Annotated in this window: 47 protein-coding genes and 2 pseudogenes (1 of these 49 running past the window's edge); 24 read left to right on the forward strand and 25 right to left on the reverse strand. The window is 64.8% G+C overall.

What is annotated here, in order from left to right; all coding sequences use genetic code 11:
* The 4 genes in view from ACAM42_RS14670 to ACAM42_RS14685 are tightly spaced (at most 60 nt apart) and all read right to left on the reverse strand, a layout consistent with a single transcriptional unit that may run on beyond the window.
* A protein-coding gene (locus ACAM42_RS14670) for an MDR family oxidoreductase (protein ID WP_369632457.1) crosses the window boundary here: on the reverse strand, positions 1 to 806 show its 5' portion. 181 nt of this gene lie to the left of the window's left edge; the window shows 806 of its 987 coding nt (coding positions 1-806); its start codon is at positions 804 to 806; its stop codon lies beyond the left edge, outside the window.
* 34 nt (positions 807 to 840) lie between these two features.
* Positions 841 to 1,629, reverse strand: a complete 789-nt coding sequence (locus tag ACAM42_RS14675; protein WP_070059257.1) for an SDR family oxidoreductase — start codon at positions 1,627 to 1,629, stop codon at positions 841 to 843.
* 60 nt (positions 1,630 to 1,689) lie between these two features.
* Entirely contained in the window at positions 1,690 to 2,784 is a 1,095-nt protein-coding gene (locus tag ACAM42_RS14680) for an alkene reductase (RefSeq protein WP_139701796.1), read from the reverse strand.
* Positions 2,785 to 2,836: 52 nt separating this feature from the next.
* A complete protein-coding gene (locus ACAM42_RS14685; protein WP_369632766.1) occupies positions 2,837 to 3,682 on the reverse strand; it encodes an alpha/beta fold hydrolase in 846 nt (281 codons plus the stop codon).
* 132 nt (positions 3,683 to 3,814) lie between these two features.
* Between ACAM42_RS14685 and ACAM42_RS14690 the strand changes: the two genes are divergently transcribed.
* From ACAM42_RS14690 to ACAM42_RS14760, 15 genes and pseudogenes are all read left to right on the forward strand, one after another.
* Positions 3,815 to 4,420: a TetR/AcrR family transcriptional regulator gene (locus ACAM42_RS14690; protein WP_095747520.1), complete on the forward strand. Its 606-nt coding sequence runs from the start codon at positions 3,815 to 3,817 to the stop codon at positions 4,418 to 4,420.
* A gap of 148 nt (positions 4,421 to 4,568) precedes the next feature.
* Positions 4,569 to 5,588, forward strand: a complete 1,020-nt coding sequence (locus tag ACAM42_RS14695; protein ID WP_369632458.1) for an AraC family transcriptional regulator — start codon at positions 4,569 to 4,571, stop codon at positions 5,586 to 5,588.
* Positions 5,589 to 5,737: 149 nt separating this feature from the next.
* A complete protein-coding gene (locus ACAM42_RS14700) occupies positions 5,738 to 7,132 on the forward strand; it encodes an MFS transporter (RefSeq protein ID WP_369632459.1) in 1,395 nt (464 codons plus the stop codon).
* Between the two features lie 13 nt (positions 7,133 to 7,145).
* Positions 7,146 to 7,886, forward strand: coding sequence for a nitroreductase (locus ACAM42_RS14705; protein WP_159270788.1), 741 nt, complete (start codon positions 7,146 to 7,148; stop codon positions 7,884 to 7,886).
* The gene (locus tag ACAM42_RS14710; protein ID WP_369632460.1) at positions 7,883 to 9,535 is read left to right on the forward strand and encodes an AMP-binding protein; all 1,653 of its coding nucleotides are present in this window, start codon (positions 7,883 to 7,885) and stop codon (positions 9,533 to 9,535) included. Before ACAM42_RS14705 ends, ACAM42_RS14710 begins: the two co-directional genes overlap by 4 nt.
* A complete protein-coding gene (locus tag ACAM42_RS14715) occupies positions 9,528 to 9,974 on the forward strand; it encodes a MaoC family dehydratase (RefSeq protein WP_070059255.1) in 447 nt (148 codons plus the stop codon). The genes ACAM42_RS14710 and ACAM42_RS14715 overlap by 8 nt, the downstream gene beginning before the upstream one ends.
* A 59-nt stretch (positions 9,975 to 10,033) precedes the next feature.
* Positions 10,034 to 11,620, forward strand: a complete 1,587-nt coding sequence (locus ACAM42_RS14720) for a tannase/feruloyl esterase family alpha/beta hydrolase (RefSeq protein WP_369632461.1) — start codon at positions 10,034 to 10,036, stop codon at positions 11,618 to 11,620.
* Between the two features lie 432 nt (positions 11,621 to 12,052).
* Positions 12,053 to 12,490, forward strand: a pseudogene (locus ACAM42_RS14725) (NAD(P)/FAD-dependent oxidoreductase); the annotation flags it as partial.
* 383 nt (positions 12,491 to 12,873) lie between these two features.
* Positions 12,874 to 13,806 carry an MBL fold metallo-hydrolase gene (locus ACAM42_RS14730; RefSeq protein ID WP_070064098.1) on the forward strand — a complete coding sequence of 311 codons (933 nt, stop codon included), beginning with the start codon at positions 12,874 to 12,876 and terminating at the stop codon, positions 13,804 to 13,806.
* Positions 13,807 to 13,936: 130 nt separating this feature from the next.
* Entirely contained in the window at positions 13,937 to 14,626 is a 690-nt protein-coding gene (locus tag ACAM42_RS14735; RefSeq protein WP_125948588.1) for a TetR/AcrR family transcriptional regulator, read from the forward strand.
* 333 nt (positions 14,627 to 14,959) lie between these two features.
* Positions 14,960 to 15,802 carry a phytanoyl-CoA dioxygenase family protein gene (locus tag ACAM42_RS14740; protein ID WP_369632462.1) on the forward strand — a complete coding sequence of 281 codons (843 nt, stop codon included), beginning with the start codon at positions 14,960 to 14,962 and terminating at the stop codon, positions 15,800 to 15,802.
* Between the two features lie 22 nt (positions 15,803 to 15,824).
* Entirely contained in the window at positions 15,825 to 16,235 is a 411-nt protein-coding gene (locus ACAM42_RS14745; RefSeq protein WP_062469655.1) for a RidA family protein, read from the forward strand.
* Between the two features lie 152 nt (positions 16,236 to 16,387).
* Positions 16,388 to 17,836, forward strand: coding sequence for an MFS transporter (locus tag ACAM42_RS14750; protein ID WP_164546794.1), 1,449 nt, complete (start codon positions 16,388 to 16,390; stop codon positions 17,834 to 17,836).
* Between the two features lie 17 nt (positions 17,837 to 17,853).
* On the forward strand, positions 17,854 to 20,166 hold the full coding sequence (locus tag ACAM42_RS14755; protein ID WP_125948590.1) for a molybdopterin-dependent oxidoreductase: 2,313 nt from the start codon (positions 17,854 to 17,856) through the stop codon (positions 20,164 to 20,166).
* Positions 20,167 to 20,179: 13 nt separating this feature from the next.
* Positions 20,180 to 21,799: an AMP-binding protein gene (locus ACAM42_RS14760; protein ID WP_125948591.1), complete on the forward strand. Its 1,620-nt coding sequence runs from the start codon at positions 20,180 to 20,182 to the stop codon at positions 21,797 to 21,799.
* 331 nt (positions 21,800 to 22,130) lie between these two features.
* Here ACAM42_RS14760 and ACAM42_RS14765 read toward each other — a convergent pair whose 3' ends face one another.
* The 12 genes from ACAM42_RS14765 to ACAM42_RS14820 all read right to left on the reverse strand — a co-directional run bounded on the left by ACAM42_RS14765 (position 22,131) and on the right by ACAM42_RS14820 (position 33,896).
* On the reverse strand, positions 22,131 to 22,937 hold the full coding sequence (locus ACAM42_RS14765) for an SDR family oxidoreductase (RefSeq protein ID WP_125948592.1): 807 nt from the start codon (positions 22,935 to 22,937) through the stop codon (positions 22,131 to 22,133).
* 39 nt (positions 22,938 to 22,976) lie between these two features.
* Positions 22,977 to 23,756 carry an enoyl-CoA hydratase/isomerase family protein gene (locus ACAM42_RS14770; RefSeq protein WP_369632463.1) on the reverse strand — a complete coding sequence of 260 codons (780 nt, stop codon included), beginning with the start codon at positions 23,754 to 23,756 and terminating at the stop codon, positions 22,977 to 22,979.
* A 39-nt stretch (positions 23,757 to 23,795) separates the two neighbouring features.
* The gene (locus ACAM42_RS14775; protein ID WP_070064105.1) at positions 23,796 to 24,992 is read right to left on the reverse strand and encodes a lipid-transfer protein; all 1,197 of its coding nucleotides are present in this window, start codon (positions 24,990 to 24,992) and stop codon (positions 23,796 to 23,798) included.
* A 27-nt stretch (positions 24,993 to 25,019) separates the two neighbouring features.
* Entirely contained in the window at positions 25,020 to 26,576 is a 1,557-nt protein-coding gene (locus ACAM42_RS14780) for a class I adenylate-forming enzyme family protein (RefSeq protein ID WP_369632464.1), read from the reverse strand.
* Positions 26,577 to 26,736: 160 nt separating this feature from the next.
* Positions 26,737 to 28,410 (reverse strand): AMP-binding protein, encoded by a 1,674-nt coding sequence (locus ACAM42_RS14785; protein ID WP_369632465.1) that lies wholly within the window; start codon positions 28,408 to 28,410, stop codon positions 26,737 to 26,739.
* A 51-nt stretch (positions 28,411 to 28,461) separates the two neighbouring features.
* Positions 28,462 to 28,929 (reverse strand): Zn-ribbon domain-containing OB-fold protein, encoded by a 468-nt coding sequence (locus tag ACAM42_RS14790; protein WP_125948597.1) that lies wholly within the window; start codon positions 28,927 to 28,929, stop codon positions 28,462 to 28,464.
* A 2-nt stretch (positions 28,930 to 28,931) separates the two neighbouring features.
* Positions 28,932 to 29,429: a Zn-ribbon domain-containing OB-fold protein gene (locus ACAM42_RS14795; RefSeq protein ID WP_062469628.1), complete on the reverse strand. Its 498-nt coding sequence runs from the start codon at positions 29,427 to 29,429 to the stop codon at positions 28,932 to 28,934.
* Positions 29,426 to 30,628: a hypothetical protein gene (locus ACAM42_RS14800; RefSeq protein ID WP_062469625.1), complete on the reverse strand. Its 1,203-nt coding sequence runs from the start codon at positions 30,626 to 30,628 to the stop codon at positions 29,426 to 29,428. The genes ACAM42_RS14795 and ACAM42_RS14800 overlap by 4 nt, the downstream gene beginning before the upstream one ends.
* Positions 30,625 to 31,794 (reverse strand): thiolase family protein, encoded by a 1,170-nt coding sequence (locus ACAM42_RS14805; RefSeq protein WP_223301496.1) that lies wholly within the window; start codon positions 31,792 to 31,794, stop codon positions 30,625 to 30,627. The genes ACAM42_RS14800 and ACAM42_RS14805 overlap by 4 nt, the downstream gene beginning before the upstream one ends.
* Before the next feature lie 46 nt (positions 31,795 to 31,840).
* On the reverse strand, positions 31,841 to 32,179 hold the full coding sequence (locus ACAM42_RS14810; protein WP_369632466.1) for a lipase family protein: 339 nt from the start codon (positions 32,177 to 32,179) through the stop codon (positions 31,841 to 31,843).
* A 147-nt stretch (positions 32,180 to 32,326) separates the two neighbouring features.
* Positions 32,327 to 33,055, reverse strand: coding sequence for a lipase family protein (locus tag ACAM42_RS14815; protein WP_369632467.1), 729 nt, complete (start codon positions 33,053 to 33,055; stop codon positions 32,327 to 32,329).
* A 55-nt stretch (positions 33,056 to 33,110) separates the two neighbouring features.
* The gene (locus tag ACAM42_RS14820; protein WP_062469617.1) at positions 33,111 to 33,896 is read right to left on the reverse strand and encodes an enoyl-CoA hydratase/isomerase family protein; all 786 of its coding nucleotides are present in this window, start codon (positions 33,894 to 33,896) and stop codon (positions 33,111 to 33,113) included.
* A gap of 144 nt (positions 33,897 to 34,040) precedes the next feature.
* On the opposite strand from ACAM42_RS14820, the gene ACAM42_RS14825 reads away from it, so the two are divergent.
* Both ACAM42_RS14825 and ACAM42_RS14830 read left to right on the forward strand, forming a co-directional pair.
* A complete protein-coding gene (locus tag ACAM42_RS14825; RefSeq protein ID WP_369632468.1) occupies positions 34,041 to 36,725 on the forward strand; it encodes a LuxR C-terminal-related transcriptional regulator in 2,685 nt (894 codons plus the stop codon).
* Between the two features lie 109 nt (positions 36,726 to 36,834).
* Positions 36,835 to 39,114 (forward strand): acyl-CoA dehydrogenase, encoded by a 2,280-nt coding sequence (locus tag ACAM42_RS14830; protein ID WP_369632469.1) that lies wholly within the window; start codon positions 36,835 to 36,837, stop codon positions 39,112 to 39,114.
* 723 nt (positions 39,115 to 39,837) lie between these two features.
* On the opposite strand, the gene ACAM42_RS14835 is transcribed toward ACAM42_RS14830, so the two are convergent.
* On the reverse strand, positions 39,838 to 40,929 hold the full coding sequence (locus ACAM42_RS14835) for a helix-turn-helix domain-containing protein (protein ID WP_369632470.1): 1,092 nt from the start codon (positions 40,927 to 40,929) through the stop codon (positions 39,838 to 39,840).
* 62 nt (positions 40,930 to 40,991) lie between these two features.
* Here ACAM42_RS14835 and ACAM42_RS14840 point away from each other — a divergent pair, with 62 nt between their 5' ends.
* From ACAM42_RS14840 to ACAM42_RS14860, 5 genes are all read left to right on the forward strand, one after another.
* Positions 40,992 to 41,303 (forward strand): hypothetical protein, encoded by a 312-nt coding sequence (locus ACAM42_RS14840; RefSeq protein WP_369632471.1) that lies wholly within the window; start codon positions 40,992 to 40,994, stop codon positions 41,301 to 41,303.
* A gap of 55 nt (positions 41,304 to 41,358) precedes the next feature.
* Positions 41,359 to 42,354 carry a Bug family tripartite tricarboxylate transporter substrate binding protein gene (locus ACAM42_RS14845; protein ID WP_369632472.1) on the forward strand — a complete coding sequence of 332 codons (996 nt, stop codon included), beginning with the start codon at positions 41,359 to 41,361 and terminating at the stop codon, positions 42,352 to 42,354.
* Between the two features lies 1 nt (position 42,355).
* Positions 42,356 to 43,795, forward strand: a complete 1,440-nt coding sequence (locus ACAM42_RS14850) for an amidohydrolase family protein (RefSeq protein ID WP_369632473.1) — start codon at positions 42,356 to 42,358, stop codon at positions 43,793 to 43,795.
* 37 nt (positions 43,796 to 43,832) lie between these two features.
* On the forward strand, positions 43,833 to 45,002 hold the full coding sequence (locus tag ACAM42_RS14855) for a DSD1 family PLP-dependent enzyme (RefSeq protein WP_369632474.1): 1,170 nt from the start codon (positions 43,833 to 43,835) through the stop codon (positions 45,000 to 45,002).
* A 368-nt stretch (positions 45,003 to 45,370) separates the two neighbouring features.
* The gene (locus tag ACAM42_RS14860; RefSeq protein WP_369632475.1) at positions 45,371 to 47,293 is read left to right on the forward strand and encodes a putative Ig domain-containing protein; all 1,923 of its coding nucleotides are present in this window, start codon (positions 45,371 to 45,373) and stop codon (positions 47,291 to 47,293) included.
* 298 nt (positions 47,294 to 47,591) lie between these two features.
* Here ACAM42_RS14860 and ACAM42_RS14865 read toward each other — a convergent pair whose 3' ends face one another.
* The 7 genes from ACAM42_RS14865 to ACAM42_RS14895 are packed head-to-tail and all read right to left on the reverse strand — an operon-like array spanning position 47,592 to position 55,302.
* Entirely contained in the window at positions 47,592 to 48,452 is an 861-nt protein-coding gene (locus tag ACAM42_RS14865; RefSeq protein WP_062472330.1) for a fumarylacetoacetate hydrolase family protein, read from the reverse strand.
* 21 nt (positions 48,453 to 48,473) lie between these two features.
* A complete protein-coding gene (locus tag ACAM42_RS14870; protein WP_062472329.1) occupies positions 48,474 to 49,406 on the reverse strand; it encodes a VOC family protein in 933 nt (310 codons plus the stop codon).
* On the reverse strand, positions 49,403 to 50,395 hold the full coding sequence (locus tag ACAM42_RS14875; protein ID WP_062472326.1) for an alpha/beta hydrolase: 993 nt from the start codon (positions 50,393 to 50,395) through the stop codon (positions 49,403 to 49,405). The genes ACAM42_RS14870 and ACAM42_RS14875 overlap by 4 nt, the downstream gene beginning before the upstream one ends.
* Positions 50,395 to 51,732 carry an amidohydrolase family protein gene (locus ACAM42_RS14880; protein WP_369632476.1) on the reverse strand — a complete coding sequence of 446 codons (1,338 nt, stop codon included), beginning with the start codon at positions 51,730 to 51,732 and terminating at the stop codon, positions 50,395 to 50,397. Before ACAM42_RS14880 ends, ACAM42_RS14875 begins: the two co-directional genes overlap by 1 nt.
* Entirely contained in the window at positions 51,729 to 53,240 is a 1,512-nt protein-coding gene (locus tag ACAM42_RS14885) for an FAD-dependent monooxygenase (RefSeq protein WP_369632477.1), read from the reverse strand. The genes ACAM42_RS14880 and ACAM42_RS14885 overlap by 4 nt, the downstream gene beginning before the upstream one ends.
* A 13-nt stretch (positions 53,241 to 53,253) precedes the next feature.
* Positions 53,254 to 54,228 (reverse strand): Bug family tripartite tricarboxylate transporter substrate binding protein, encoded by a 975-nt coding sequence (locus ACAM42_RS14890; protein ID WP_369632478.1) that lies wholly within the window; start codon positions 54,226 to 54,228, stop codon positions 53,254 to 53,256.
* A gap of 30 nt (positions 54,229 to 54,258) precedes the next feature.
* Positions 54,259 to 55,302 carry a porin gene (locus ACAM42_RS14895; RefSeq protein ID WP_369632479.1) on the reverse strand — a complete coding sequence of 348 codons (1,044 nt, stop codon included), beginning with the start codon at positions 55,300 to 55,302 and terminating at the stop codon, positions 54,259 to 54,261.
* Positions 55,303 to 55,437: 135 nt separating this feature from the next.
* Here ACAM42_RS14895 and ACAM42_RS14900 point away from each other — a divergent pair, with 135 nt between their 5' ends.
* Together ACAM42_RS14900 and ACAM42_RS14905 are read left to right on the forward strand one after the other, a co-directional pair.
* Complete coding sequence (locus ACAM42_RS14900) at positions 55,438 to 56,391, forward strand: LysR family transcriptional regulator (RefSeq protein WP_369632480.1); 954 nt, start codon at positions 55,438 to 55,440, stop codon at positions 56,389 to 56,391.
* 60 nt (positions 56,392 to 56,451) lie between these two features.
* Positions 56,452 to 56,643, forward strand: a pseudogene (locus tag ACAM42_RS14905) (GntR family transcriptional regulator); the annotation flags it as partial.
* Between the two features lie 27 nt (positions 56,644 to 56,670).
* Here ACAM42_RS14905 and ACAM42_RS14910 read toward each other — a convergent pair.
* Positions 56,671 to 57,366 (reverse strand): TetR/AcrR family transcriptional regulator, encoded by a 696-nt coding sequence (locus tag ACAM42_RS14910; RefSeq protein ID WP_369632481.1) that lies wholly within the window; start codon positions 57,364 to 57,366, stop codon positions 56,671 to 56,673.
* Between the last annotated feature and the right edge of the window lie 29 nt (positions 57,367 to 57,395).

Here is a 57,395-nt window from a genome sequence, read left to right on the forward strand (position 1 = left end):
TCGATACCGGCGAGGGTGACGTTGCGCAGGATGAAGGGCAGGACGGATGCCGGCAGGTCCGCGCCCTGTGCGAGCCCGAAGGCCGCGACCACGCCGCGATACCGGGTCTGCGCCAGGACGTTTGCCAAGGTATGGCTGCCGACCGAATCGATGGCCCCGGCCCATCGCTCCTTGGCGATCGGTGCGCCCGCTTCGGACAGGGTGTGACGGTCGATGATGTCCGCCGCGCCCAGCGCACGCAGGTAATCGGATTCCTCGAGACGCCCGGTCGACGCGATCACGCGATAGCCCAGGCTCGACAGCAGCGCGATCGCCACGGAGCCGGCGCCGCCATTGGCGCCCGTCACCAGGATGTCGCCGTGCTCGGGCGTCAGGCCACCATGCTCGAGCGCGAGCACCGACAGCATGGCGGTGTACCCGGCGGTGCCGACGGCCATGGCATCCCGGGTCGAAAACACCTCGGGAACCTTGACCAGCCAATCACCGCTCACCCGCGCCTTTTGCGCAAAGCCGCCGTGGTGCGTCTGGCTCAGTCCCCAGCCGTTGGCCAGCACACGGTCGCCGGCTGCGATGCCGGGATAAGTCGACGACTCGACGACACCGGCAAAGTCGATGCCCGGAATCAGCGGAAACTGGCGAATGACCGGTGACTGGCCACTGAGCGCCATCGCGTCCTTGTAGTTCACCGTCGAGTACTCGACCGCGACGGTGACGTCGCCCGGCATCAGGTCCTCTTCCTTGAAGTCGACCAGGCTGCTTGAAATGGTGTCGCCGGTCTTGCTGGCGAGCAGTGCCTTGAATGTCATGTGCTGTTCCTTCCGTTCTGGCGTTCTTGCCGTTTCAGGCGGCGGTTCGATAGCGCTCCGCCACGTGCGCCTGCCGAATGTCCGCGACCAGGGCCTGACGTGCCGTGTTCAGCACTTCCCAGCGCGCGGCATCGTGCAACGGCGGGATGGTCACGAGTTCACGGCGGTCGAATCCGGTCAGCGCGGCATCCACCAGCTCTTCTACTCCCATCAGGTCGGGCATCGCACGGGTATCGATGCCCGCGCGCTCCCAGATCTCGGTGCGGGTGCCGGCCGGCAACACCGCCTGCACGTAGACGCCCTTGGGCGCGAGCTCCAGGCTCAACCCCTGGGACAGGAACAGCACGAAGGCCTTGGTCGCGCCGTAGACCGACATGCCGAACTCGGGCGCCAGGCCGACCACCGAGCCGATGTTGACGATCGCGCCTTTGCCGGCCTGCACCAGGCGCGGGGCGATGGCGCTCGCCAGCCTCACGAGTGCGGTGGTGTTGAGGCTGACCAAGCGGGCGACATCGTCTGTCGACTGGTCGATGAACGGGCCGGACAGTGCGGCCCCGGCGTTGTTGATCAGGGTCTCGATCCTGGCGTCCTCGCGCAGTCGCGTCTCGACGGCGGCCAGGTCGCCGGGTTGGGTCAGATCGGCCGCAAGGATATCGACGGCAGCGCCGGTTTCCTCACGCAGGCGCGCCGCGAGCGTTTCCAGCCGCGCCTTGTCGCGCGCCACCAGCACGAGGTCGTGGCCGCGGCGTGCGAAGCGGTCGGCATAGATGGCGCCAATGCCGGTCGAGGCGCCCGTGATGAGAACAGTGGAATGAGAGGTCATGTGTTTTGCTCGCGATCGAAAGGGTGAGTCCATGCCGCGATATGCAGCGTGGAAAAACGACTACCGGACGCTGGAATCAGCGAGGGTCGGATAGTCGATGTAGCCTTTGGCGCCACCGCCATACAGCGTGGTGGGGTCCAGCGCGGCGAGGGGTGCGCCAATCTCCAGCCTTTCGACCAGATCGGGGTTGCTGATGAAGGGGCGGCCGAAGACGAACAGGTCGGCCTTGTCCTCGATCAGGCGGGCGTTGGCCAGTTCGAGGTCATACCCGTTGTTGGCCAGGTAGGTGTTCTTGAAGCGAGTGCGCAAGGCGTCGAAATCGAACGGTGCGGCATCGCGCGGACCCCCGGTGGCGCCTTCGACCACATGCAGGTAGACGATGCCCATCGCATTGAGTTGCTCGGCGATGTAGTCGTACTGCGACTGCGGATCGCTGGACGAAATGGCGCCGGCCGACGACACCGGCGAGAGGCGCACACCGGTGCGTTCGGCACCGATTTCCTTCGCCACGGCGGCCGTGACTTCGAGCAACAGGCGCGCGCGGTTCTCGATGGAGCCGCCGTACGCGTCCGTCCGGGTGTTGGCACCGTCCTTGATGAACTGCTCCAGCAGGTAGCCGTTGGCACCGTGGACCTCGACGCCGTCGAACCCCGCAGTGATCGCATGGGCCGCAGCCTGGCGGAAATCCTCGACGATGCCTGGAATCTCATCCAGGGTCAGGGCACGTGGCTCGGAGACGTCATGAAAACCGTTGTTGACGAAGGTCTTGGTCGCGGCGCGGATGGGGGAGGGGGCCACCGGCGCGGTGCCACCAGGGCGCAGGTCGACGTGGGAGATACGGCCCACGTGCCACAACTGCACGAAGATCCGCCCGCCCTTGGCGTGAACGGCGTCGGTCACCTTGCGCCAGCCGTCGATCTGCTGCGGCGTGTACAGGCCCGGGGTGTCCTGGTAGCCCTGGGCATCGGCCGAGATCTGGGTGGCCTCGGTGATGATCAGGCCCGCCGAGGCGCGCTGACCGTAGTAGGTGGCGGCGTACTCGCTGGGCACTAGACCAGCGCCTGCCCGATTGCGCGTCAGCGGCGCCATCACGATGCGGTTGGACAGTTGGAGTGAGCCAAGTGTGTAGGGCTCGAAGAGCGTCTTGTCAGTCATGCTTGTTTGCTGTGTCGTCGTTGATCGGGCGGGGACGGGATGCGCTACGGCATCACTCCTCGAGGAACTGGATCGCGTGTTGCAGGAAGCGCTCGGGACACTGGAACTGCGCACCGTGTCCGGCGTCGGGATAGATCAACAGCTGCGCGTTGGGAATGTTCTGCGACAGATGCCAGGAGTTGATCGTGGGAATCATGATGTCGTCGACGCCGTTGAGCACCAGGGTGGGCTGCGTGACGGCGTTCAGGAAGGCATAGGGGTTCGCACCCGGCAACGGCTGCAGGTAGGCGGCGTGCGCCTCGGCTTGGGCTTGAGCGACGGCCATCGAGCTGGGCGGGTCCTGGTCGGCGCGCTGGTGGCGGCGCTCCCAGAAGGCCAGACCCGCCTGCTTGGCAGCTTCCGAGCGGCCGAAGAACAGGTAGAGAAAGTCATCCGCGGTCGGCACGGGGTTCGGCGCGACCTCCAGCACCCTGGGCTCCATCTTCGGATCGCCGCCGCGCAGTCCGGTGCCGAGCAGGACGAGCTTTCGAACCAGTTGCGGGTGACGCAGCACGACCTCCTGCACCTGGAAGCCCCCGATCGAGAAACCAAGCAGATCGACCTGGGACAGACCCAGCGCCCGGATCACCAGGGCGATGTCGTCCGCCATGTCTTCGATCCGGTTGCGGGGCGTGCCGGTCGAGGAGGCAATGCCGCGACCGTTGTAAAGGATGACCTCGCGGCCTGCGGCCAGACCATCGGTCAACAGGGGATCCCAGTGGTCCAGGCCGCCGCGGAAATGTTGGACGAAGAACAGAGGGGGCTGTCCGCTGGAGGTGTTGCCCCAGCGGCGATAGGCGAATTTTTCGCCATCCACTTCGACGAAGCGGGTGGGTGCGGTCAGGTGGGTATCGCTCATTTTCGGAAGCCTTCCAAGGTAAGTTGGCTTAATGATGTCGATCATCATCTTTGATGTCAAGGATTTTGATGATGATCGACATCAATGTATATTCATGGCTTCACCGATGGCACATCTAGAGAGGTCCTGGACATGAAGGTCACCAAGGCGCAGGCACAGGCGAACCGGGCGCACATCGTCGAGACGGCCTCCACGCTGTTTCGCGAGCGTGGTTACGACGGGGTGGGGATTGCGGACTTGATGGCGTTCGCAGGCTTTACCCACGGCGGGTTCTATAAGCACTTCGAATCCAAGGCCGACCTGATGGCGCAAGCCGCGACTTGCGGTTTTGCGCAGACGGCCGCCAAGGCCGAAGGCGTCGATGCGATGGCATTTGTCCATCACTATCTGTCCCGTGAACACCGAGATGCACCGGGTGACGGTTGCACGATGGCCGCCCTGTGTGCAGATGCTGCGCGCCAACCGGAGTCGATCAAGACGGCGTTTGCGACCGGCATTGAAAACCTGCTGGTGACCCTGGGAAACCAGTTCGACGCGCCAGAGGAGGACGATCAGGGCGGCGACGCACGCGCCAGGCGGATCGACCTCATTGCGCAGGCAGTCGGTGCCATCGTGCTGTCGCGGGCGTGTCCTGACGACTCGCCACTGGCCGATGAAATTCTGGATGTCTGCCGCAGCGCCGTCCTGTCGAGGCTTTCCTCGATGACGCCTGGCGCTTCCGGTTCCCAGAGCACCTAGTCGCACAACTTCCGCGACAGCCCACGACAGAGGTCGGCGGCATCTCATTGCTGCAGACGCTGCGGGTCCCCTGAGGCGCCGCATCCTGCACAGCGCGAAACGCGCTTATAAAGAGCTCGCCCCACCACTGATTCTTGAGCGAGTGCGTATGAAGTCTGCAGGCTTGAAGGGAACCGTGTCCATTGAACTGGTGCACGAGGCGATCCACGCCGCGGCGCTGAGAAACATGGACATCAGCAGCGTCCTCGAAAGCGCCAAGATTGATCGTGAGCTGTTGAACGCGCCGCGTGCGCGCATCTCGGCGGCGGCGTATTCGCAGATGTGGGTGGCGCTGGCCGACCTGATGGACGACGAGTTCTTCGGCCTCGACAGCCACGGGCTTCGCCGCGGCAGCTATGCGCTGATGACGCGCGCCGCCGTCAACGCCGACAACCTGGCGCACGCGCTGCGCCGCATCCTGAGGTTCCTCCACGCCACATTGGACGATTTCCGCGGCGAGCTGGTCTGCGACGGCGACGAGGCGCGCGTCGTGCTGCATGACGGCGGCGTGCTGCGCCGGTTGTTCGGCTACGGCACCTGGTTCATCCTCGTCCATGGGCTGGCGTGCTGGCTCGTGCACCGGCGCATTCCCCTGCGCGAGATGCAGTTCCGATGCCCGCTGCCCGGCGACGACAGCCACTACCGAACGCGCTTTTGCGAGAGCGTGAAATTCAATGGCGAGACCACGCACATCAGTTTCGCAAGCGATCTGCTGGACCTGAAGATTGCGGAGTCGCCCGCCACGGTCGACAACTTCCTGAGGGAAGCGCCGGCCAACCTGCTGGTCAAGTACCGTAACGACGCCAGCACCAGCGCCCAGGTGCGCAACAGGTTGCGAAGCCAGATGCCCGAGGCGTGGCCCGAACTCGAAAAGCTCGCACAGGAACTCTGCGTTTCCGGCACCACGCTGCAACGCCGCTTGCAGCAGGAGGGCGTGAGCTACCAGCGCGTGAAGGACGACCTGCGGCGGGACATCGCCATCGACCTCTTGTCGAGCGCGTCGCTGACGGTGGCCGAAGTCGCTGCCCGCACTGGCTTCCAGGAAACCAGCGCCTTCCATCGCGCCTTCAAGAAATGGACAGGCGTCAGCCCGGGCGCCTATCGCTCGTCCGCACCCGCGCCGCAATAAGCCGAAGCTCCGGCGTCCGGCAGGGATGCCGACATGTCCGAACGCCCCATCCAGATCGAGACGCGCGGGCATGGAAGCGTGCCGCCTGCAGAACTAACCTCCCGTCGACATCGCATCTCGCGACAGATCAAACGACAGGAGACGAAAACATGCAGCAGGCCGGCAAGCAGGTCGATATTCACGCGTTGGCGGGGCACTCCCGGTTCAACGGCTTTCACGGGCTCGTGCTCTGGTGGTGCGTGTTGATCCTGGTCATCGACGGCTATGACCTGGCGGTCGTGGGCGCCGCGCTGCCATCGATCATGAAAGACATGGGCGTCGACGCCACGAGCGCCGGCGTCATGGCCGGGTCGGCGTTGTTCGGAACCATGCTGGGCGCGATCTTCCTGGGCACCTTGGCAGACCGCATCGGCCGCCCTCGCATGATCGCGGTGTGCGTGGCGCTCTTCAGTGTCTTCACGGCGCTGACCGGGCTGGCCACCGAACCCATCGGCTTCAGCGTCGCCCGCTTCATCGCGGGCCTCGGCATCGGCGGGGTGTTGCCCATCGTGACCGCGCAGATGGGCGAGTTCGCACCGGCGAAGCTGCGCACGCGCCTGGTGACGATGGTTTTCGCGGGCTACTCCGTAGGCGGCATTCTGGTTGCGCTCACTGCCAAGCAGCTCATCGAGAGCCACGGATGGCAATGGGTGTTCTATGTGGCCGGCCTGCCCGTGCTGCTGATTCCGCTCATCCTGAAAACGATGCCCGAATCGCTGTCGTTTCTTCTCAAGAAGGGTGACCGGCGGCAGCTCGGGGAGATCGCGGCCAAGCTCGCGCCGGAGCAGCCGAACGCAGCCGGCACCGTGTATGTCGGCGCGTCCACCGAACGCCTGCACGACGCGCCGGTGCGCACCCTGTTCGACGCCGGACGCGCGTTCAGCACCGTGATGATCTGGGTGGCTTTCATGACGGGGCTGTTCATGGTCTACGCGCTGAACTCCTGGCTGACCAAGCTCATGGCCATGGCGGGATACAGCCTGGGCTCGGCCCTGAACTTCGTGATCGTCTTCAACGTCGGTGCGATCGTGGGCGCGATCGGCGGCGGCTTGCTGAGCGACAAGTTCAACATCAAGCATGTGCTGGTGGCGTTCTACGTGGTCGGGGCTGCGTCGCTGGCCGCGCTCGCGTACACGAAATCGACCGAGCTGCTGTTCGTTGCCGTGTTCGTGGTGGGTGCGTCCACGCTCGGAACGCAACTGCTGGCCTATGCCTACGCCGGCGATTTCTATCCACCGGCCGTGCGTTCGACGGGTGTCGGCTTTGCCTCGGGTGTCGGCCGCATCGGCGCCATTGCCGCGCCGATCCTGATCGGCTGGCTCGTGTCGCTGAGCCTGCCCATCGAGCAGAACTTCATGGCGATCGCGCTGGCCGGCGTCATCGGCGCGGCAGCGGTGTCGTTCGTGAACCAGTCGCGCGCCGCGTCGACCCAGGCCAAGGCCGCGCGCGCGGCCTCCGGCGAAGTGGGCCGTGTGGACGGGGCGATTCGCCCGGCTTCGAAATAGCAAGGAAACCTCAATGAACCGAATGATGGCGCCACCGCTGGAGGCACACGCGCTGCAAGGAGCGGTCGACTGGGCCATTGCCACCCGGCGCAGCGTCAGGGCGTTCTTGCCCCGGCCGGTGCCCCGGGAAGAGGTCGAGGCGATCCTCTCGACGGCGCGCTACAGCGCCTCCGGCATGAACATGCAGCCCTGGCATGTGCATGTGCTGACGGGGCCTGCCAAGGCCCGTCTGTCGGCGGCGATTGCCGTGCTCGACGACGATCCCGGCCGGTCGGGCGAGCTGCTCGAGCCCTACGACTACTACCCGCGCGAATGGTGTTCTCCCTACCTGGAGCGGCGCCGCAAGGTCGGCTGGGACCTCTACGGATTGCTCGGCATCGCCAAGGGCGACAAGCAGCGCATGCACCTGCAGCACGGTCGCAACTACCGCTTCTTCGATGCGCCCGTGGGCCTGTTCTTCACGGTGGACCGCGAACTCGAGGAGGGCAGCCTGCTGGACTACGGCATGTTCCTGCAGAGCGTGATGGTGGCCGCGCGCGGCCGCAACCTCCACACCTGCCCGCAGGCCGCGTTCCTGAAATTCCATCGCCAGATCGCGGACCTGCTGGACATTCCCGCCGGCCAGATGCTGGTCTGCGGCATGAGCCTGGGCTACGCCGACACCTCGTCGGTCGAGAACTCGCTCGTCACCGAGCGCGAGCCAGTCTCCGCGTTTACGACCTTCCACGACACCTCCAAGGAGACCACCGCATGAGCGCGCCATCCTATGCACGGGGCCTCGAACGCTGCGCGGCAAATCATGTGCCGCTCACGCCGCTGGGCTTTCTCGACCGCGCGGCGCTCGCGCATCCGAACCGCGTGGCGGTGGTGCACGGCGAGCTGACGCGAACCTGGGCGCAGACGCGCGAGCGCTGCCATCGCCTGGCGTCCGCGCTGGCGATGCGAGGCATCGAACCGGGCGACACCGTCTCGGTGCTCGCGCCCAACACGCCGGCCATGCTGGAGGCCCACTTCGGCATTCCGCTGGCCGGCGCGGTGCTCAACGCAATCAACCATCGCCTGGATGCCGAAGGCATCGCGTTCATCCTGCGCCACGGCGAGTGCAAATTGCTGATGGTCGATCGCGAGTTCGCCGCCACGGTGGCCGCAGCGCTGAAGCTGCTCGACCGTGCGCCTGCGGTCATCGACATCAACGACCACCTCGCACCACCCGGCGAACCCATCGGCGAGACCGACTACGAATCGCTGCTGGCGAACGGAGACCCGGACTTTGCCGGTCGCTGGCCCAGCGACGAGTGGCAACCCATCGCCCTGAACTACACCTCCGGCACGACCGGAGACCCCAAGGGCGTGGTCGCCAGCCATCGCGGCACCTACCTCATGAGCCTGCTGCAGATCACGAACTGGGCGATGCCACGGGCCCCGAAGTACCTGTGGACCTTGCCCATGTTCCACGCGAACGGATGGTGCTTCACCTGGGCCGTGACTGCGGCGGTGGGCACCCATGTCTGCCTGCGCCGGGTGTCTGCCGACGCCGTGCTGGAGGCCATCGAGCGCCATCAGATCGATCACCTCTGCGCAGCGCCGGTCGTGATGGCGATGCTCGCGGACGCGGCGAAAGACACCCGGCTGCCGCGCCCCGTGCGCGTGCTCACGGCCGGCTCGCCACCGCCGCTCGCCGTGCTGAATGCGGTGCTGGCGATGGGCTTCGACGTAGAGCACGTCTTCGGCATCACGGAGGTTTCGGGCACGCCGGTGAGTTGCGTGTGGCAGGACGGCTGGGACGATCTGGCGCCCGTCGAGCAGGGCGCGCTGCGCGTGCGCCAGGGCGTGCGCGCCGCCATGTTCGAAGGCCTCATGGTCGGCGACGCCGACACCCTCGAGCCCGTCGTGCCCGACGGCAAGTCGGCTGGGGAACTCATGTTGCGCGGCAACACCGTGATGATGGGCTACTTCAAGAACGAGGCGGCAACGCGCAAGGCGCTCGCCGATGGCTGGTTCCGCACCGGCGACGTCGCGGTCCTGCATGCCAACGGGTATGCGCAGATCACCGATCGGTCGAAGGACGTGATCATCTCGGGCGGCGAGAACATCTCGTCGGTCGAAATCGAAGACGTCATCCATGGACACCCGGCGGTGCTGCATGCCGCCGTGGTGGCGCAGCCCGACCCCAAGTGGGGCGAGGTGCCGTGCGTGTTCATCGAGCTGAAGGCCGGTGTCGCCGCGCCCACCGAGCAGGAGATCATTGCGTTCTGCCGCGAGCGGCTGGCGCACTTCAAGTGTCCGCGCCGCGTGATCTTCACCCCCTTGCCGAAGACGGCCACGGGAAAGATCCAGAAGTTCCGCTTGCGCCAGCAGGCCGGAAGTCAGGACGCCATCACCCGGCTCGCGAGCCATGGCTGAGTGCGAAGCGGCCGCGGCCCTGGGGCCTGTCGGGCCCGGCTATCGCTTCTCGCGACCCCACACCTTCGACGAAGCGCAAGTGCGTGCCTTCGCGCTGGCCGCGGGAGACGAGAACCCGCTGCACCATGATGCCGCGTTTGCACAGGGCACGCGCTTCGGCGGCTTGATCGCCAGTGCGACCCACACCACCTCGCTGCTGATGGGGCTGACCGCCAGCCACTTCGCTACGAGGGGGAAGGTGCTGGGCATGAACTTCTCGGTCGACCTGCTGCGTCCCGTACGGGCGAGCGAGACGGTACTCATCGAGTGGCGCGTGACGTCGATGGCCGCGCATTCGAAGGGCGGCTGCGTTCTCGAATTGCAAGGTGCGATCAAGAGCGCAGACGACAGGACCAGCGTGCTCGCGCAGGGCACGGTGCTTTTCACGCCCGCCGCATGAGTGCTTTCCGCGCCAGCGTGCGCGTTCACGGGGGCATTGCCCCAACAAGGAGACAAAGAATGAAGATGGCCCCTCTCACATGCCGACGCGACACCCACCGGCGCATCACCTCGTGGTCCGTGGTGGCTGCTGCGGCGCTGCTTGCTTCCTGCGGCGGCAGCGGTGGTGGCAACTCGCCACCCGCGCTGTTCCCGTCCGCTGCCGGAAGCGCGCAGGCCGCGTGCAACAGCTTCCTGAGCCGGGCCTTCGAAGGCGCCACGATCACGCAGGCGACGCTGACGCCCCAGACAGACACCACGCCGGAGACCTGCACCGTGCGCGGCGAGATGCCGCCGGAACTCGCCTTCGAAGTCAAGCTGCCCAGCAGCTGGAACCAGCGTGTCCTGTTCATCGGCGGCGGCGGCTTTGACGGCGCCATCTACCCCAGCGCCTACAGTCCTGGCGTCGCGGAAAGCGGCTACGCGACCATCGCGACGAACCATGGACACGATGCGGCCAAGCATCCCAATGGCTCCTTCGCTATGGACCCCCAGTTGCTTCAGGACTACGCAGACGGTGCCGTGCCCAAGGTGCTTGCATCGGCGAAGGCCGTGCTCCGCTCGCGCTATGGCGAATCGGTCGGCCGCTCGAAGTTTGTCTACGAGGGCTGTTCGGGCGGTGGGCGTCAGGCGTTGATCCAGGCGCAACGGCATCCCGATCTGTTCGACGGCGTGATTGCGCGCGCCCCGGCCAATGCCTACACGGGCCAGTTCCTCTGGTATCAAAAAATACTCAAGCAGCTGGCCCAGCCCGAGGCGGGCCTGAGCATCCCGAAGGTCAAGACCCTCGCGAACTTCATGCAGTCCCAATGCGATGCACTCGACGGCCTGAAGGACGGCATCATCAGCCACCCCGAGGCCTGCAAGCCCGATCTGGCCAAGCTCCGATGCACGGGCGCCGACGCAGACTCTTGCCTGACCGACGCGCAGCTGGCGTCCGCCAAGGTCCTGTACGAGCCCACCGATGTGGCGGGTGGTCGCTACACATGGCCGGCCTTTCCCTATGTCGGCGGCGAGACCGCCGACGACGCATCGTGGCAGGCCATCGGAGGCACCACGTTTCAGATTCTCGGCGGCGACTACATGAAGTACTTCGTGGCGCAAGACCCGTCCGCAGACCCGCTGAACGTCGACCCGCTGCAGTACACGAACCGACTCGACCACCTCGCCCGATTGATCGATGCAGTCAACCCCGACCTGAGCGGGTTCCGGGCCCGCAACGGCAAGATGCTGCTCATGCACGGCACCACCGACTGGCTGATCACGCAGAACAACACCACGGACTACTACCGCAAGGTCGTCGCCGCAGCGGGCGGGCAGGCCGCGGCCGACCGGTTCGTCGAGTACTACGTGCTGGCAGGCAACGACCACTGCGCCGCCACGCCGGCAGGCGGCAAGGGCCCGGACAGCGTCGACCTCATCACCCCGATGTTCGACTGGATCGAAACCGGCACCCATCCCAGCGCCCGCGAGATCGTGGCCACGCGCAGCGTCGAGCCGGGCAAGGGCATGCAGCGGCCGATGTGCAGGCACCCGCAGTTTCCAAAGTACAACGGCACCGGCGATCCCGACGCGGCGTCCAGCTTCACCTGCACGTCACCTAGCTAGGCGTCGTGGCGCTGTGTACGCAGCAGTGTTGGCACAGGCTGGTCTGTGAAGGCATTCGCGAAGAGAACGCGCGTCGCCCGTTCTGGGTGGCGCGGGAAGGATTCGACACGCGCTGATGCATTCAATGGATACGGTGTCCTCCTGCTGGTTTCTCGCACCCTCTGGCCGCCGAAGCGCGCAACTTCGGTGGGCGCCGAGGGCATGCGTCGGCGTACTGACCCTACCTACGAAGCCCGATCTGGACTGAGCCCCGCAGCGATTCACACTGCCTTGGTTGTCGGGTATTGGCCTCGTTGCAGACATCGATTGTTCCGATCCCGACTACGGCAATCGCTGCATAGCTGTCCTTCGTGTACGCCCCCTCCAGACAGGTTGCTGTCAGTGTGGCCCGCTGAACGTCTGCTGTGCGTCGCAACCGAACCCTCCGATAACCGAAGCAACCAGTTGCTGGTGCGTCCCTCGCTGCAGACAACGCTCGATCCTTCCATTTATGCTGTCGGCGACTGCGCGAGCCTAGTGCCTATCGGCGGTGATCTGCCGTTGCCGCCCACAGCACAGGTGGCGCATCAGCAGGCGCAGCACCTGATTCGTCACCTGCCTGCTGCGCTTGAGTACTGCACGCAGGTGCCGGATTTCAGCCACACCGACTTCGGTGCCCTGGTTTCCTTGGCCGATTACGACGCCTATGGTTCGCTGGGAAAAACGGGCATGTTCAAAGGTGTGACCTTCAAAGGACGTTTGGCCCAGCTCAGCCACGTGCTGCTGTATCGGAGCCATCAGGCCAGGCTGCATGGCTTCGCTCGAGGCAGCCTGCTGTGGCTGGTGGACCTGCTGAATGCACGACTGCGCCCTTCAGTGCGATTGGACTAGATAGGAAATTCATAGGAAGCCGGAACCCGTGGGGCTGTGGTCTTGCTCGTTCCGCGGAGAAGACCGGCCCTTGGTCTGATCCCGCTGTGGCGCATCGGTGGCCTTGTTCGTCGCTCATGCATTCGCAAAACGATCGTTGTAAAAAATCATGTGATTTGCTAGTCTTTGACTTTTTGCTTTGAGTTGGGAGGTCGCGCCATGCAAGCATCAGACGGGAGATTCCACTGGGAGCGAAGCTGCCCTCGTCGAGGTCGCTTCACTTCGATAGTTGCCATGCAGGGGAGAAGGGGCATGCGGTGGGACCAAGAGAATGGGACATTGCCTCTTTGCAGAGGGATGAGATGCATCGATCGGCTGTTCGGCATGACCAGGAATGAGGCAGCATGAGCGCTGTCTTCCACCAAACCGATCCTTTAACTGCCGTCAGCCGCATTGATTTTGGCCGCGTCTCGGTTTTCTTCGGCGAGAAGAATGGCAAGTATCCCGATGGCAACCAAGTGCTCATACGTGGCACCGATACGCGCGCCGCTTTCGATACGCCGATCGTTGCCAACCACATCGGTCCCGAGTTCGACGCCACCGAGTTGGTGGTCATGGGGCATGTGCACGAAGACCACATGGCTGGGCTGCACCGTCTGCCCGCCGCGGCGGTGCATGTGCACGAAGCAGACTTGCCTGCGGCGCAAGGTTGGGACGGCATGCTCAAAGCCTTCGGCATGACCGATCCGGCCGTCATCCAAGACATGCTCGCCAAGTTCCAACGCGACTTCTTCTATGCTCCGCGACCTGATGCAAGAGGCTACGTGGACGGTGCGAGGTGGGACCTGGGCCGGACGGGCATCCGGGCCTTTCACATGCCCGGCCACACGGCCGGCCACACCGTGCTGCTGGTCGAGCCGGAGGGCGTTGCATTCATCGGCGACATCGACTTGACCGGCTTCGGTCCCTACTACGGCGACGCCGGCTCCAGCTTGCGGGATTTCCGCCGCAGTCTGGCGCGGCTGCCGGACATTCCGGCCAAGGTGTGGGTCACCTCGCACCACCGTGGCGTGTACACCGAGAGAGAGCGATTTCTGCGCGATCTCGCGGCCTTCGCCGCCAAGTTCGACGAGCGCGCGCAGCGGCTGCTGGACCTGCTGCGCGAATCGCCAAAGACGCTGGCGCAGCTGGCCCAGCATCGGATGCTGTATCCGCCGGGCTATGAAAGCCCCTGGGTGGTCGATGCGGAGACCCGCACCATCTCGCAACACCTGGTCGAGTTGCTGGCCGACGGGCAGGTGCAGGTCGACGGGCGGGGTGTCTATCGCACCGCTTGATGGCAGTCTTCGTGGTGCCCATGGGCGCCTACTAAACTGAGTACCGTGGGATCTTGGCCGACGAAACCGATCGCTTCGGTCCACGAGGAATGGATATGGATGTGCAAGTTGTTCGTGGATGACCTCAACGATGTCAGATAAGAAGACCAAGCCAGCGCACGGCGCCGGGGAGCGTGGGCAGACGCCGACAAGGGGGCGCCCCGCCGGCGACCCCGAAATCAAGCGCAAGGAGTTGCTCAGGGCTGCGGCATCGGTGATCGCACGGGAAGGCTATGCGAAGGCATCGCTGCGCACGGTCGCGCAGTACGCCGGGCACTCGACCGGTGCCGTGACGTACTACTTCGCAAACAAGGAGGAGCTCATCGTCGCGTTGCTGGAAAGCGCGTTCGATCGCTTCGATGCCATGCTGGAGTCGGTCCGGGAAAAGGGTGACATCCGGTTGCTCTTCGAACACTGGCTGCAGCTGAACGAGCGCAACACACGGTTCTGGCCTGCGACTTCTGAGTTGCTGGCGCAGGGGCGGTATGAGCCCGCATTCGCCGAGGTGATCGCCCGGCGCTATGCGCAATTTCGCAAAATCCAGACGTCGATCCTCAAGGAAGCGCAGGAGCAAGGGAGCGTTCGCTGCGACATTCCGGCCGACCTGCTTGCCGATCAACTCAGCGCGATGGGGGACGGCTGGATGCTGATGTATCCCGTCGAGCCCAAGCGCTTCACTTCCAAGCGGATCCGGGCGCTCATCGACGCTATAGGCGTCCTGATCGCTCCGGCATCTGGCGTGCAACCCGCACCCGGATCGCGCAGCGCGAACGCCGGCTAGGCCGCACTGTCATCTCTGCGCGCGCAGCGATGCTGCGCGTCGCTTCGGCGCCGGCCGCGATGGTGCCGTGGGGGCCGATTGCCCCTGATACCCGACACGAGAATTCGCAGCGACCCCTCGCTGCGGTGCAGTCGTGGCCGTCATGTTCTGGCAACAGCTTTCCTCGCGTCAGCTTCGTTTCCCCTTAGGGGGGTCTAAATATTACACAACGAGTGTCATGTAAATATGGGATTTCATTAACAGAACGACTGTTGTGTAAAATTGGATGGATGGCTACAGTGAGGCATCCAGGGCAAGGAAATTTCTGCTGCCCGATCACAAAGGAGCCTCACCATGCTGACCACCCCCGAGATGCGCGACCAGTTCCGCAACGACGGTGCCACCGTCTTCAAGAACTGTCTCGACGAAACCCAACTGGCCCGGTGCTACGGCGCCTTCAAGTGGGACATGGCCAACCCCGGTCCCCACGTCTACCGGGGCCTGAACGGGACTGCGCTGGAGACCCATATCGACAATGCCAACCCCGAGGCCAAGGCCAAGCTGGACGAACTGGCAGCGTCGCTGCCCTTCGGGCAGATCTTCCAGGAGCTGTGGGGCTCGGAGAACGTCTGGTACTTCGCCGAGGAGATCTTCGCCAAGGAAGGAGGCAAGAGCGGTCGTGGTCCCTGGCATCAGGACACGGCCAATCTGCCCTGGGCCGGCCGCCACTGGGGCAACGCCTGGATCACCTTCCAGAAGATTCCCAAGAGGAACTCGCTGGAGATCGTGCGCGGTTCGCACCTGGGCATCCAGTACGACGGCGCCAGCTTCATGAGCGCCGACGATCCGACGGATCCGCTCTACGGCGACGGCACCTACCCCCGCCTGCCGCACATCGACAAGGACTTGGCGCGTGACCCTACGTCGTGGGACATCGTCTCCTTCGACATCGACCCCGGTGACATCGTGTTCCTGCACCCGCGTTCGCTGCACGGCGGCGCCCCGGTCGACGCCGGCTGCCCCACCCGTCACACCCTGGTGATGCGCTTCTTCGGCGATGACGCCACCTTTCGGGAACTGCCCACTTGCAAGCCGAGCTATGCCCGCGTCGGTCCGCTCTTTCGCAAGGAAATGGCTCATTTCAGCCAGGGCGATTCGTTCCGCTCGCCCATCTTCCGCCAGGTTGCCGGCATCTGACATCACCAGGAGTACCACCACCATGAAGCGACAAATGATCAACCCCGCGTCCGTCAAGGCGAAGCACTACGACCAGCTGCATTTCTCGTCGGCCACCCGTGTGGGCGACATGGTCTGGGTGTCCGGCCAGGTCGGTTTCGACGTGGCGACGGGCAAGCCCGGCCAGGGCATGGCCGCGCAGGCCCGGCTGGCATTCCAGAACCTCAAAGCCGTCCTCGAGGAGGCCGGCGCCACACTGGCCGATGTCGTCGAGATCATGACCTTCCACATGGACATGCAAGGCCCGGACATCCAGGCGTTCGCCAAGGTCAAGGACGAGTTCCTGCCCGACCGCTACCCGTCGTGGACCGGGGTGGGCGTGACCCAGTTGGCCCACCCGGCGTACCTGGTCGAGGTCCGCGCGGTCGCTGTGGTCGGCTGCGGCGCAGACTAGGCCCCGGCCTGCAGGCCGCGGGCATCAGCCGCGGCCTTTCCACGAAGAGCGCATCGCCCCGCATGCGGGGGATGGCTGCGTCCGCGTGTTCCGTGGGCGTGGCGGCACAGCACAAAACCAGACAACAGATGAAACGCTGATGGAGACAAATGATGAACCGTATTGACGAGACGAGGCCAACCTCTGCCGGAATCGCCCCTTCGTTCTTGCTGGCGCGATTCGACCGCCTGCCCACGATGCGGCTGCATTACGTCTGGGCCGCTCTGCTGGCGCTCAACATGATGCTGGAGTACTACGACAACGCCATCTTTGCCTATGCCAGTCCGACCATCAAGGCGCACACCGGCATGAGCACCGAGCAGATCGGCTTCATCAGCAGCGCCTTCTACGTAGGCATGGTGATCGGCGCGCTCGTCGGCGGCTGGCTCTCGGACAGATGGGGGCGTCGCCCGGTATTGGTGTGGGGCACGGTCATGTATTCGCTCGGCGTGGTGGCGACCGCCTTCGTGCCCGGGTACGAACTGATCCTGGGCTCCCGCTTCATCACCGGCCTCGGAGTGCAGGCGGCCACGTCGGTGCTGCTGGTCTACGTCTCCGAGATGTTTCCAAGCGGCGCGCGCGGGCGCTTCCTGTCGGTCGTGACGATGGGGCTCACTGCTGCGGCAGTGCTTGCGGCGGCGCTGGCCATGTTCTACCTGCCGACCGGCGGGCCGGACACCTGGCGTCACCTGTTCCTCGCAGGCGGCATCGGTCTGCTGATCGCCCCGCTGGTGCACTTCTGCCTGCCGGAGTCGGTGCGCTGGTGCGTGGCACGCGGACAAGTCGACCGCGCCGAGAAGATCGTCAGCCGGCTGGAAGCGCGTGCGCTGCGCCAGGGCCCGCTCGCCACGCCCCAGGTGTCGGCTGTACCGTACGCCGCAGCGCAGCCGACGTTGCGCGACCTGTTCCAGAACAGGTCCGTGTTACGCAACCTGGCCGTGCTCTTCGTTTCCTATTTCGGGGTCTACCTCGCGTACTACACCTGGGCGAACTGGAGCATCTACGCACTGGTGTACGACCTCAAGTACGCGCAGAAGGACGCGTATTTCATCCTGTTCATCTGGACCGTGGTCTACGGCGCCATGCCTTTCCTCGCCATGCGATTTCTGGATCGGTGGGAGCGCAAGAACACCATCCTCTTCATGTCCGTGTTCGCGGCGCTCACTCTGGCAGCTTTGGGCATGTCCACCGGCTACTGGGCTGTATCCATCATCGGCGGCATCCTCACCGTCTTCGCCGGATTCGTCCTCAATGCCTACTACACCTACATCCCCGAGACGATGCCCACGCAGTTGCGCGCCCTGGGCAACGGCATCGTGATGTCGGGGGCCCGGGTCGGCGGCGCGGTCTCCGGCGTGATGGGCGCGGCACTGGTGTCCGCAGGTGGCTTGAAGTATGTGACGTGGACGGCTGCCGCGATCTACATCGTCTTCGCCATCCCCGTGCTGCTGTTCGGCCCGCGCACCACTAACCGTTCGCTGGAAGCCGTGGCCGATGAAGAACTCGGCCGAGGGCAGGGCGAGGCGCCGCCGCCGCTGGCCTCCAGCCGGGCGGCAGCCTGAGTCCGCAGGAGCCGTTCATGCTGCCTGTCCAAGAGAACCGCGTGGTCTCCACGCACTGGGGCACCTATAGCGTGTCCGTGAACCAGGGGAGGGTGTCCGGCATCCGGTCCTGGTCGGGCGATCCCGCGCCGGCGCCGGTCTGGGAGGGCCTGGACGGCTCGCACACGGGGCCGAGGGTGGCCGCGCCCGCTGTCCGGCAATCGTTCCTCGAGAAGCAGCATCGTGCGAGCGGTGCGGGCCGCGGGCGCGAGCCCTTCGTCGAGGTCGACTGGAAGACCGCGCTCGACATGGCCGCCGCGCAGCTGGACAGGGTGCGCGCGACGCACGGCAATACGGCGATCTTCGGCGGCTCCTACGGGTGGGCCAGTGCCGGCCGGTTCAACCATGCGCAGAGCCAGATCCATCGCTTCCTGAACCTGCTAGGCGGCTATACGCGATCGATCAACTCCTATAGTTACGGCGCCGGGGAGGTGATCATCCCGCGCGTGGTCGGCTCGATGCACAGCCTCGCGGGTCGGCACACCTCGTTCAAGTCCATGATCGGCCACACCCGGCTGCTGGTCACCTTCGGGGGGCTGCCGGAAAAGAACGCGCAGGTGAATGCCGGTGGCGTCACACGGCATCGCTATCGCGACACGCTCGGGCAGCTCGCTCAGGCGGGTGTGCGCCTGGTCTCGATAAGCCCGATCCGGGACGACACAAGCGTGCCCTGCGAATGGGTGCCCATCCGTCCGCAAACCGATGTGGCGCTGATGCTGGGGCTGGCCTACGTGCTGGAAACCGAGAACCTCGCGAACCGGTCATTCCTGGCCCGGTACACGGTCGGCTACGACCAGTTCCGTGCCTACCTGCTGGGACTGTCCGACGGCATTGCGAAGACACCGCAGTGGGCATCATCCATCTGCCGCGTGCCGGCGCAGGAAATCGCGCAGCTGGCGCGCGATATGGCGCGGCACCGGACCATGATCACTATGTCGTGGTCTGTACAGCGGGCCGAGAACGGGGAGCAGCCGTACTGGATGACGGTCGTGCTGGCGTCGATGATCGGCCAGATCGGTCTGGAGGGCGGTGGATTCGGCTTCGGCTATGCCGCCGTCAACGGCATCGGTCTTGAGTCGATCACGGTGAAGATTCCCGCACTGCCGCAGGGCAGGAACCCCGTGTCTTCGTTTATCCCCGTGGCCCGGATCGCGGACATGCTGCTCAACAAGGGGCAGTCGTTTCGCTACAACGGCCAAACGCTCACTTACCCCGACACACGGCTGATCTATTGGGCGGGGGGTAACCCCTTTCATCACCATCAGGACTTGAACCGTCTTCGCAAGGCATGGGCGGTGCCGGAAACCATCATCGTCAACGAGCCCTGGTGGACGGCGACGGCCAAGCATGCAGACATCGTGTTTCCCACCACCGTGGCGTACGAGCGAAACGACATCGTGGGCACCAGCAGCGATCCTTTTGTCATCGCCTCCGCAGCGCATGCGAAACCCCATGCGGATGCGCGGAACGACTACGAGGTCTTCTCCGAGCTCGCCACCCGGCTGGGATGCCTCGAAGAATTCACGGGGGGGAAGACGGAGGAGGATTGGCTGCGCTCGTTCTATGCGCAGATCAAGGAGCAAGGCGACGAGCAGGGCCTGAAGCTTCCGACGTTCGATGAGTTCTGGGCGAAGGGAATGGTCGAGGTGCCGACGCAGGAGTCCGCGGCGGTCTTCTCGGAGTTCATCCATGACCCGGTTGGCAAGCCTTTGCGCACGCCGTCGGGCCGCATCGAACTCTTCTCGCAGACCATCCGCGACTTCGGCATCGAGGGGCAGCCGGGGCATCCGGTCTGGATCGAGCCGCAAGAATGGCTGGGCGCGACCCAGGCGCAGGCGTTTCCCTTGCACCTGCTGTCGAACCAGCCGAGCTCCAAGCTGCACAGCCAGTACGACCACGCGCCGCACAGCCGGAAGTTGAAGATCTCCGAGCGGGAGCCGATACGGATTCACCCGGTCGATGCGGCAAGCCGGAACATCGAGACCGGGATGATCGTCCGGGTGTTCAACACGCGAGGCAGCTGCCTTGCGGGGGCGGTGGTTTCCGATGCTGTGATCCCGGGTGTGCTGCAGATGGCCACCGGCGCCTGGCTGGACCTGTCGCCGGAAGACGGCGACGGCATCTCCCTCGACAAGCATGGCAACGCCAATGTACTCACGCGCGACTTCGGAACTTCGGAGATCGCGCAGGGCAGCACGGCCAATTCATGCCTCGTCGAGATCGAGCGCTTCGCCGGCGTACCGCCGGCGACGACCTGCTTCGATCCGCCGGCCATCATCCCCAAGACATAAAGAGAGTATCGACATGGTGAAAACAGCCCTGCCCGCCTGCCCGATCCAGCCCCTGCACGAGTACCTGCGCATGCATGCGCGAGAACGGCCCGATGCCGCTGCCCTGGTTTGGTACGGCACCGTGCTGAGTTGGTCCGACCTGGATCGTGCCAGCGATGCCTTCGCCGCCCGCCTGCAGGCCCTTGGCGTGAAGAAGGGCGATCCGGTGGTGCTGTTCCTCGGCAATTGCCCGCAGTACGTCGTAGCGCACTACGGCATTCAGAAGATCGGTGCCGTCGTGTGCCCCAACGGACCGCTGAACAAGGAGCATGAACTGGCCTATCAGGTGAACGACCTGAACGCGCGGGTGATCGTGGCGGCAGCGGCCCTCTTGCCGGTGGTGCAGAAGGTGAAGCCAGTGAGCACGCTGGCGCACGTGTTCATAGTGCACTATGCCGACCTGCTGCCCGCGCAGCCGACACTGGACCTGCCCGCCGAACTGAGTACGGCGCGTGAAGACGCGCGCGTTGTGCCGACGGACTGCGAAGACTTTCTGGCCGTGATGTCCGGCAGCGCCAGACCCGCCTCCGTCGAACTGGACATGGATGATCTGGCGCTGATGCTCTACACGTCAGGCACCACGGGGCTGCCCAAGGGCGCGATGCTCACCTATGGCAATGCGCTGTACAAGACGCGTACTTCGGCCTTCGCCATGGGGGTGGAGCGGGATGACACACAGCTATGCGTCGCACCGATGTACCACGTCGCCGGTATGTTGACCGGCGTGAACGTACCGGTGCTCTGCGGAGACACCGCCGTGCTGCTGCATCGTTTCGAGCCGCGTGCCACGCTGCAGGCCATCGACCGCTACCGAATCACGGCGTGGTACAGCATCGCACCCATGAACGCGGCCTGCATGCAGCAGCCCGATATCACCCGATTCGATCTGTCCAGCCTGAGCAAGAACACAGTCACCAGCTTCGGCATCGCCTTCACCGAAGCGCTGGCCCTGCAGTGGAAGAGCTTCGCTCCGAACGCCCATGCGCGCGAGGCTGCCTACGGTTTGTCGGAAACCCATAGCTGCGACACCTACATGCCGACCAACGCCATCCGTTGGGGCACGGTGGGCCTGGCGGTGCCGGGGGTGGTGATACGCATCCTCGACCCGGACACCGGCGATGCGCTGGCAGCGGGCGAGCAGGGAGAGATCGTGCTGACCAGTCCCGGCGTTTTTAAGGGCTACTTCAACAACCCCGAAGCTACCGCCGCCACGTTGCGCGACGGCTGGGTGCACACCGGCGACATGGGGCGCATGGACGCCGATGGCTATCTCACCTTCATGGGGCGCTTCAAGGAAATGATCAAGGTGTCGGGGTATCCGGTGTTCCCCGAGGAAGTCGAGACCATTCTGATCAAGCACCCGGCCATTTCCCAAGTGGCGGTGGTCGCACAGCCGGACGTGGACAAAGGCGAGGTAGTGAAAGCCTTTGTCGTGAAGAAGGCGGGAACCGAACTGGCCGCCGATGAGTTGATCGTCTGGTGCAGAGACAACATGGCACCGTACAAGGCGCCCAGGCATGTGCGTTTCCTGGATGCACTGCCGACCGCGGGAGCGGGGAAGGTGCTGCGACGTTTGCTGAAAGACGTCGAATGATGTCGTGAGTGTGTCTGCTCCAGAGCGTAGTCCGGCGCTCTGACATTCGGCCCTCATTGCCGCACCGCGCGCGAGATTGGTGCGGAAGGTGCCGACTTCTATCGGTGTCCGACGGACACTGAAGGGCTCAGTCTGCTGGTGCAGCGCATTGTCGAAACCCTACGGTTCGAACTTGGATGTCTTGTACAGACACGCGCCGCGGCGTCGATAGTGGCCGCGGCTAGAAACAGCCTACGATGCCTTTGGCGCGTGAAGTATCGGCGTTCGCTTCATCGACCTGAAGACATCGGGAGTCCCGCGTCGGCGGATGTGCTATCTCGATGCTTGCCGCCTACAGGCCGGCTTGGCTCGCGGCCTCGAGCGCAGGCTTGACGCTTTCGATGGCCCCACCCCCATCGCAGGGGATCAGCGCACCCGAGATGTAGCTTGCATAGGGCGAAGCTAGGAATAGCGCGAGGTTGGCGATGTCATCGAGCGAGCCGAAGCGTTGCAGCGGCACGTGGCCGCGCGCGGCGGCGTGGTCTTCCGGCGTTGGCGCCATCAGCTTCCTGAAACCCTCCGTGCCTTCGATCGGGCCGGGCGAGATGGAGTTGACGCGAATACCTTCGCCGCCCCATTCCAGCGCCAGCACTCGCGTCAACTGATCAACGCCGGCCTTGGCTGCGCAGGCATGGGCCTGGTAGCGCATCGGAACGAAGGACTGCGGCGCGGTGATGTTGATCACTGCCGCGCCGGGCTTGCGCAGGTGTGCGTGCGCTTGGCGCAGCACATGGAAGGTGCCGACGAGATCGATATCGACCACCGCGCGAAAGCCGTTCGACGACATGTCCCGCGCCGCGCACAGGAAGTTGCCGGCCGCTCCCGAGACGAGTACATCCACCGGCCCGAATCGTCCGACCGCGCTCTCGAACGCGCGGCCGACCGCGTCGAAATCGCGCACGTCGGCACACGCGCCATGTACCGGGCCACCGACGTCGGAAAGCGTTCGGCAGGCGTTGTCGACGTTCTCCTGCTTGCGGCTCGCGACGGTCACGGCGGCGCCCTGCCGTGCGAAGGCCTGCGCGATGCCGAAGTTGATGCCGGTGGTGCCACCGAAAACGAAGACATGGCGGCCGTGGAAATCGAGGTTCATTTGCATGGAGTATCTTTCAGCGATTGCGGAGAGCCGGACAGGCCGTCAGGTAAAGCGCGGGGCGCGCTTCTCCCGGAAAGCGGCAATGCCCTCGGCCACATGGACCGATGCGGCTGCCTCGACCATCAGCCGATGCTCCATGTCGAGTTGCTCCAGCAGCGACCGTTCGTTCGCTCCGTCGACCAGCCGCTTGATGCGCGCGAGCGCGCCCGTCGCGCCCTGCGAAAGAGTACGGGCGAGGCTTGTCGTGCGGGCCGCCAATTTTTCGTCCGAGACGATCTCGTCGACGATGCCGAACGCCAGGCATTGCTGTACCGACAGCGGGGCGTTCGTGAAAAAGATTTGTTTGGCGCGTGCTGCGCCGGCACGGCGCGCCAGTAGCCACGAGGAACCGGCGTCCGGTGTGAGCCCAAGGGCTGAGTAGCCGCCGCGCAGTTTCATCGATTCGGCGGCCAGCACGATGTCTGCGCACAGCGCGAGGCCGATGCCGCCGCCGCCGACCGGCCCGTTGACGGCACTGATCACCGGCACCGGCAGCGTCGCCAGCTTGTGGATGGCGGCGTGGAGCGGACCGATGAATTGCTCCAGCAGCGCCGGCAGCGCCGCGCCGGCCTGATCGAAGAACGCGATGCTGCCGCCGGCGCAGAAATGCCTGCCTGTAGCGCGCAGCACCACGGCGCGGACCGACGCATCGGCCGCCACCGTATCGATGCACCCGATCAACGCCTGCGCCGCGTCCGGGTCGATGGCGTTGGATTGTTCGGGACGGTTCAGCACGATGGCGGCCACATGGCCGTCGCGTTCGAGCACGACAGGAGCAGTCATTCGGGTTCTCTTTCTCTTCTCTTTCGGTTCGATCTCGGGTCAATCACGCCGCTGCAGGATGGCCACCGACACCGCCGTGCCCAATCCGCCGTTGTGTTGCAAGGCCAGGCGAGCGCCCTCGACCTGCCGCACGCCGGCCTGGCCGCGCAATTGCGTAGCGAGCTCGGTGATCTGCGCCAGCCCGGTTGCGCCGAGCGGATGGCCCTTGGACAGCAGCCCGCCCGACGGGCAGACCACCACTTGCCCACCATAGGTATTGCGCCCTTCTAGGACGAAGCCGGCCAGATCTTCTTCGGCACAAAAGCCCAGGCTCGCGCAACTGAGCAGTTCGTTACTGACGAAGCAATCGTGTACCTCCGCGACGTCGATGTCCGTTGGCGCCACCCCCGCGCGCGCGTAGGCACGATCCGCAACACGGCGCGTGGCGGCTCGGCTCAACGCATCGGGCACATTGGGCGGGTCAAGGTCGGTGGCGATGTCGCTGCCCATCTCATGAGCGAGGATCGACACCTCGGCGCGCAGGCCATGGCGCCGGGCGAAATCGGAGCTGCACAGGATCACCGCAGCGGCACCGCAGCTTGGTGCGCAGGCATACAGCTTGCGTAAGCGCCCCCACACGGTTGGGGCGGCCAGGACTTCATCCACGCTCAGCGGATCGCGGAAGATCGCGAAGGGATTGTGTTTCGCATGCGCGCGCGCCTTCACGGCCACGCGCGCGAACACCTCATCGGTCAGCTGCAATTCACGCGCAGCCCATTCGAGCTGAGAGCCGAACATCAGCAGCGCGGGCGGCAGTGCTTGCTCCTGCACGCTGAGTCCCATCGCAGCGATCACACTGGCGCGGTGGTGCTCGAGCGGGTCCGCATGCGTGGGAAAGATGCGGTCCAACGCGCCGGGCCGCATCTCCTCGAAGCCAACCGCCAGTGCGCACTCCGAGACACCTGACAAGATGGCCTGCCGTGCCAGGAACAGCGCCGACGAGCCCGACGCGCAATTGTTGTTCACGTTGGTGATCGGGATGCCGGTGATGCCGACGCGGTAGAGAGCGCGCTCGCCCGAGCACGAGTCGCCATAGACGAAACTTGCGAAGGCCTGCTCGACGAGGCCGTAGTCGATGCGGGCATCGGCCAGTGCCGCTTGCACGGCCTTTTGCGCCATCACGTCATAGGGTTCGCTGCGGCCAGGGCGCACAAAAGGCACCATGCCGACACCGGCGATGAGGGTTTCCTGGGTCATCGGTTGCTCGCTTTCCGCCTCGGCGGATCAGATGTTGCGGTCCTGCGCCGTCCAGTAGAGTGCGCGCAGATCTTTTTTCAGGACCTTGCCGTTGGCACTGCGCGGCAGCGAGGCCACGAAGTCCACCGACTTGGGCGCCTTCACACTGCCCAGCTTCAGCTTGCACAGGGCGATCAGCTCGCCGTCCGAGACCTGCATGCCGGGCGTCAGTTCGACGACGGCCTTCACCGCCTCGCCCCATGCGGCATCGGGCACACCGATCACGGCGCAGTCCTGCACAGCGGGGTGAGCCCAGATCACCTGCTCGACCTCGCTCGGGTAGACGTTGAAGCCGCCGCTGATCACCATGTCCTTCTTGCGGTCGGTGATGCGCAGATACCCGTCGCGGTCCAGGTGCCCCACGTCGCCGGTGTGCAGCCAGCCGTCGACGACGGCGTCGGCTGTCTTCTCGGGCGCCTTGTAGTAGCCTTTCATGACGAGGTCACCGCGCACGCAGATCTCGCCGGTCTCGCCGACGCCAAGCGGTTCGTTGTTTTCCCCCATGATCGCCACGCGGGTGAGCGGGCTGGCACGGCCGCAGGACAGCAGGCGCGCATCGCTGGCGAGTTGCCCGCCGACGAAGTTCTCCTCCGGCCGCTTCATCGCGATTGCGCCGGGCGCCTCGGTCTGACCATAGGCCTCCATCATCACGGGCCCGAACACCGCGATGGCGCGGCGCAGTTTCTCGGCCGACATCGGCGCAGCGCCGCACAGGAAGTACTTCAGCGAGGAAAAGTCGCGCCCCTCGATGCCCGGCATGTCCAGCAATCGGTAGATGACCGTCGGCGGCAGGAAGAACTCGGTCACACGGTGCGTCTCGATGGCATCAAGGAGGGCGGTGGGATCGGGTTTGGTCAGCACCACCACCGTGCCGCCACGTGCCGTACACGGCAGCGACAAGACACCCGCGGTATGCGTCATCGGAGCTGCGGCAAGGTTGACGATCTTCTCGTCGGCCCGGTAGCTGCAGGCGATCATGAACTGGGCGCAGAAGGCCTGGAAGCTGCGGTGCGTGTTCATCACGCCCTTGGGCAGACCCGTGGTGCCCCCGGTCGGCATCACGGCCACCGTGTCGTCGGGCTGGTAGGTCACCTGCGGCCTGTTGCCCGAATGGCCTTCGATCCATTCGGAGAGTCCTAGCGCCCCCGGCACGGGGCCTTCGATGCAGACGAACAGCCGGATCTTCGGCAGATTGGGGCGCAATGCTTCCACGGCCGGTGCGAAGGCCTGCTGGAAGAACAGTACCTCGCAGTCGAAGGCATCGAGCAACTGACGATTTTCTTCGAGCGCTCCGCGCGGATTGACAGGCATCCACGCCATACCGGCACGCCACAGCCCCAGGGTGCAGGTCCATGGCACCGGATGGTTGGCGGCCCAGACCGCGCCGACCTTCTCTCGTCCCTGGCCCATCGCCAGCAGGGCGTTCGCGATGCGGCACGAGAGCGTGCCGACATCATCGAAGCTGTAGACCGCATCGTCCATCACGTAAGCAGGTGCTTGCGGATCGATCTCCCATCCGCGGTCGAAGAAGTCAATGATGGCCATGTTGGGTCTCCTGTAGGCGTCGTGTTTTTCTCGGTGGCATGAAGTCTGCCGACGCGCATGATTTCTTTCGCCCCTCGAATGGAGGGGAGTGCGAGGGTGCCAGGATGCGCGAAGGCCCCCTTCCGTGATAGGGGCGAAACCTGACACGCCCCCTATGCACTCATTCGGCCCAGACGACGGATTCGCCAAGGGTCGCCCAACGCTCGAAATGCGGTCCGAAGCGTGTTTCGAACACGTTGCGACGCAGCTTGAACGTCGGGGTCATGAGTCCGTTCTCGACGGTCCACGACTGCGCGGCGACGACCAGAAAATCGAGTCGCTCGTGTGGGTCCAGAGTCTGGTTGACAGCTTGCCGCAGCACATCGAGCGTTCGCGTGAGTTCGGGACTTCGCGTAGCGCCCGGCGCCAGCAGAACGACGGCAAACGGCTGCGGAAAGCCCACGCCAGTCACGCAGCAGGCCTCGACCAGCGGATCGCCGCACAGCGCATTCTCGATGGGTGTGGGCGCCACGTACTTGCCCTTGCTGGTCTTGAAGATCTCCTTGGCACGGCCAGTGAGCTTCAAGTAGCCCTCGGCATCGATGTCGCCGACGTCGCCGGTGCGCAGGAAGCCGTCCTCGGTCATGACCTCAGCGGTGCGCTGCGGATCGTTGAAGTAACCGCGCATATTGCCTGGGAAGCGGACCAAGATCTCGCCGTCGTCGGTACGCCGGACTTCGGCGCCAGGTCGCGGCTGACCCACGTAACCCACTCGTCCCTTTCCAGGGCGGCTCGCATGCGTGCCCATGTTCTCCGTCATGCCGTAGATCTCAAGCAGCTCCAGGCCCAGGTCGAGATACCACTGATGCAGTTCTTGCGACAGCGGCGCGGCACCCGACAGCGCATAGCGCGTCTCGGCCAAGCCCAGTTGCGCCAGCACCTGCCGGCGCACGGCCGGCCCTTTCTCGGGATCGGCCAGCATCGTCGTCAACTGCGCAGGTGGAATGCGCGTCAGCACGGCCTGGCGGAACTTGGCCCATAGCCGCGGCACTGCGATGAAGAAGGTGGGTCGGGTCTTCTGGAGATCGGAGACGAAGGTCTCGACACTTTCGTTGAAGGTCACGCTGCAGCCGCTTGCCAGCGACACCATCTCGGAAAACATCCGATCGGCGCTGTGCGCCAATGGCAGGTACGACAGCATGCGATCGTGCGGGCCGAAGCCATAGTCGTCCATCAGGATGCCCAGCGACGCCCCCAGCGTGCCGAAGGTGTGCATCACGCCCTTGGGAACGCCGGTGGTTCCCGAGGTGTAGACGATGGTGGCCAACTCGTCGACGCCGCGCGAGCGCTCGCCGGTCAGCGGCGGCGTGCGGGCGATCACGGTGTCCCAGTCGGCCACGGGCTGGTCGGGCAATTCCCCGTCCGCGCGCAGCGGAAACCGCACCACCGGCATCCCCGGGGGGATGCCGGCACGCATGGCGCCCCAATCGTCGGAATCGAGCTTGCCCAGAAACAATGCCTTGGCGCCCGAGTGCTCGAGGACGTGGCGCACCGATGCTCCCGTGAGAGAAGGATAGATCGGCACCGAGACATGCCCGGCCAACATGATCGCGAAGTCGGCGAGGAACCACCAGGCGCAGTTCTTCGACATGATCGCGACCCGCGAACTAGGCTCCCAGCCGAAAGACGCGAGATGCGCGGCCATGCGCCGCGCTTCTTCTGAAGCCTGCGCCCAGGTGAAGTGGCGCTCCTGTCCGCCGCCCAGGGGCTGCGTGAGATAGCGCTGGTCGGGCCGTTCCTGCACGTGGCGTTGTAGCCAGGTGCTGGGGTTGATGGGGGCGTGGATGTGCGGCATGTCATGTCTCCTCTTGCTATAAGTGTTCAGGTGGCGTTTCGGCCTCTTGCCTCAGGTCGTCGGCCTGAAATAGCGGATATCCCAAATATTGCCGTGTCGCTCTTCAGCCAGCACGGCGCGCACGCGCATGCCGACCTTCACCGCCTCGGGCGCGACTTCGCCGAGGTAGTGAACGAGTGCGGTGTCTGCGCCGTCGAGCTTGACCAGACCGACCACATAGGGAAGGGGCATTTGCTGGAGCATGCCGGGCTCGCGCACGATGGTGAAGGCCGTGAGCGTGCCGGTATCACCTGCATCCACCCATTCGTCCAACTCGGCGAAACATTCGGGGCAGCTCATGCGTGGTGGCAGGTAGCTACGGGCGCAGGCCGTGCAGCGGGTGGCCGTGATGCGGCCCTCGTCGCGCAGCGCGGCGAAGAACCGGCCGTTGATCCGGCCCACGTCGTAGTTGATGTCGCAGTACAGCACCGGCTGGCGCAGGACCATGGGCTCGGCGGCTTCGAGTTCAGCTGGATACATCGTCATTCTCCTGTCGGCACCCAATGCAGGATGTCGGTCATCAGACCCTTGCGTTCGTCACGCGGACGGTAGATCGCGCGCACGCGCATGCCGTTGCGTAACTGGCTGGCGTCGGCCTCGCCGATGAAATGCCAGAGGAAGCCGCTGGTGCGGCCTGGTGAATCGACCATCAGCTGGCCGACCGTGTAGTGGCCCTTTTGCACCGAAAGGTCGTTGGTGTCGATGAAGGGCATGTTGAAGGTCATGAAGCCGGCGACTGTCGCTTCGGGCCCCATCTCCACCCAGTTGGGGTCCTTGATGTTCTCGCCGTGGCAGACCGTGCATACCGCCTGGGGCGGCAGCATGCTGAAGCCGCAGTGGCGACAGACGATGCCGATCAGCCGGCCGTTGTCGCGCATCTCGCGCGCGAAGCGGCCATTGAACAGGCCCACCGGGTAGTCCATCGAGAAGTACGTGCGCAACCGCGTCGGTGGCACAGGCTTGTGCGTGGTATCACTCATGGCTTGTCCTTGGAGAGAAGTAGCAGCGGGGTCCAGCCGGTGCCGCCGAACCCGGTGGCGATGCCCAGCCGGGGCTCGCGCGGCACCTGGTGCGCGCCGGCGTCGCCGCGGATCTGCAGCGCCAGTTCGCCGAAGCGCTGGGTCGTGGAGGGCACGCCACCGTTGGTGCAGGTGACGCCGCCGGAGGGATTGATCGGCAGCACGCCATCGATGGCTGTGGCGCCGCTGGCGGCCATCCGCCATGCCTGATTGGGCTCCGCCAGACCCATGGTTTCCATCCACACCAGCTCGGCCCAGGTGCAGGGCTCGTACATCTCGACCACGTCCAGCTGCTGAGCGGGTCTGGTGATGCCATTGCGCTTGTAGAGAATCTCGCAGGCCTTTTGCAGACTGGGCAGCACGCAGCGCTCCTTGGGTGCGATGAAGTCCTGCAGGGCAGACCAATGCTGCGCGGAATGGATGCTCACGACGTCCTGCACCCAGACCGGCTTGTCGGTGATCTGGTCCACCACATCCTCGCTGGCGAAGATGATCGAGGCTGAGCCTTCGGTGATCGGGCACATGTGCAGCTGGCGCATGGGCGCCGTCAGCATCGGGGATTGCATCACCTGCTCGACGCTGAGGCGCTCGCGCAGATGGGCATAGGGGTTCCGAGCGGCGTTTTCGGAGGCCTTGACGCGCGCGATGGCCACCGCTTCCTCGGGGCAGCCCGAGAGCTTGGCGTAGGCCGCGGCCATCAACGACAGCGTGCCGACCGCGCCGATGGCACACCATTTCTCGGTGAGCGCGTGCACGCCTGAGGAGATGCCAGCCTGCAGGAAGGGGCCGCGCGGCATCACGTCGCTCGGCGGGCCGACGAACTTCGAGGTGGTGGAGATCATGGCCACGTCGCAAGCGCCCGCAGCTACATGGTGGATGGCTGATATCGCAGCCGAGCCGCCGACGGTGCCGCCGGTTTCGATCTTGACCAGGGGTTTGCGGTAGTGGCCGACGAAATCGGCCAGCTCCATTTCCGATTCTGCAGTACCGGAAACCCAGTCGATGTCGCCGAGGACAATCTCTTCGACCTGCTTCATCGTGATCCGGGCATCCGCGAGCGCGCGGCGCACGGCCTGGTTGGCCAACTCCGCCTTTGTCAGCGGGCTGTGGGCGGTCATTTCGGTCTGGCCGAAGCCGACGATGGCGACGCGGCGCTTCATGGATTGACTCCCAGAATCATTACTTGGTGAAATTGCCCAGCGGGGCCGGAAGCGAGGTGTGCGAGGCCGGTGCGGGCACGGCCCACCTGGCGCTTGCCGGCTTCGCCGCGCAGTTGCAGCACAATTTCGGCGACCCGCGCCATGCCGATGGTGGTGTGGCTGGTGCCGGAGAGAGCACCGCCGGAGAGATTGACCGGCTGCAGCCCATCGTGGCCGCTGACGCCGGACTCCAGCCAGCGAGGACCTTCGCCCGCTGCGCACAGTCCCAGCCCCTCGTAGGCCATCAGTTCCTGGTAGGCAAACTCGTCGGTGACCTCCAGCAGGTCGATGTCGGTGCGCGGGTTGTCGATACCGGCCATACGGTAGGCCTTCTTGGCCGCCATGGTCAGCACTTCTGAGTCGGCGAGATCACGATCCCCCAGGAAATAGCCGTCGCAGCAGTTGGCCAGGCCCTTGATCCAGACCGGCTTGTCCGTCAACTGTCGGGCGCGCTGCTCATTGGCCAGCAGCATCACGATGGCGCTGTCGCCTTGCGGACGCGACTGCAGCGTGGTGATCGGGTCAGCCAGCATCCTCGCACCAAGCACATCGGCGATGCTGAAGTCGCCCTCGCGCAAGGCCAGGGGATTGTTGCGGGCGTTGCCGAGATTCTTGACCGAGATCGCAGCGAGCTGCTCCGGCGTGATGCCGTACTTGTGCGCATAGCGCTGTACCTGGAGCGCGGCGGCCTGTACGTTGTCCAGGCCCAAGGGCCGGCAGAAGAAGGGGTCGAACACCTTGTTCTCGATGGCATTGCCACCACTGGCCGCCGTCGAATCCTGGCCGACCGCGACCACGAGCACGGTCTCGAATTCTCCCGAGGCGATTTGCCAGAAGGCTTCAAGTACGCCGACGGCACCGTCCTGGTCCACTTTCTCGTCAGGCCGAAGATTGGCACCCGCCACATCGACGATCAGCGACGCAGAGAACGGGCGTGCGATGCGCGAGTGCTCATGGCAGATCAGACTCGCGTCGATGCCACCCTTCTCGTAGGCCGGCAGGAAGCGCAGGCCGGTTTCCTGCAGCACCGGCCGGATTGCCCGGTAGGCCAGCTCTTCGGGTGAGTACGCCCGCTTCTCGCTGTAGTTGACTTGTGCCATCGACACGATGGCTACACGGTTGGACATGTTCATCCTCTCTGGGTTGATCGGGCCCGGCCCTCGACGAGACAGGTCACGGGCAGTCGGAAGGCGCAGGTGCGCCGGCGAAGCGGTCCGCCATCCAGTCCAGGGCGAGCGGATAGCCCAACAGCATCCCGGTCGCGTGCTCGGTGATGCCGATGGTTCGGAAGCTCACCTTCGCCCCGCCGGCGCACCATGCGGTGAAGGTCTTCTTCGTGTTCTCGTAGGGCACAAGCTCGTCGAGCAGGCCGGCGTAGACGAGCGCGGGCACCGCCGGCGTGGCGGTGCCGGTGCGCTGCTGCAGGAAGCGCGCCTTCCAGTCGGAACGCGTCAAGATGCCCGGCCCGTCGACGAGCACCGCATCTCCCAGTCCCGGATAGCTGGCCGCCATGGCGAGCAGGCACTTGTTATTGCGCGCCTCGGCGATGATCGAGCGGCCATAGGGAGTCAGGATGGTGTCGAGGCTCAGCTCGGGATAGGCAGCAGGTACGGGATTGCACCGCCGAAGAGGCCGCCGTTGTTGGCCGCGTACAGGCCATCAATGCTCGACGGCCCGGCGCCCGAGGCCACACCCTTGACCTTCAACGCTGGCGCATAGCTCGGCAGCGATGGCCGAGGCGTGCCCGCCCTGCGAGTAGCCGACGAGGCCGACCGGTGCCTGGGCCGACAAGTTCGCCCCGCCCAGTTGTTGGGCCGCGATCACTGCATCGAGCATGGCCCGACCCGCAGGCGCCGCGACGCCATAGGTGTGGTCGCCCGGCGTGCCGAGGCCCTGGTAGTCGGTCATGGCGATGGCCCAACCGCGGGCCAGCGTCCAGCCGATGGGGCCGGCGATCGCCTCGTACTCGGTGCCGACGGCGAGTTGGTGCGACGGGGCGCAGCGGTCCGCAATGCCCTGCGTGCCCGACGCCCATCCGACGATCGGTCGCGGCGAAGACTGGAACCATGGCAGCCACGGCACCATCACGTTCCCAGTGACGGCGACGGCGTTGCCGTTGACGTCGGTCGACTTGTACATGATCTGCCAACCCCAGGCGGGCAGTCCCAGCGGCACATAGGCGCGCGAACGGATGAGTGTGCCGTGCGGCCCCTCGGGCAACGGCGACGGCGGCGCGTAGAAGGGGTCACCCGCCGGGTCCTGCAGCGGGCCAGCTACCGCGGCGGCCGACGCACCCAGGCAGAGCATCAGCGCGGCCATCCATCGGCCCAGCATCCGGCCCAGCGACCGGACGCGTCGAACCACCGGCAGATTCATCAAGCGATTCATTCTTTGTCTCCTGTTGTGTTGTTCTTCAGTGCCAAGGGCCGGCGAGTGGCGGGCCTCAGACGCCCCGGAAGGCCGGCGCGCGCTTCTCGCCATAGGCGGCGAGCCCTTCGCTAAAATCATGGGAGCGTGTGTGCTGCAGGCATTCGAGCAACTCGTCGCGCAACGCCAAGTCGAGCGGCTGATCCAGGGCGCGCTCGGCGATGGTCTTCATGCGGCGCAGAACCAGAGGGCTCTTGCCGGCCATGCGGGCCGCCAGAGCGGCAACCGCCGGCTGCAGCTCAGAATCGGCCACCACCTCGTTCAACAAACCCCAGGCCTGCATCTGCGCGGCACTCATCAAGTCGCCGGTGAATAACAACTGTTTTGCACGTGGCAGGCCGATCCGGCGCGGGAGGACCGCCGCACCTCCGCCGCCGGGGAACACACCGTAGTTCGCGTGGCCGTCGCCGATCTTCGCGCTCGCCGCGCCCACGAGAAAGTCGCAGCACATCGCCAGCTCGAGACCCCCGGCGACCGTCAGGCCGTTCATCGCGCCGATGACCGGCTTGGGCATATTGCGTAACTGCGAGAGCGTGGACAGGGTCAGGTCGGAGAAGTTCGGCTCGCCCGGGGCGGCATCGATGGCGCCGCGCAGGGCCTTCAGATCGGCGCCGGCGCAGAAGGCCCGGCCTGCGCCAGTCAGCACGAGCACCTTCTGCGAAGCGTCGGCCGCGACCTCCGTCAGCGCCGCCGACAGCTCCTGCAGCATTCGCAAGTTCACCGAATTGAGTTCAGCGGGACGGTTGAGCGTGATCCATGCGACGGACTCCCGCTGCTCGTGGATGATGGTCTGGTAGGTCATTGCGGTCTGTCTCCTTGCATGGACGCGTCGCAATGGTGCGGCGCCCCCCTCCCGGGCGCACCCCTCGTGTTGAGGGGGCGGGTTGCAGCGGAGAGCGTTCCGAGGAGGCGCTCCCTAAAATCCCTCGTGCAAGGAGCCCGCCTTTTGCCGCTCGACCACCTTCTCATTCCGACCAAGTTCGCGCCGCCGCGCATCAGCCCGCAATCGACCGCGCGGACCCGCCTGCTGGCGCGGCTTCGCGAAGCGCGCGACTGCCGGCTTGCGCTGGTGTGCGGCAGCGCGGGCTTCGGCAAGACAACGCTGCTGGCGCAGTGGCGCCAGGAACTGCTGAAAGCCGGCGAGCAGGTGTCGTGGCTCTCGCTGTCGCAGGAGGAGCAGCAATTTCCACAGTTCCGCGCCTACCTCCTGGGCGCGCTGCAGCAGGCCGGCTTGGCCGTTGAAGACAGCACCGCCCTGCCTTCCGAGGCACGCGCCGAGCTGCCAGTGGCGCAGACCGTCGCCACCATCGTCGATGCGGCCTGTCAGTCGAGCAAGGCCCTCTACCTCTTCATCGACGACTACCACCATGTCGACGACCCGCTGACGCATGCGTTGATACAGGGCCTGCTGGACCACTGTCCCGAGGAGATGCACCTGGTCCTCGCATCGCGCACCTCGCCGCCGCTTGCTGTGAGTCGCATGCGCCTCACCGGCGAGCTGAGCGAAATCGCCCTCGCAGACCTGCCATTCGATTTCCATGAGACGCAGGACTTTCTGGCCAAGCAGCTCGGCGAAGTTACGCCCGACGACGCGCGCCTGATCCACGACATCACTGACGGCTGGCCCCTGTGCGTGCAGATGATCTGCATCCGACTCAAGCGCGCGTCGGGCAACCGCGCGCTGCTATCACAACTGGTGCACCACCGCGGCGACCTGCAACGCTACCTGTCGGAGGACGTGGTGCGCGACCTGGCGCCCGAACTCGTTGACTTCATCGAGAAAATCTCGATCTGCCGGCGCTTCAATGCCGACCTGGTCCACTACGTCACGGAGAGCCCGCAGGCCCGGGCTCTGCTTGATCAGTTGGAGCGCGAAAACCTCTTGCTCCTACCCGTCGAGATCGACAGTCCCACGCCGTGGTATCGCCTGCATCCGCTGTTCGCCAGCTTTCTGCAGGAGCGCCTTTCAGCGCGCGATCCGCAGCAGGTGCGCGCGGCTCATGCGCGCGCGAGCCATTGGTTCGAGGCACACGGCTCGTTGATCGAGGCCCTGCGGCACGCCTACCACGCGGACGATCTCGAGGCCGCAGCTCGGCTGGTGGAGCGCGCTGACCTGCCGGTGCGCAGCATGAGCTTCATCAGCACGCTGCAACGCTGGATGAGTCAGCTCTCGGCCGAGGTGCTGATGGCCCACCCCCGGCTGCTCGTGCTCGGTTGCTGGGCGCTTGTCGCCACTTGCCGATGGAGAGATGCGCAGGCCTGGCTCGATCGGCTGCAGCAAGGTCAAGCAATGCTGGCCCCCGAGTTCGCCCTGCACGCACGCTACCTGCGCGCCAGTATCGCGCTTCAGCGCGATGACACCAGTGCCGCGTTGGCGCTGATCGCGCCTTCGGACTTCGATGCCTTGCAGGAACGGTTCCTGCGCCAGGCCCACCTAGCCATACTCAGCTTTGCGTATTGTGCGGAAGGCCGCTACGCCGACGCACGGAGCCTGCACCGCAACCTCGCACGCCTGTCGCGTGCAGAGTTGTTGGACGACATGGCGCTAGTGGCCGAGTCGACCTTGCTACTTAGCCATCTACTGGAGGGCTCCAACACGGAGGCGATCCGGATTGCCGGGCCGCTGGTTGTGCGCTCCGAGGACGCGCACGGCCGCCGCTCGGTGTCTGCCGTGAACTGCGCGGCTTTCGCCGCCGATGCGTACTACGAAGCTGATCGCCTCGCCGAGGCGCGCGACGTGCTCGCCCACCGCCTCGATCTGCTGCGCTTCTCGTCCCCGGAGCCGATGGTGCGCGCCCTCATCGCGCGTAACCGGCTGGCGGGCTTGCAACTGTCACCACTAGAAACGCTCCAGGGTCTGGCCGAAGACGAATCCCAATATCGCGACCAAGCGCTCGATCGCCCATTGGCGTATGTGCTGGCCGAGCAGGCGCGCCTACATCTGCGGCTTGGCCGCCAGGAGATCGCGCAGCAGATACAGGCCGAGCTCGATGCGCTGGCTGAACGCCATCGCGGCGCCGCGGGTTTCCTTGCCGAAATCGACGCCATTGCCGCGCTGGCGGCGGCGCGCCTCGCTCTAGCCGAAGGCCACGGGGACGCGGCATTGCCTGCGCTCGGGCGCCTGCGGCAGCACGGCGTCACGTTCGCCCGCCAAAAGAGCGTGGTGCTGGCCGACCTACTGTCAGGCTGCGCCTTCGATCAGATGGGGCGCGAGGCGGAATCGAGACACGGGCTGATGGTCGGCATTGAGGCCGCGCTGCGTCTGGGTCTGGTGCGCACCGTGTTGGACGAAGGCGAAGCCCTGCATGTTCTACTCAGGAAACTGGTGACGACGCTGGAGGCCGGCGACACCCGGGATTACCTCGCCGACCTGCTGCAGCGAGCCGACGCCGCGCGCACATCCCGACTACCCTTGCGAGAGGCTGCGGTGCAGGACCAAAACATGAAGCCGCGCGAGATCGAGATCCTGCAACTGCTCGGTCAATCGATGTCCAACAAGCGGATCGCGCTGACCCTGAATATCACGCTCGAAACCGTAAAGTGGAACCTGAAGAGCATCTTCGGCAAGCTTGGCGTCCCGAGCCGGTACGACGCGGTGATGGTGGCACGCAAGCGCGGACTGATCGACTGAGTCGTTTGCCGCAGGCTCCACTCGAAAAGAGGGGTGATCGCTTTTCTGGCGCACACCAGAATCTTCGTCGCAGTCCAGAGGTCGGACTGCTCCACACGAAAGATGTCGTATGGCAGAAGAAGAGCGCGCTGTGCCTGCCCCCGAAATGCTGCCGAGCGACGAAGAGCGGGAGATGTTGCGCGAAAGCCTGCGCCGTCTGCTTGAACGGCTCTGGCCCGCCGAGCGCGCCATAGCGCTGGCTGCCGACACGCAAGCGATTGCGTCGATCTGGCACGCACTGGCGGAACAGGGCGTGGCAAGCCTGGGCCGCGATCCGCTCGAAGGCGGTCTGCGCGAGATTACAGTGGCGCTGGAAGAACTAGGGCGTGCGGGCTGTCCCGCGCCGCTGGTCGGCGCCGTGCTTGTGAATATGGTGCTTTCGCCGCTGCGAAGCAGTTCGCAGGAAACGGATGATTTGCTGGACGCGCTCCATCGGGGCGACGCCACCATCGCCTTCGCACTAGGTAGCTTTGACGGCGATCCGTGCGCTGGCACGCTTCGGTGGAACAGTGATCGGTTGCAAGGGTGCGTGGACTTTGCCGAGGGCTGTGCGACAGCCACTCACGTGCTCGTGCTGGCCGACCAAGGTCCATTGCTGGTAGTTGTGCCGCGCGGTGCACCGGGTCTGGCCATCGAGGAAACGCCGGGTCTGGCGATCCCGCCCTTGGCTCGGCTGACCTTCGACTGCGTGGCCGCAGTCCCTTTGGTCATTTCGCAGCAACTGGCCGAGGATCTCCACCAGATCGCAGGGCTGGCCTTGCTGGCGCGCAGTCTAGGTGCTGCACAGCGCGGCTTCGACATGGCGGTCGAATATGCGAAGGAACGCCGTCAGTTCGGCCAACCGATCGGCCGCTTCCAGGCACTTCAGCACAAGCTCGCGAACGCTCTGATGAGCCTGGAGGCTGCGAGGCTATTGCTGAACAACGCGGCCCGCAGCTACGACTTCGGCATGGACAACTGGCGTGTGCTCGGCGCGAGCGCGCGCGCTTTTGCCGGCCCTGCTCTGCGCCGGGTGGCGCTGGAGGTGCACCACACCTTCGGTGCCGTCGGCTACTCGGAAGAACATGAGGCACCTCGGCATTTCCGGCGAATTCATGCCGACCTGGCACGCCTGGGTGGGGTGCGCCGTGCCCGGGAGCAATTGGCCCAGGCGCTGCTCGACCAGGGGCAGGCACTTCCAGAACAGGATCTGGGGACTGCGGGCAATGCATTTCGCGTGGAAGTGCGCGACTGGCTGAAGGACAACTGGGTGCCCGAAAGCCGGGAAGACGAGATTGACCGACCGTACGAAGAATGGGGCTACGACACCAGGTTCACCGCATTGCTGGGCCGCAAAGGATGGAACAGTCTGAGTTGGCCCAGCGCCTACGGCGGCGAAGGCCGCACGCCCCGCGAGCAATTGGCTTTCATGGAAGAAATTCAGCGCGTCGGCGCGCCGATGGGTGGCCGTGGGGACATCCAGGCTCATGCCCTGATGTCGTTCGGCACGCCAGCGCAGAAGGCTGAGTTCCTTCCCAAGCTCGCTCGCGGGGAAATCACCTTCTGCCTAGGCTACAGCGAACCCGGCTCGGGCTCCGACCTCGCCTCGATGCAGACCACCGCCGAGCGCGACGGCGACGAATGGGTGATCAATGGACAGAAAATCTGGACCACGGCCGCAGAGAAAGCCGACTACATGTGGCTAGCGGCGCGCACCGATCGGACTGCGCAGCGGCCGCACGCCGGCATCAGCCTCTTCATCGTGCCAATGAAGACTCCGGGTCTCACGGTGCGCCCGTCGATGGCCATGTACGGGCACACTTTCTGCCAAGAATTCCTCGACAACGTGCGAGTATCTGCACATGCGCTTGTCGGTGAGGTCAACCAAGGTTGGACGATCCTCACCTCCGCATTGGCCACCGAGCGAATGATGATGGGCAGTTTCATCGCTAACGCGCGTGCCGAATTCGAATGCTTGGTCCGATGCGTGCGCGAGGTCGACGACAGCCTGCAATCAGGCCGTACCGATGGTGCCGTTCGTGATCGCATTGGAGCGCTCGCCGCCCAGGTCGAGGCCGGACGGCAGTTGTTCATGAACAGTATTGAAATGGCGGAGAAAGGCAAGGCCCCGATCCATGAAGCCGCCATGAGCAAGGCGTACACCGGCGAACTGATGGAGCAGTTGGGGCAAGTCTCGCTCGATATTCTGGGCGCTGCGGCGACGCTATCCAAGGGGGCGCATGGCGCGGTCGCCGCGGGCCGGTTCGAGCAACTGCTGCGTTTTTCGATCGTGACCGTGATCGGCGGTGGCACGGCGGAGATTCAGCGGAACTTGATCGCTCTGCATGGGTTGGGATTGCCGCGCTCCTGATCGGGGCTCGCTACTCTTGGGAAAAAAAAAGACCATTACGGATCTACCCGTCTTCCCCCCGAGCTGCACGCGGTTGAGAAAGCGACCACTTGATTGGGACCCCACCGAGGCAAGGTGTTTCTGAGAGAGAGAGAGAGAGAAAATTCGCCCTCATCTAGCTTTCATAAGAGAAGCGCACAGGCCGCCCACGGGCAAAGATGTGATCAATCCGAAACTTCATTCGGCGGCTCCCAAGAATGAGCGCTTACTAGCGGCCTATGCACTTTCCGTGAACTTCCGTTCCTGGTTGATAGTACCCGTCGAGCGAGGCCGAGGGATGCCGGCAGCCGCTGCATACCTGCCTCTCGCAGTGATGAACTATTGACCTGAGTGCAGCACGTTTTTACTGGTTGCTTTGCGCTCTCAACTTCCGATAACCGGGCGTTTATGTGCCTATCGTTATCGTCGGTTGGGCAATAGGCTCGTCGTTGGCGCGAAAGCGGTTTCTATCAGCGGTGCCCTGATGGGACAGGGCATGGTCCAACAGGCCGAAATACGGAGCGTCGCACGCGTTGGGCGGCTGCTTCAGACTGGTTGCTGCCGTTCGATGCGGCTGGCCAGAGGGGCACTATCGGCCAATAGCCGACTTTCATTACACCGTCCAGTTCGCTAGCACCTTCAAAGTCGGCGGGCAGCACATACCGGTCGAGGCCCGGGGTCGAGCTCGTCCCTCATGGAGGCAGCTCAAGCTTGAGACTGGCCTGCTTCGTTCAATTTCCAATGCGCGCGCGGCCCCCTGAAGGTGTAGCGTTCCCGGTAGCTACGCGGGCTGATGCCTGTCGCGCGCGCAAACATCCGGCAGAAGGCACTGGTGTCCGAATAGCCGCACTCATGAGCGATCTCCTCGACCGAACGCCAGGTGCCTTCGAGCCACATCTCGGCGCGCTGCACGCGCAGCTCCTGCAGGTACTTCAGAGGCGTCTTGCCGAGATGCTGGCGGAATATCCGGGAAAGGGTCCGCTCACTGACCGAGGCCGCCGCTGCCACTTCTGCCAGCGTCAATGCGCGCCCCGCGTTGGCCTGGATCCAGGTCTGCGCGCGATAGAGCGGCGTGTCTCGTGACTGTCCTAGCACTTCCTTGCTTGTCATGCTGGCCGACAGCGCCTGGCGCTCGGCGTTGAGCAGAACCTTTTCGGCGCAGGCATGCGCCAGATCGGCCAGCCCGGCGTAGGTGGTCAGGTGAAGCACCAGCGCATGCGTCAATGAAGGGGCTGCCGCGCAAACCATTCCGTGCTGCACCACGATCGGCTCACGCGCCTCGATCCTCACGTTCGGAAACTGGACCTCGAAGCCCGACTGGTAGAGCCACTGGATGGGCGCGAGCAGGAGCCGCCCCGACTGCGCGAGGAGCCAAATGCTGGTGCCGCAAGCGCCGATGAGATGGCCCGCGTCGAGGCGCTCGCGAACCTTCTCGACCAAGCCCGCGTTGCGGGACACCAACCGTCGCAGCGCCGGCATTGAGCGCATCTCGAGCGGCGGGAGAAGCATCACGCGTGGTCCTGGCCGGGGCTTGCGAGCGTACAGGCGCTCCTCGTCGTCGATGCACGCCTGCGCATGCCATTTGTGCGTACGGCCCCGCGCATCGACCAGGCGCCACGCCACGACCGGCTCGCGGCTGCGGGGGGCGCGCGTGCGCGCAAGTGCATTGAGTTCTCGAAGGACGTCGATCACCACCCACAGCGCGCCGGGAGCGCCGCCTTCGGCGAGCACAAGATCGAAATGAACCATAAAAATCTGGTTGGCTGGATCAGCACAGCAAATGGCGAGATTGAACATTGTCGCAGCGGATGCCCGAACCTACCATTCGCCGCACTGTTCAAGCCCAGGAGCCGTTCGCCGTGAATTCGTCCCAGATCAAGAAGTCGCGTGTCGCGTTCTTTTGCGACGCTGTCCTGGCCGGACATGCAGCCACAGCAGGATGTGTCTCCAAGCCAGCGAAGCTGCTCGTTCCGTATCCGGCGGGTGGTCTGTTGGAAGGCGCAGAAATCGGATCGCGCCCATCCGTTGGCCTGTACAAGATGCGGGCCATGGTCCCGATCCGAAATCACTCCGATGCCGCGCCCATCGCCGGAACCGGCAAAAGCTCCCTGGTCTGCGGCAATCACCCCGGTTTGCTGCTTCATCGAGCAGGTCTTCGCCGAAATGATTGATGAAGAGCATTTTCACGATCCATCCGACTACAGATACCAATCAAGGACTACGAGCATGGCACTCCCCCACACGAAGCGATTTCCCACGGCATTGGCAGCGCTCGTTCTGCTTGCTGCCGCAACAGCAGGCTCGGTCCATGCGGAGGGCACACCATATCCTGCAAAACCTGTCCGCGTCGTGGTGCATTCTGGAGCGGGAGGGCCACCAGACCTCCTCATTCGTGTCGTGGTCCCCGAAATGGCACGTCGACTCGGACAGCCACTTTTCGTGGATAACAAACCTGGCGCAGCTGGAGCGATCGGCATCGGCGAGGTTGCACGTGCAGCACCCGACGGATACACCATTGGATTCGCCAACGCCACTACGCTGGCGATCAATCAGTCCCTTTACTCCAAGCTGCCCTACGACGCAGAGCGACAGCTAGCTCCGATTGGACTCATTGGCTTCGTGTCCAACGCTCTTGTCGTGAGATCCCGTAGCTCATTTCGCTCCATTGACGACCTGCTTAACTATGCAAAAAAGAACCCAGGCAAGCTGTCGATGGGGTCATCGGGCAATGGAGGAACGGGGCATCTGAGCGGAGAGCTCTTCAAGGCGAAGGCTGGGATCAGTATGTTGCATGTGCCCTACCGAGGAAGCGCAGCGGCGGTTCAGGACTTGGTGGGTGGAATGGTCGACCTGATGTTCGAGAACATTTCGATGGTTCTTCCCCAGATCCAATCAGGCCAGCTGCGTGCACTCGCGGTCACTTCCAAAGAAAGATCGCCACTGCTGCCAGCGGTCCCAACAGTGATGGAGGCTGGTCTGCCTAGCTATGAGATGGTTGCATGGGGTGGTCTGGTCGCACCGACGGGCACTTCGCCAGACATCATCGCGACGCTCAATAGGGCACTCAATCAATCACTCGACGATCCAGTGGTGAAAAAGCGTCTTTCGGAACTGGGAACCGAGACGTCGACGGGCGAGCCCGAACGCCTATTTACTCTGGCGCGAAAAGAGCGGCCGATTTGGGCCGAGATCGTGAAATTTTCCAACGCAAAAATGGACTGATATGACGTTCGACTACATTTTCAAGGACGCGACCGTCATTGACGGCACAGGCGCACCGCGATACCGCGCGGATGTCGGTGTCGTCGCAGAGTTGATCGCGGAAATCGGAGACCTGAGCAAGGCAAGCGCCAAACAGGTCATCGATGCAAGTGGACAGGTTATCGCGCCAGGCTTCATTGACACCCATGCGCATGACGATGCCGCAATCTTCGATCGCTCGGAAATCTATCCGAAACTAGCGCAGGGCGTTACCACCATCATCAACGGCAACTGCGGTTGTTCTCTGGCCCCAATGGCATTGAGACCTGGTGAACGCCCTCCAACGCCTCTTGATCAGCTCAGTCGTGACGGCGTTCACTTCAGGACCTTTGCCGAGTATCTCGATGCGGTGAGCTTGTCGCGACCTGCCATCAACGGCGCGTTCCTGGTTGGGCACTCCACCTTGCGATTTCGGCACATGGCTGATCTGCAAAGGCCGGCGAACGAATCAGAAATCTCTGCCATGCAATTGGACTTGCATGAAGCCCTGGACGCCGGCGCACTGGGAATGTCCACCGGCGTTTTCTATGGACCGGCGCAAGCCACAACCACAGATGAACTCATCGCTGTGGGCCGCCCCCTTTCCGACAGGGGCGGACTGATTGCGATGCATGTTCGAAATGAGGCGGACCAGATCGAACCCGCTTTGCATGAAGCCTTTGCTGTCAGCAGCACGCTCCACGTTCCGTTGGTCGTCTCGCACCACAAACTGTTTGGAAAGGAAAATCACGGTCGATCGACGCATACGCTTGCCATGCTCAAAAAGCAGGCGCGCCTGTCGCCCGTTTGCTTCGACTGCTATCCCTATACGGCTTCATCGTCTACCTTGCTTCCTTCTCGCATCAAGGATTCGTCGCGCATTCAGATTACCTGGTCGAAGACTCACCCTGAGCACGCTGGCCGAGACCTCAAGGACATCGCTGAGGAAATGGGAGTCGATCAAGAGGAGGCGATGCGCCGCCTGGAACCCGGAGGTGCGGTCTACTTTGCACTGTCGGAAGATGACGTGCAGCGAATCCTTGCTTCGCCGAACGCGATGATCGGCTCCGATGGGGTGCCTTTTCAAGAGGTTCCGCATCCACGCATGTGGGGCACGTTTCCGCGGGTCTTGGGCCACTATTCACGAGACTTGCGCTTGTTTCCGCTGGAGGCGGCACTTCACAAGATGACCGGGTTGCCAGCGGAACGATTCGGGCTCGTCGGCCGAGGAAGGGTGGCAACGGGCTTCGCTGCGGACCTGACCGTTTTCGACGCGGAGCAGATTGCCGACATGGCCACGTTCGACACGCCCAAACAAGCCCCCAAGGGAATTTCCCATGTCATGGTCAACGGACGCATGGCCGTAGTGGGTGGCGAGGTCGTGGACTGGCATGCAGGCCAGGTGTTGCGTCGTGGCCAGTGAGCTTCGGATGCCATCTCGGTACAAAGTCAAGGCATCAATGAAACAACAGACTTCATTCTTCATCGACAACGTGATCGCGGATGCGGACAGGCCGTGGAATATCCCGCCGGCAGTACCAGGGATGCCGATTGCAGAAGTCGACACCCCGGCGTTGATTCTTGATCTTGATGCGCTCGAGTTCAACATGAACAAGGTTCATGAACGGCTGCACGCGGCGGGTCTTCGCGTCCGCCCGCATGGGAAGGCCCACAAGAGTGCCGATATCGCGAGATTGCAGATCGCGTCCGGCGCGATTGGAATCTGCTGCCAAAAGATCAGCGAAGCTGAGGCATTTGTGGCAGGCGGAGTCGCAGACGTATTGGTGACCAATCAGATTGTGGGGGCCATCAAAACCAGGCGCGCCGCACAACTGGCGAGGCGATGTGCGCTGTCTGTCTGTGTGGATCATCAAGTCCAGATCGATCAGTTGGCAGAAGCGACTCGGGACGCCGCATCAAGAATTGGCGTTCTGGTGGAGGTTGATATCGGGCACGGTCGATGCGGCGTTTCGTCGGTCAATGCAGTCGTCGAGCTGGCGAAGCTCATCACACGGCACTCTCCGCAGCTCTCATTTGCCGGTCTTCATGCTTTCAGGGGCTCAGCTCAACATTTGCGGACATATGAGGAGCGTGAGGCCGCGGTGGATCAGGCCGTGGCAATGCTGCGAGACGTTGTCGAAGCCTTGAGCCGGGAGGGCCTGGAATGCCCGACCATCACCGGCGGTGGAACCGGGACGTACGCCTTGGAAGCAGCTTCGGGTCTCTACACGGAAGTCCAACCGGGGTCCTATGTGCTCATGGATGCTGACTACGCTGAGAATATCCAAGGAGAAAACGATGACGTCCTGCGCCACGCACTCTTCGTGATGTGCTCCGTCATTAGTGCGCAGAGCCACCACGCGGTACTGGATGGTGGGTTGAAGGCATTTGCCATGGATCGTGGCGTACCCAAGATGGTCGACTGCGATTCGACTGTGCGATCAGTCTCTGATGAGCATGCTGTGATTGAACCTGGGGAGTCGCGGCAGCTGCCACGAATCGGGGAGAAGGTTCGTCTGATTCCAGGCCATTGCGATCCAACAGTCAATCTCCACGACTGGATCGTTGCTTTCCGCGGTTCCCATGTCAGCCACGTGTGGCCTGTCACGGCGAGAGGCGCAATGTTCTAGGGCGACGCTGAGTTTGCTGTCGCCGAGTGTCCCGCATGGCCCGCTGACGCGAGCACGCACGCTCTGGTCGCCGTGTGGACGTCGGCGCCAGCCAGGCTTCACCACCCGCACGCGACTCTTCCTTTAACTGACTCGGATGAGGAACACCGGCGCTTGTTGGGGACGCAGGCGGCTGTGCAGCGGCTGCTGACGTAGCGTCTTCTCGAAAGCAGACCTCAAGATGCCGGCCATCTACCTGTTTTCGGGTATTGCCCCTCGGTAGCGAGTTGCATAGGATCGCCGCCTTACAAAATGTAACCAGGGTGATCATGGGGAGCATTACTGCAAGGGCGCGATTGCTCCGCGCTCAATCCGTTTGGCTTTGGCTAATGGCCCTGTGGCTGGGCTGCCTCGTGGCCTTGTCCGGCTGCGGCGGCGGCTCGGGCGGCGCGAGCTTCGTCGGCTTCGGGCTCAACCTCACGCAGCCGCCCGCGGGCTTGAGCTATGCCATGACCTCCGCGGTCTACGAGGTCGGGCAGGCCATCGTGCCGAATCGGCCCACCGCCAGCGGCGGCGCCGTCGAGCGCTATGCCGTGGCGCCGCCGTTGCCGGCGGGCCTGGCGCTCGACGCGGGCACGGGCGTCATCAGCGGAGCGCCCACCGCCGTTGCCGCATCCGCCGTGTACGTGGTGACCGCCGAGAACGCGGGCGGCAGCGCGACGGCCCGCGTGCAGATCGAGGTGCGCAGCACGCCTGCCGCGCCGTCCGGGCTGACCTACCGTGAAAGCGCCGCGATCTACACCGTGGGCCAGGCCATCGCGGCCAACGCGCCCGCCAGCAGCGGCGGTCCGATCACCGGCTACAGCATCGCGCCGGCCTTGCCCGCGGGGCTGCTGCTCGACCCGCAGACCGGCGTGATCAGCGGAACACCCACCGCCGCCGCGGCGGACGCGGCCTACACCGTCACCGGCACCAACGCGGCCGGATCGGCCGAGGTCACGTTGCAGCTGGCAGTCCAGGCGCCGCTGGCGGCGCCTGCCAGCGTGGCGTATGCCACGCCGCGCGCGCTCTACGCCACGGCGCAAGTCATCGTTCCCAACACAGCGCTGGTGATCGGCGGCACGCCCTCGGCGTTCTCGGTGATGCCGGCGCTGCCCGGCGGCCTGAGCCTCAACGCGCTGACCGGTGCGATCACCGGCACGCCGGCGGCCATCCAACCGCTGACGACATACACGGTCACGGCCAGCAACAGCGCGGGCTCGGCGCAGGCGCAGGTGCGGATTGCGGTCACCGGAAGTGGCAGCTGGGTTTCGCAAGCGGTTCTGCCGACCGGACGTCACTACGCGCCGGTCGTGCGCCTGCAAAGCGGCAAAGCGCTGGTCATCGGCGGGTTCACGGCCTCCGGCGTGACCGCGTCGGTCCTCGTCTACGACCCGGCGGGCAACAGCTGGACCGCGGCCGCGCCCATGTTGACGCCTCGCTCCGACGGATCGGCGACCGTGCTGCCCGACGGACGCGTGCTGGTCGCCGGCGGCGACGGTGCGGGCATCTCCCCCGTTGCGGCCGCCGAAATCTACGACCCGGTCGCCGATACCTGGCAGCTCGCCGCGAGCATGGCCGAGGCGCGCACGCGGGCCACAAGCACACTGCTGCCCAATGGCAAGGTCCTTGTCATCGGTGGCTACAGCCGGATTCCCAGTTTGACCTTTTCGCAGACGGCCGAGCTGTATGACCCGGCTTTCAACACCTGGACCTCCATGGCCACGCCGTTGTCGTCCCCACGCGCTCAGCATGCCGCGCAGCTGCTGCCGGGCGGCAATGAAGTGCTGGTGATCGGCGGCGTCAACCGAAACGGGTTCGTGACCTCCGCCGAACGGTTCCCTGTCAACGACAACGGTGCCACCACGCCTGTTGCTGGCACCGTGCCCGCCGCCAACGTATACACCTCCGTGCTGCTGGCGGACGGCGACGTGCTTGCGATGGGCGATGGCAGCAGCACCGCGATGCGCTTCGACGTCGCCACGTCGGGCTGGACGGCGAGCGTTTTTTCCAGCACGCGCTCCCTTCCGACGATGACGACGCTGGCCGATGGCCGCGTGTTGCTCGCGGGCGGTACTGGCAGTGGCGGCGTTCGCCTGGCCACCGCAGAAATCTACAACCCCGACTTCGACGTCTGGACGTCGGCGAGTTCGATGTCCACCGGGCGCAGTGCCGCCTCCGCGGTCTTGCTCAGCGATGGCTCCGTCCTGGTTGTCGGCGGGTTCTCCAACCCTGCCGGCGAAGTCGACGCGGTGGAGCGCTTCCTGCCCTAGGCCTTGCCGTGTCACAAGCGAACGGCCGCTCTCCTGGCCTGCGAACGTCGGTTATCTGGCGATTTTGGGGAAGTGGTCGACCGTCCGGTTCTGGCCGATAGTGCCCATTCGCGCGGGGCCGAGGGATGTCGGCAATCGCTGCATAGCCGCCCTTGGGGTATGCCCCCCTTCAAATGGGTTGCCGACGTTCGAGAGGCTCGGCTTGAGAGGAGCTGTCCGTCAAAAACGAGCCGCTCCCCATTTGCGCGCGGCACGCCTGCCCATTGTTCCCGCGGTAGCGGGGGAGGACGATCAGGCCTCAGGCCCACACTTCGTCGATCACGGGGTTTTGCAGAATGCCTATGCCTTCGATCTCCACTTCGCAGACGTCGCCCGGCTTAAGCCAGACCTGCGGCGTGCGCGCCAGACCCACGCCCGAGGGCGTACCGGTGATGATCATGTCGCCCGGCTGCAATTCCATGCCTTCCGAGCACGCGGCAACGAGGGTCGCTACGTCGAAGATCATGTCGCGCGTGTTGGCGCTTTGCAGCACTTCGCCGTTCAGTCGGCAGGTCAGCTGCAGGCCGGTGGCGCCTGCCGGCAGTTCGTCCGCTGTGACGAATTCGGGGCCGAAGCCGCCGCTGCGATCGAAGTTCTTTCCCCACAGCCATTGGCCGGAGCGGAACTGGTAGTCGCGGATGGAACCCTCGTTGAAAATGGCGTAACCGGCCACGTGCGCCAGCGCATCCTCCTTGGCGATGTAGCGGCCTGCCTTACCGATGATGGCCACGAGTTCCGCCTCATAGTCGAACTGCGTGGAGACCCGCGGGCGCACCAGGGGCTCGCCGTGTGCGACCCATGAAGAGGGAAAGCGCTGGAACAGGACCGGGTGCTTGGGCGGCTCGAAGTTGCTTTCCGAGGCGTGATCGACGTAGTTCAGGCCGATGGCGAAGGCCTTGGAGGGGTTCTGAAGCGGCGGCAGCAGTTTCAGCTCGGCGAACGCCAGGTGCTGCGTCGCGCGGGCGGCGGCATCCTTCACTGCGCTCAGTCCGTCGGGGTGCTTGAGCAGCGCGTCCAGCGTCGACGGCAATCCGACTTCGGTGAGGTTGACGACCTGCGAACCGGTTCGCAGCCCCAAGGCGGGCAGGCCGTTGCTGGCGATAAAGGCGATGAGTCTCATGGTGTGGCTTTCAAGGCCGGCTTATGCCGGCTGCTCCAGGTTGGTGATGAAATCGGGGGGCAGCGAAGGCCCCCACACATACAGCGAGTCTTCTGGCGGATGGTCTGCCGCGGGCCACTCGCTGTCGGCCGGCACGTAGTCGATGTCGTGCGAATACTCGGCATAGCTGCCCCACGGATCGCGCACGTAGTAGAAGTAGTTCGACCCGAGCACGTGCCGCCCCACGCCCCAGCCTCGCCCATGGCCGGCATTGCGCATCTGCTCGGAGCCGCGCCCGACCTCGTCGATGCTGCCCACGTCCCAGCTCGAATGGTGCAGGCCGGCCGCGTGCGACTTTGCGAAGGCCACCAGATGGTGATCGGAGCCATGGGCTCCATGCAGGAAGGCGATCAAGTCGCCGGAATGATCGGACAACCGCAGGCCCAGGATTTCCTGCGAGAAGCGGATCATTCGCGGCACGTCGGGCGTGAAGAAAAGTACGTGCGACAGGTAACGGGGGCGAACCTGCAGCGCGCGGCTGCGCGCTGGCGCGGCGCCATGGCCCGGTGCGACGGGCGGTGTCACGACCGGGCGGGACTTGTGCGAGGGCGACACCTTCGACGCTGCCACGAGCTGAAGGTGTGTGCCGTCCGGGTTGCGCAGCCAGACGCCCTCGGCATCGCCCAGCGGGTGCGGCTGTGCCTCGAGGCCAGCCGTGACAATGCGTTCCCGCAAGGCATCCAGCTGATGCGCATGCACGCCATAGCGCACGTACTCGAGCTGCTTCGACCGGCCCGATGCATGGACCCAGGCCCAGCAATGCGGATGGCCGAAGGTGTGCAGCGCCAGGCGGTTGCCTTCGCGGCGCACGTCCAGGCCGAAGGCGCGGTAGAACTGCTCGGCCTCATGCAGGTCGGGCACGCTGAACACGAAGCGGTCGACCGAATGGACCGACGCATGGGGGGCTTGATTCATACCTCAGCCTCCTTTGTGTCGTCGGGGCGGGCACGCAGGGTCGCTGCGAAGCAGCTGCAAATTTCGTCATTGGCGCGCCGTGCAGCCTCTGAGACCTCGAAGAACCCGAAGAAGGGATGGAACATGTCTTCGTAGCGCAGCACCTGCGTGGCAATGCCAGCCGCCTGCAGCCGCGCCGCATAGGCCAGCCCCTCGTTGTACAGGGGGTCGCACCCTGCCACGGCAATGACCGTGGCGGGCAAGTCGCCCAAGTCTGCGCAGTGCAGGGGAGACGGAGGAAAGTCCGTCGCACGGTCCGCTGCCGTGCCCAGGTAGAGCCGCGCCACCTCCCGCAGGTCGTGCGGCGTGAGCATTGGATACGCACACCCATCGTTTCTCTCGAGCCTGACCGTGTCGCGTGCGAAATCGACGCCGGGCACGATGAGCAGCTGACCCGCGAGCGCAAAGCCGCGGTCGCGAACCTGGATAGCCGACGAGGCAGCGAGATTGCCGCCCGCGCTTTCCCCGGCCACGGCCACGCACGCGGGATCGCCACCGAGGGCCACGGCGTTGGCCAGCGCCCACAAAGTGGCAGCCAGCGCGTCGTCGTGCGCGGCGGGAAAGGGATGCTCCGGCGCGAGTCGATAGTCCACGGACACCACCACCGCCTCGATGTCGCGACACAGCTTGCGCGCGATGTCGTCCATCAGCTCGACGCTTCCGAGCACGAAGCCGCCGCCGTGGAAGAAGACGACGGTCGGCAGCGACGGCCTGTGCGAATGCGGGCGGTACACGCGCACCGGAACGCGCACGTCTGCGTGCGCGGCAACGGTGTCCTCCGCAGACTGCACATCCGGCAATCCGGAGCGCTCGCGCGCGGCAAGGACCGCGGCGCGCATGCGACCGCGCGCCTCGTCCGGCGTGCCGCTGAACGGTGGGGGCGCACCGCGTGCCTGCAGGACAGCAACCACCACGGCGAGTTGGGGATCAAGCTGCGGCATGGCCGGCATCACATCTCCCCCAGCACGTGTCGTTGCGAGTCGAAGGCGCGGGCGCGCAGCGCGTCGACATCGATGTGCAGCATGCGGCCATTGCGCTTCACCGCGCGTCCGGCGACGTAGACGGAATCGACATTGCCTGGATGGGCGGCCAGCACGATGGCCCCGACGGCGTCGGACACGGGGGTGAGGTTCAGGTCGTCCTGCCGCACCAGAATGAGGTCGGCCTGCTTGCCCGGCGTCAGCGATCCCGTCTTGTGCGCCAGCCCCGTGGCCTTTGCACCGGCGATCGTGCCGAACTCGAGCACGTCACGCAAAGTGATGGTCGGTGGTGCGTTCGCGGCCTTCGAATGGCCGCCACCCATCCAGGAGCGGTAGTGCGCAAAGGCATGGCGCATCTGCGTGAACATGTCGCCAGCGCATTTCGTTTCGGTATCGCCGCTCAGGCTGGGACGGATCCCGGCGGCCAGCAACCGGTCGAATGGGATATCGCCGATTCCCTGCGCGTTCAGTTCGCAGTGCACGCCCAACGAGGCCGTCACGCCCGCGTCGGCCATCATGGCCAGTTCGTCGTCCCCGCAGAAGCAGCAATGAACGAAGGTAAGGTCGTCGCCCAGCACGCCGGCCTGGTGCATCTGGGCGATCGCGCGGACCGGTGCATTGCGCGCATACGCGCCCATGTGGATGGTGGAGCGAATGTCTAGTTCGCGCGCCAGGCGCAGGTCCTGCAGCCAGACCTCGCGGCGTGCCATTTCCGGGCCGCGCCCGGCCATCGCCAGCGTCAGCAACTGGTCGTCCGAAGAGAAGTACTGGCTGCGCAGCCTGCGGATGTCCTGCGGATGACCGCGTTCGCTGTCGAACATCCAGGAATGCCCCTCGACCAGCGGCCAGCCATGGGCGAAGACCCCCCGGATGCCGGCGTCGCGCAGGGCTAGGATGGCGGCGTCCGCATGCTCCGGTGTGTTCTGGACATGCGACCAGTCCAGCATCGTGGTCGTCCCGCTGTCCAGGGCCGACACCGCGCCCAGCAGGGTGCCGGCATAGACGTCCTCGGTGCGGAAAGCAGAGCCCTTGGCCCCGAGCATTTCCGCGAAGTAGATCTGAGGATCGATGTCCGCATAGCGATGCCGCACGCAGGTTTGCCAGGTGTGCCGATGGGTGTCGACGAAGCCCGGCATGACGATCATGCGTTGCGCGTCGATGCGCTCGGCCGCTTCGGTCTCGATGTGGGGGGCGACCGCGACGATGCGCTCGCCTTCGATCAGGACGTCGCCGCGGCGCAGGTCGCCGATGGTGGGGTCCATGCTCAGGACCCAGCCACCGGCCAGGAGGGTGCGGTGGGTGTTCACGGCTTGCTCCGCGTGAGCCAGTGGCCCAGTTGCGCCTCGACCTCACCGGCCCGTGCCAAGGCGCTGCTGGCCCAGGCGACGTAGCCGTCCGGGCGCACCAGGATGCCCGTCACGCCGTCCATCTCTGCCGGTACGCGGCCGACGCGGGCGCTGACGACGCTCAAGGGCAGGCCAGCGCGCTGCAGCGCTTCGAACTGGCGGCTCTGGCCTTCCAGGTCGAGCAGCAGGAACTTGCGATCGCGCAGGAGCTCGGCCGGCCGAAGCGACCGGCCGTCGAGCGTGAGGAGGTCGAAGTCGGGTAGGCGGCAACCGGTCAGCGCGTGGTTGCCTGCTTCGTGCGGATACGGCGCTTCCAGCCCGCACAACTCCAGCACCAGTTTGCGCTGCACGTCCGGCAGCGGAATGATCTGCTCGGCCATGCGCCGCTTGAGTGTGAGGCCGCTTTCGTCGAAGTTGAACTGCAGCACACACTGCGCCTTGACGCTCTCCAGCAGGGCGCGCATGACAGGCAGGCGCTCCGCGTCGTAGCTGTCCAGTGTCGACTCATCGGCATGGCCGTTGACCACGTTGGCCAGCTTCCACCCCAGGTTGAAGGCATCCTGCAGGCAGAAGTTCATGCCGACGCCGCTGGCTGGATAGTGGATGCGGGCCGACTCGCCCACCAGGAACACGCGACCCTTTCGCAGCGACGGCACCGAACGCATCTGGTCGTCGAAGCGCGATGCCCAGCGGTGGCTGGTGATGCCGTAGTCGGTGCCGTGCACGTCCGCGATGCATTTCAGCGCTTCTTCCAGGGTGACGGGTTCATCCTTCGGTGCCATGCGTCGGTCGCGATGGACGATGTTGAAACGGGTGATGCCTTCACCGAAGGCGTAACCGCGCACCCAGCCCATCTCGTTGTCGACGTTGATGCGTCCTCCGGGCCAGGGCGCATCCAGGTGCGCATCGATGACGATGCCGCGGAAGGTGCCGGAATGGCCATCGAACGGGATGCCGGCACCGGAGCGCACCGTGCTGCGGCCGCCGTCCGCGCCGACGAGGTAGCGCGCGCGCAGCGTCGCTGGTGCCCCCTGGGCATCGGTGACCGACACGGTCACGCCGCTGCCATCCTGCTCGAAGGACTGCAGTTCCGTGCCGCGGCGAATTTGCGCGCCGCTCTCGGTCGCCCATTGCCAGAGGATTTCTTCGGTGAAGTTCTGTGGCAATCCCAGTGTGAAGCCGAATCGGCTTTCCAGGTACTGCCAGCGAATCGGATGAAAGCCGGCCCATATGTGCGAAGGCCGAAACGGGTACGGCACGATCTCGCGCGTGCGCTCGATGAACCGATCCGCAATGCCACGCGCATCGAACAACTCGAGCACGCGCGGCAGGATGGTCCCCGCCCGCGACTGCACGCCCTCGGTCCTGCGTTCGAGCACCAGCGTCTTCGCGCCCGCACCCGCCAGTTCGGCGGCGAGTGTCAAGCCCGAAGGGCCACCCCCCACCACGATGACATCCCATGACTGCATGTTTGTTTGCTCCCTATTCAGGCTGGATGCCCGCTGCCTTGATGGCCGCTTCGACCATCGGGCGATCATTCGAAATCAGGCGCGCCAGGTCTTGCGGCGAGCCGCCCATGACGCGCCACTGTTCTTCCTCGATCTTCTTGCGCACCTCCGGCAGCTGAAGCGCCTGGGCGAAGGCGGCGTTGAGCTTGCGCACGATCGGCTCCGGCGTGTTCGCCGGTGCGACGAAGCCCATCCAGTTGCTGAACGGGCGGAACGACGGGAACACTTCCGTCATCGTCGGAACGCCCGGCTGCGATGCCAGGCGCTTGTCCGACATGAAGGCCAGCACCCGCACCTGTCCCGCTTTCCATTGCCCCAGCACCGACCCGACGCTAAGCACCGTCACGTCCACGCGACCGCTGAGCAGTTCAGGGATGATGGGCGCGGCGCCCTGGTAGGGCACGTGGAGCATGTCCACGCCCGCCACCGCCTTGAACTGCTCCATCAGCAAGTGGTTGAAGGAGCCGATGCCGACGCTCGCATAGGGCTGCCCCGGCTGCTTCTTCAGCTGCTCTACGAGTGCGCGCAGGTCGGTCGCGGGCAGCCGCGAGCTGACGATCAGGCCCACCGGGATGTCAGCGACGGCAATGACCGGCGTGAAGCTGCGCACCGGGTCGTAGGGCAGGTCCTTGCGCTGCAGGCTGTTTAGGAGCAGGGCCGAGGTCGTCGTCAGTGCCAGCGTGTAGCCGTCCGGCTTGGCCCGGGCCACCTGGGTGGTTCCGAGGATGCCGTTGGCGCCGGCCTTGTTCTCGAAGACGATCGGTTGGCCGAGGATGCGCGAGGCGCGTTCCGAGACCAGGCGTCCCACCACTTCCAGCGAAGAGCCCGCAGGATAGGGAAACACGACATGGATGGGCTTGTTGGGATACGCCGTCTCTTGCGCGAAGGCTGGCGTGAGCGCCAGCAGTGCGGTGGCTGCGACGCAGAAGGTCAGGAAGGCTCGTCTCATTGGGATTTCCTTTTTTCTTGAAGGGCCGCGTCAGAAGCTGTGGCGAACGCCGAGTTGCGTGCCCATGACGTCTTCGCCCTTGGCGAGAACGGGCAGCGCTGGATTCAGTGTTTCGGAGAAGCCCGCGCCATTGTTCAGGCGTGCGATGCCGGCAAAGACGGCCGTGCGCCGAGAGAGGAAGTGCATGTACTGGAGGGCGACTCTGGAGGCCTTGCTTGCCCCTTGCCGCTCGACCAGGTAGCTCGCGCGGATTTCACCGGCGCCGAGCGGCCAGTTTGTGCCGACCAATGCCGAGGAACGTCGGGGTTGGCCCGGATCGTTGCGCTGGATGTAGAAACCGGTCAGGCGTGGACCGCCGAACTTGTAGTCGCCGCCCACCATGAATTCCTTGCGATCGCCGGCGGGCACCGCGTTCTTCTGGATGGTGTAGGCCGCGTGCAGGTCGAAATTCGTGTCGTTGTAAGAGACGCCCAGGCCGGTGTATTGCGCACCCCTGACGCCTTCGCTGGCACTGGCAAGCGCACGCACTTGAAAGCCGCCCATGCGCGGGCTGAGGTACTTGACCGAATTGTTGATGCGCGGCGTGAAGAGGGTCATCGGCCAGGCTGCGCCGATGCCGGTGAAGTAGAAGGGATCGAGCGGCCCGGTGAGGTCGTCCATGGGGATGTAGTTGCGACCCAGCCGCAATTCGCCATAGGGCGTCACCAGCCCAACCATGGCCTCGCGGCCGAAGTAGATTCCGCCGAAACCCACAGTGCCGGTGTCTGCGTTGAAGCCATGATCGAGCTTGAACTTCGAGCCCCAGCCGCCACCCAGGTCCTCGACGCCTTCGAAGATCAGGCGCGACGAGTCGCTGGACAGCGCCGTCAGCGTGCGGGAGCTGCCGTTGGGCGAGGAGATGCGCAGGTGGTCGACGGACATTTCCACCTTTCCGGACAGGGTGATGGAGCTCTGGGCGCCCGCGCTCGTGGCAGCCCATGCCGCGCACGCGGCCACCAGATGGATGTGCCTGGCAGGCGAACGGCGCAAGCCGGATCTTGGCGCAGCTGCATGCCGCGCGAGCGATGAGGTCATTCTTGTTTGTCTCCGGGTGAGTGAGGTGACGGACCGAGGCGTCCCTCGATGGGCTCGATTGTTCGCAGCCCACATCCATGCGACAAATGAATTGTTTAAAGTATTGTCATTTGCCGCGCAAATGGAAGAACCGACATGCGATTCGACAAACTCGACCTGAATCTCCTCGTCGTGCTCGACGCACTCCTGACCACCCGCAGCGTGACGCGCGCCTCGGAGCGCGTCTTCCTCAGCCAGCCTGCGACCAGCTTGTCTTTGCGGCGCCTGCGCGAGTACTTCAAGGACGAGTTGCTGCAGCCGATCGGCAAGTCATTCGTCCTCACGCCGCTGGCTGCCGAACTGGTCAAACCGGTCCACGACGTGCTCCTGCGTGTGCAGGCCATCGCCCGGGCGCAGCCGACGTTCGACCCGACCACCTCGCAGCGGCGCTTCGTCATCGATTCCTCGGACTACGTCATCTCGGTGTTGCTGTCGGAGGTGGTCAGGCGTGCGGCCAGCGCAGCGCCTCGGATGGAGTTCGACCTGCGCGCCAGAAGCCCGCAGTCTCGCGACCTGTTGCAGGCCGGAGAGATCGAGCTGCTCATCACGCCGCAGTTCGCCATCGTGCCCGGGCATCCTTCCGAGTTGTTGTTCGAGGACACGTTTTCATGTCTCGTGAGTCCCGAGCATTTCGGCATGACGAAGAAGCTCACGGCGGAGCAGTATTTCGAGGCCTCGCACATCGGTGTCGAGTGGGGCGGTGGTCGGCGCCTGACCTATGACCAGCAGTTGATCGCCGTGGGCAAGCGCGCCCGCAGGCAGGACGTCATCGCGCCCAGCTTCACCCTGGTGCCGCCGCTGTTGGTCGGAACGCCGCGCATCGCCACGCTGCCGACACGGCTGGCGCAGCAGATCGCCGAGCGCTTTCCGCTGCGCGTCGTCGAGTGTCCGGTGGAGATCCCTGCGTTTGCAGAGCACATGCAATGGCACAAGTACCAGGAGCGCGATCCTGCGATCGCTTGGCTGCGCAGCTTGCTGCTTGAAGTTGCGCAGGGCCTGCCGTCGAGCCGGGCGACAACGAAGCGTGTCAGAGGGGTGAGCGAGAAATGACGTAGCCCTTCGAATGCCCCAGGCTGCGCATTGCAGCGGGGCGAGGGTGCCGGGATCACTGTGCTCTACCACTCGTCGAACGACCCGCACTGCTCGTCTGACGAGCATTCCGACTTTCTTCGTCTGTGCCGCAAGGGCGAAGCGGCCGTGACCTGCATGATCGAGCACCTCGAATGCATCGAGGCCAGCCTCGAACTGGGCACCGAGAAGCCCGATCGCCAACTCGACCTGGTGAAGGCGCTGCTTGCCTGAAAAGGCTGCCCGAGTCCCTGTCCCGGCTCAGCGCGTGGTTTTCGCAGCGCGCTTCTTCGGCTCGCGCGCAGCGGGGCCATCCGATGCGACGGCGACCGCTTCCAGGCCATGCGCGCCTGCGATCAGCCCGCGCAGGAAAACCATGATCAGGCGTCCCGAGGGATCGGGGCGAGTGCTCATCCGCTGCAATGCCAGCCCGTGCGACAGGGCCATGAAGGCTGCGGCCAGCTCGTCCGGTGCGGCGGGAGGCGTGCGCCCGAGCTTGTCGAACAACTGCCCGATCACGCCGCCGATTTCGGACCGGTGCTTGTCCCACACCTTCTGGTACTCCTGCGCGAAGCTTCGACTGCGGTTGGCATGCAGCTGAAGCTCGATGGAAAGCATGCACCAGTCGGCATCGTGATTGAGTGTGGAAGCCCAGGCTTCCAGCTCGGCAAGCATCTGCTCGGGCTCTTGCCGCTCGTCGCCCATGACCTTGAAAAGCTGCAGCGCTTCGGCTTCCATGTGCCGCCGCAGCAACTCCAGCAGGACGTCCTCCTTGCTCGAAAAGTTTGAATAGAAGGCGCCTTGGGAGTAGCCCGCCTTGTCCGCGATGTCGCGGATCGACGCGCCCCCATAGCCGTTCGACACAAACAAGTGCTGCGCGGTTTCGATCAAGCGCTCGCGCGTCTGCGCCCGGCTTTCCTCGCGGGTCAGGCGCGTTTTTGCTGTCGTCGGGGTCATGGTCGAAAAGATATCACATGAACTTTGAA

It is taken from the genome of Variovorax sp. V35 (assembly GCF_041154465.1).
Taxonomy (GTDB): Bacteria; Pseudomonadota; Gammaproteobacteria; order Burkholderiales; family Burkholderiaceae_C; genus Variovorax; species Variovorax boronicumulans.

What these genes read in the sequence shown, in the direction of transcription:
- ACAM42_RS14830 (WP_369632469.1), top strand. Translation starts at nt 36,835, where the DNA reads ATGGCAGAAGAAGAGCGCGCTGTGCCTGCCCCCGAAATGCTGCCGAGC.
- ACAM42_RS14735 (WP_125948588.1), top strand. Translation starts at nt 13,937, where the DNA reads ATGTCAGATAAGAAGACCAAGCCAGCGCACGGCGCCGGGGAGCGTGGG.
- ACAM42_RS14775 (WP_070064105.1), bottom strand. Translation starts at nt 24,992, where the DNA reads ATGACCCAGGAAACCCTCATCGCCGGTGTCGGCATGGTGCCTTTTGTG.
- ACAM42_RS14805 (WP_223301496.1), bottom strand. Translation starts at nt 31,794, where the DNA reads ATGTCCAACCGTGTAGCCATCGTGTCGATGGCACAAGTCAACTACAGC.
- ACAM42_RS14690 (WP_095747520.1), top strand. Translation starts at nt 3,815, where the DNA reads ATGAAGGTCACCAAGGCGCAGGCACAGGCGAACCGGGCGCACATCGTC.
- ACAM42_RS14850 (WP_369632473.1), top strand. Translation starts at nt 42,356, where the DNA reads ATGACGTTCGACTACATTTTCAAGGACGCGACCGTCATTGACGGCACA.
- ACAM42_RS14885 (WP_369632477.1), bottom strand. Translation starts at nt 53,240, where the DNA reads ATGCAGTCATGGGATGTCATCGTGGTGGGGGGTGGCCCTTCGGGCTTG.
- ACAM42_RS14685 (WP_369632766.1), bottom strand. Translation starts at nt 3,682, where the DNA reads ATGAGCGATACCCACCTGACCGCACCCACCCGCTTCGTCGAAGTGGAT.
- ACAM42_RS14910 (WP_369632481.1), bottom strand. Translation starts at nt 57,366, where the DNA reads ATGACCCCGACGACAGCAAAAACGCGCCTGACCCGCGAGGAAAGCCGG.
- ACAM42_RS14710 (WP_369632460.1), top strand. Translation starts at nt 7,883, where the DNA reads ATGAGCGCGCCATCCTATGCACGGGGCCTCGAACGCTGCGCGGCAAAT.
- ACAM42_RS14835 (WP_369632470.1), bottom strand. Translation starts at nt 40,929, where the DNA reads ATGTTCAATCTCGCCATTTGCTGTGCTGATCCAGCCAACCAGATTTTT.
- ACAM42_RS14770 (WP_369632463.1), bottom strand. Translation starts at nt 23,756, where the DNA reads ATGACTGCTCCTGTCGTGCTCGAACGCGACGGCCATGTGGCCGCCATC.
- ACAM42_RS14795 (WP_062469628.1), bottom strand. Translation starts at nt 29,429, where the DNA reads ATGAGTGATACCACGCACAAGCCTGTGCCACCGACGCGGTTGCGCACG.
- ACAM42_RS14745 (WP_062469655.1), top strand. Translation starts at nt 15,825, where the DNA reads ATGAAGCGACAAATGATCAACCCCGCGTCCGTCAAGGCGAAGCACTAC.
- ACAM42_RS14820 (WP_062469617.1), bottom strand. Translation starts at nt 33,896, where the DNA reads ATGACCTACCAGACCATCATCCACGAGCAGCGGGAGTCCGTCGCATGG.
- ACAM42_RS14865 (WP_062472330.1), bottom strand. Translation starts at nt 48,452, where the DNA reads ATGAGACTCATCGCCTTTATCGCCAGCAACGGCCTGCCCGCCTTGGGG.
- ACAM42_RS14680 (WP_139701796.1), bottom strand. Translation starts at nt 2,784, where the DNA reads ATGACTGACAAGACGCTCTTCGAGCCCTACACACTTGGCTCACTCCAA.
- ACAM42_RS14815 (WP_369632467.1), bottom strand. Translation starts at nt 33,055, where the DNA reads ATGAATCGCTTGATGAATCTGCCGGTGGTTCGACGCGTCCGGTCGCTG.
- ACAM42_RS14860 (WP_369632475.1), top strand. Translation starts at nt 45,371, where the DNA reads ATGGCCCTGTGGCTGGGCTGCCTCGTGGCCTTGTCCGGCTGCGGCGGC.
- ACAM42_RS14755 (WP_125948590.1), top strand. Translation starts at nt 17,854, where the DNA reads ATGCTGCCTGTCCAAGAGAACCGCGTGGTCTCCACGCACTGGGGCACC.
- ACAM42_RS14870 (WP_062472329.1), bottom strand. Translation starts at nt 49,406, where the DNA reads ATGAATCAAGCCCCCCATGCGTCGGTCCATTCGGTCGACCGCTTCGTG.
- ACAM42_RS14790 (WP_125948597.1), bottom strand. Translation starts at nt 28,929, where the DNA reads ATGTATCCAGCTGAACTCGAAGCCGCCGAGCCCATGGTCCTGCGCCAG.
- ACAM42_RS14715 (WP_070059255.1), top strand. Translation starts at nt 9,528, where the DNA reads ATGGCTGAGTGCGAAGCGGCCGCGGCCCTGGGGCCTGTCGGGCCCGGC.
- ACAM42_RS14675 (WP_070059257.1), bottom strand. Translation starts at nt 1,629, where the DNA reads ATGACCTCTCATTCCACTGTTCTCATCACGGGCGCCTCGACCGGCATT.
- ACAM42_RS14750 (WP_164546794.1), top strand. Translation starts at nt 16,388, where the DNA reads ATGAACCGTATTGACGAGACGAGGCCAACCTCTGCCGGAATCGCCCCT.
- ACAM42_RS14695 (WP_369632458.1), top strand. Translation starts at nt 4,569, where the DNA reads ATGAAGTCTGCAGGCTTGAAGGGAACCGTGTCCATTGAACTGGTGCAC.
- ACAM42_RS14800 (WP_062469625.1), bottom strand. Translation starts at nt 30,628, where the DNA reads ATGAAGCGCCGCGTCGCCATCGTCGGCTTCGGCCAGACCGAAATGACC.
- ACAM42_RS14895 (WP_369632479.1), bottom strand. Translation starts at nt 55,302, where the DNA reads ATGACCTCATCGCTCGCGCGGCATGCAGCTGCGCCAAGATCCGGCTTG.
- ACAM42_RS14810 (WP_369632466.1), bottom strand. Translation starts at nt 32,179, where the DNA reads ATGGCGGCCAGCTATCCGGGACTGGGAGATGCGGTGCTCGTCGACGGG.
- ACAM42_RS14890 (WP_369632478.1), bottom strand. Translation starts at nt 54,228, where the DNA reads ATGAGACGAGCCTTCCTGACCTTCTGCGTCGCAGCCACCGCACTGCTG.
- ACAM42_RS14780 (WP_369632464.1), bottom strand. Translation starts at nt 26,576, where the DNA reads ATGGCCATCATTGACTTCTTCGACCGCGGATGGGAGATCGATCCGCAA.
- ACAM42_RS14900 (WP_369632480.1), top strand. Translation starts at nt 55,438, where the DNA reads ATGCGATTCGACAAACTCGACCTGAATCTCCTCGTCGTGCTCGACGCA.
- ACAM42_RS14700 (WP_369632459.1), top strand. Translation starts at nt 5,738, where the DNA reads ATGCAGCAGGCCGGCAAGCAGGTCGATATTCACGCGTTGGCGGGGCAC.
- ACAM42_RS14705 (WP_159270788.1), top strand. Translation starts at nt 7,146, where the DNA reads ATGAACCGAATGATGGCGCCACCGCTGGAGGCACACGCGCTGCAAGGA.
- ACAM42_RS14765 (WP_125948592.1), bottom strand. Translation starts at nt 22,937, where the DNA reads ATGCAAATGAACCTCGATTTCCACGGCCGCCATGTCTTCGTTTTCGGT.
- ACAM42_RS14720 (WP_369632461.1), top strand. Translation starts at nt 10,034, where the DNA reads ATGAAGATGGCCCCTCTCACATGCCGACGCGACACCCACCGGCGCATC.
- ACAM42_RS14845 (WP_369632472.1), top strand. Translation starts at nt 41,359, where the DNA reads ATGGCACTCCCCCACACGAAGCGATTTCCCACGGCATTGGCAGCGCTC.
- ACAM42_RS14785 (WP_369632465.1), bottom strand. Translation starts at nt 28,410, where the DNA reads ATGCCGCACATCCACGCCCCCATCAACCCCAGCACCTGGCTACAACGC.
- ACAM42_RS14855 (WP_369632474.1), top strand. Translation starts at nt 43,833, where the DNA reads ATGAAACAACAGACTTCATTCTTCATCGACAACGTGATCGCGGATGCG.
- ACAM42_RS14875 (WP_062472326.1), bottom strand. Translation starts at nt 50,395, where the DNA reads ATGCCGGCCATGCCGCAGCTTGATCCCCAACTCGCCGTGGTGGTTGCT.
- ACAM42_RS14760 (WP_125948591.1), top strand. Translation starts at nt 20,180, where the DNA reads ATGGTGAAAACAGCCCTGCCCGCCTGCCCGATCCAGCCCCTGCACGAG.
- ACAM42_RS14740 (WP_369632462.1), top strand. Translation starts at nt 14,960, where the DNA reads ATGCTGACCACCCCCGAGATGCGCGACCAGTTCCGCAACGACGGTGCC.
- ACAM42_RS14730 (WP_070064098.1), top strand. Translation starts at nt 12,874, where the DNA reads ATGAGCGCTGTCTTCCACCAAACCGATCCTTTAACTGCCGTCAGCCGC.